The organism is Methylobacterium sp. J-077 (assembly GCF_022829365.1).
Lineage (GTDB): Bacteria > Pseudomonadota > Alphaproteobacteria > Rhizobiales > Beijerinckiaceae > Methylobacterium.
The window spans coordinates 1-56,358 of the sequence record NZ_JAKSYJ010000196.1; the positions used below are offsets into that span (position 1 = coordinate 1).

A 56,358-nucleotide genomic window follows, 5' to 3' on the forward strand; every position below is an offset into this window, starting at 1 on the left:
TCTCCCGACCCGCTTCGCGGGCCACCCTCCCCCGCAGAGGGGGGAGGGAGAGGCGTCCGTGTCCGGCCGTGATTCTCCCGCGCCGGCTCGGCGAGGCCGGCCTGGTGGAACAACGCGGTGGCGCGCACGGGTTTTTGCGCCCGCAGCCAAGCCTCGAACCGGTCGCTGCGGCCCTCCGCGTCGGCCTTCGCCTTCAGGTCGCGCAGGGCCGCGAAGCTGCGCAGATCCGCCTCGGCCGGGTCGATCAGAATGCCGCCGGCCGCCTTGAAGGTCTCGACCAGGTGCCGGGTCTTGTCGCCCCCCGGCACCGCGCCCCGCCGGACGATCAGCAGGTCCCGGTCGGGGATGCGGGTGGAGATGCCCGAGGCGGTGAGCGCCGCCCGCAGGCGGGCCTGGAACGCGATGGCGTTGTGGTGCTGGAGCGCCCGGTAGCAGACGTGGCGCTCGCGGTCGTTCTCGTCCCGGTGGATGAAGGTCAGGCGCCCGTGCAGCGGCGGAATTTTTTGCTCCGGCTCGCCCTTGCTGGCGACGTCGAGCGCATCCTCCGGGTCGTCCTCAAGCGCGTAGAGGTCGAAGGCGGCGCGCAGGAGCTCGCCGAGGCCGCCCTCGTCGTCGAGCAGCCCGTCGATCGGCGCGCGGCCGCGGGCGGCGTCGAGGTCGAATTCGTTCCCGGGCGGCGCCTTGGCCGGCCCGGTCTCGGCGTGGACGAGGTCGTCGCAGACCGCCACGGTTCCGGCCGCCAGGCAGGCGCGGCGGACGGCGTCGCAGCGCATCAGCAGGGTGCGCGGCATCATCCCGGCCTCGGCCGCCGCCGCGATCGCCGCCGGGCTGAACGGCCATTCCGGGTGCGGCGGCTGAAAACCGGCGGCGCGGTAGGCCGGGGCCAGCCGGCCGCGGATCAGCGCGGCGGCCGCGGCCCGGTCGTTCATCCCCTGGAGGGCGATCGGCGGCTCGAACCGGTCGAGCAGCGGCTTGGCGGCGCGCTCCTCCAGGCGGATCCAGGAATCCTGCAGGCAGGTCATCACGGTCATGCCGCGGCCGCCGACATCGTGCAGCTCGAGCAGGCCCGCGGCCAGCACCTCTGCGAGGCCGGCGCTGGCGTCGAGATCGTCGGCCGCGGTGAGACGGCTCGCGTCGATGACGCCGTCGATCTGGTCCAGGGCGACGAGCGTCGGTCCGCCGAGCCCCATGATCCAGGCCATGCCGCGCACGAGATCGACCGGGGCGGGCGGCGGCGTCTTGAACCCGAGGGCCGCCCGCTCGGCCGGGTCGGCGTCGTAGCCCTGCAGCCAGGCATGGGCGAGGCCGATGGCACCGAGATCCTGGGCGCGCAGCAGGCAGAGCGCGCGGAATACGTCCTGGTGCTGCAGGGCGCGGCGTGCGTCGACCTTCATCAGCGCCATGACCAGCAGGTCGACGATCCGGCGGGTATCCATGTTCGGCGTGTTGAACGCCGCCTCGACCTGCGCCTCGACCTTGAACCGGCGCGCGACCCCGGCCAGGACCGCGTCGGATTGCCGGCGCCCGTCCGGCATGGTCTGCAGCAGGGCGGTGAGGTAGCTGAGCGCCGCGCTGCGCCAGAAATCCGTGAGCCCGAGCACGTCGAGCAGCACGAACCAGCCGCCCGAATTCCAGACCTCGCGCCGGAGTTGACCGATCAGGTGCGTCTTGCCGATTCCGGACTGGCCGACCAGCGCCCGCCCGTAGGGCCGCTTGTCCGGATCGCGGGCCTTGGCGTGCATCTCGGCGACCAGCAGCGGCACCAGCGCCTCGTTCGGGCCGCCGGTGGGCTCCGCCTCGGTCCAGACGCTGTCGAGGGTGCGGACCCAGTCGAAATCGACCCGGCGCAGTGCGTCGAGGGCGTCGGTCATGCCTGGATCCAGAGGAGGTGGAACGGTTCGCCGGCCGGGCTGTAGGCGGCCTCGCGGTCGGCCTGCGTCAGGGCCTTCGGGTCGCTGAGCTGGCTCAGCCGGGCAGTCTTGTCGCCCTTGAGGATGCGGGCGAGGCCGGCATCGACGGTGGCGCGGTCGAGCTCGGCGAGCTGCGCCCGCACGTCGCTGAGCCGGACGGCCCGGGCGCGGGTGCCGCCCGTGAGCGCCAGATAGGCCGCCTCGATCCGGGCGCGCAGGGCGGCGGCAGCGGGTTTTTTCTTCGCGGACGGCCGGGCGGTTTTTTCGGCCGCAACCTTCTTCGCGGGGGGCTTCTTGGCCGAAACCGTCTTCGAAGCCGTCTCGGCCGGTTCCGCCGGCTCGGGCGGGGCGCCGATGAAGTCGGCCAGCGTCCGCCCGCTCTGTTCGAGATGGCCACCGAGCCGGGCCAGCCAATCCTGCATCACCCGGAACGCCGGCGGCAGCGCGGCGTCGAGATGGGTGCCGGCCCAGTGCCAACCCTTGTCGGTCACCGAGAGGACGAAGGAGCGGCCGCTCTTCTCGACACCGATCAGCCCGGCGGCGGCCAGCGCCTCGCGGTCGGCCTTCTTGACCGCCGGCATCACCTCGCCCTGCGGCGCCCGGCCGTGCCGGGCCAGCAGGCACCACAGGATCAGCGTCTGGGCGGGATTCGGGTCGCTCATCGGATCATCGCTCCATCGGAAGTTCGGCGCAGGCGCACCACGTCGCGGATCTTCTCCACCGCGCGCTGGAGGTCGGTCTCGACCTGCGCGTTGGTGACGCGCAGCACGAGGTAGCCCGCCGCCAGCAGCTCGTAGTCGCGGTGGCGGTCGGCGCTGAAGGTCGGGTCCAGGCGATGCTCGGGGCCGTCGAGCTCGACCACGACGCGGCCTTCCGCCCAGAGCAGGTCGACCCGCGGGGCGGTGCCGAACCGGGGCAGCGGCACCGCCGCGTTGCCGGAGAACAGGTCCCTCAGTTCCGCATCCGCCCGCAGGGCCGCTTCGACCCGCCGCTCGACCGCGCTCGCCGGATGGGCGCGGGAGCGCGGGGCGAGGAACCGGGCCTCCACGGGCACCGGCGCGCGCAGCACCGCGTGGGCGCCGTAGAGCACGCGGTCGTAGGGCGGCACCGGCGGCGGCGCGCTCGGGAACAGGGCCGCCACGGCGGTGCCGTGGCGGCGGCACCATTCGAGGGCCTCGATGACCGGGGCGGCGCGGTCCGGGGCGGCCGGATCAAGCTCGGTGACCAGCACCAGCCCCGAAGGCGCGACCGCCAGCACCAGCTGGGCGAGTTCCAGGCTCCGGGCGGCCCGCCGGAACCGCGGCGGGCGGCCCGCGGCGGCGTGCTTGGCCGCCGCCTTGAGCCACGGGCCGTGCGGTGCGGGCGAGGACGGGCCGTGCCAGTCCGGCCAGCGCGCCAGGGCGAGATCCGCGAGGTCGTCGAGCAGCCCGTCGAGGATCGACGCGGTGGTGCGCCCCCCGGCCGTCAGCAGCACCAGCAGGCTGTGTTCGGCCTCCGAGGCGTCGAGGCGGGGCCCGAGCCCGTCGAGACCGAGGCCGATGAGGACCAGCCGCTCCCCGGCGCCGAGCCGGAGAATCCGGCCGGACACGTCCGCGACCGGCAGCGTCGGCAACGGCGATACACCCGGTGGACCCGGCGCAGGCTCGTCGGCGAGGGGCATCAGGGCCGTGGCATCCGCAGGGTCATCCGATCCGGATCGCGGGGTTTCTGACCACATCCCGGCCCGGGCCAGCAAGCCCTCGGGGGCTCTTAGGTTGTCGCATGGGGGCGAATGTTCGGGCGTTGCCCGGAGGCTCGAGGCTCTGGCTCGTCATCGCGAGCGCAGCGAAAACGATCCAGGGCGGCGCGCGATCCCCGGGCCGGGTGTGTCCCGAGTGCGGGAAATCTGACGGATGGAACCCGTGCTCTTGGCCCGCTCCCGACCCAGCCTTGCCTCACTGAGGCGAGTCCCAGCCTCCCAATAGCAGAAGCCGGTTCGAGTAGCGCTCACTCAAACGATATTTGGAATTGTTTGCACTTAAGTGCATCTTGTCCAGGCACCGGGCCGGCCCGACAGGAACAATAAGGGGGACGCTCGGCCGTGGAGGACACATGAACGAGATCGTCAAGCCGGACTCCCTGATCGTCGCCGAGGCCGAGAGCCTGACCGAGACCTTCTTCGGCGGCTGCCCGCACGACTGCCCCGACACCTGTTCGATGCTGTTCGACGTCAAGGACGGTCAGCTCCAGGGCGTCCGCGGCAATCCGGACCACCCGATGACCCGCGGTGGCCTCTGCGTGAAGCTGAAGGACTACGAGAAGCGCCACTACCATCCCGACCGGCTGCTCTACCCAATGAAGCGCGTCGGGCCGAAAGGCTCGAAGGAGTTCGAGCGCATCACCTGGGACGAAGCGCTCGACACCATCGTGACGCGCTGGAAGGCGATCATCGACCAGTACGGACCTGAAGCCATTGCGCCCTACAGCTACCTCGGCAACCAGGGCCTCGTGCACGGGCTGAACGGCGGCGACGCCTTCTTCAACCGCATGGGCGCGACCGTCACCGAGCGGACCTTCTGCGGCGAGGGCTCTTGCACCGCATGGCTGCTGACGGTGGGCCCGACAGCCGGCCTCGACCCGGACAGCTACATCCACTCCAAGTACATCGTGATCTGGGCCTGCAACTCGATCAGCACGAACCTGCACCATTGGGCCATCGTCAAGGACGCCCAGAAGAAGGGCGCCAAGGTCGTCGTGATCGACACCTACGCCTCGCGCACCGCCAAGGCGGCCGACTGGCACATCGCGCCCAAGCCCGGCACGGACGGCGCGCTCGCCATGGCGCTGATCAATTCGATCATCGAGCAGGGCCTCGTCGACCAGGATTACGTCGACAACCACACGGTCGGCTTCGAGGAGCTGAAGGAGCGGGCCAGCACCCGCACCCCGGAATGGGCCGCCGAGATCACCGGCGTCCCGGCCGAGGACATCCGCAAGCTCGCTTACGAGATGGCGACCGAGCAGCCGGTTGGCATCCGCATGGGCGTGGCGCTGGAGCGGCACTACGGCGGCGGCCAGACCATCCGGGCCGTCACCTGCATCCCGGCGCTGACCGGCGCGTGGCGCCATGTCGGCGGCGGCGTCACGCAGTTCGGCGTCTGGGAGCACCCCTACAGGTTCGACGTGATGTGCCGGCCCGACCTGATCCCCGAGGGCACCCGTGTCGTCTCGAACCTGCAGATCGGCCGCGCGCTGACCGGCGAGATGCAGCTCGACCCCCCGATCATGTCGATGATGTGCTGGAACTCGAACCCGGTCACGCAGGCGCCCGAGACCGACAAGATCGTCGAGGGGCTGATGCGGGAGGACCTGTTCATGGTCTCGGCCGAGCACTTCATCTCGGATACGGCCTCCTACGCCGACATCCTGCTCCCGGCGACGATGGGGGCCGAGATGGAGGACATGATCCTGTCCTGGGGCCACCTCTATCTCACCTACAACACCAAGTGCGCCGAGGCGCCGGGCGAGGCGATCCCGAACAACGAGATCTTCCGGCAGCTCGCCGCCCGGCTCGGCTTCGAGGAAGAGAACTTCAAGTGGAGCGACAGCGAGTGCCTTGAGCACTACGTCGACTGGTCGTCGCCGGCCTGCGAGGGGATCGACCTCGCCTACATGCGCGAGCACGGCTTCGCACGGCTGAAGGTCGGCACGCCGGACGACCGGGCGCCGCACCGGGACGGCAACTTCCCGACGCCGACCGGCAAGTGCATGCTGAAGGTCGAGGGCGCCACCAACTTCGTCGCGCCGCCGTTCCGGCAGATGTACGAGGGCTTCCAGCCCGGCGAGGCCCTCGATCCGCTGCCGGACTACCTCGGCCCGCGCGAGTCGCACGCGAACGATCCGGAACTCGCCAAACGCTATCCGCTCAACATCGTCTCGCCCAAGAGCCACTACTTCCTGAACTCCTGCTACGCGAACATGGAGGACAAGCAGAAGGGCCAGGGCGAGCAGTTCGTGATGATCAGCCAGGCCGATGCCGACGCCCGCGGTATTCGGGATGGCGACAAGGTGCAGGTCGCCAACGACCGCGGCGCGTTCAAGGGCGTGGCGCGCATCACCGACGATGTGAAGGCGGGCATCGTGGTCGCGACGCTGGGCTACTGGCGCCAACTGAACGAGGGAACGGTCAACAGTATCTCCTCGGGGGCCTTCACCGACATGGGTCATGCCCCATCGTTCTCGGACAACCTCGTCGAGGTCGCCCGGGCGAACTGAACTGCTCGCCGATTGGATGGAAGACAAACAGGCGCCCTACGGGGCGTTTGTTTTTTGAATAGCAGCCCTTTGGTCAGCCTGTGCTGAGAACGAAGTGGGCGAGTTCCGGGTGTGTTCGTCGAAATCGAGCACACCCGGGTGTCCGCTTCGCGCACTATGACGCCCGAAAGCAGACCGACGGAAATCCACCCCTCTCGGACGGTTCGGGTGGGTCCCATCCGTTAGGTTTTCACCACGCGGTTGCTTCACTGCGCTCGCAATGACGGGGTGGGAGCTTCACAAGTCCCCTCCCCCCCCCTCAATACAGCGTGTCGTCCGCGCAAGCCTCGCCCCGCACGTCGCGGGTCAGCGCCCGGCCGACATGCTCCACCGGCGGGCGCACCCTCGGCGTGGAGCCCCGGGTCGCCGAGCTCTTCCGCGGCGCGCCAGAGCTCGATGGCGTGGTGGCCCGGGCGGCACGACCGCCGGATCCTCGCCCGCGCGCTTGCAGACCCGGTCCAGGATGTCGGACATGCTCATGCGTGAAGTCCGAATGTCTGTATCTTGGAATCTTCCTGACTTGTCGTTGCAGGACATGCGGCTCGCGCGGACCAAACCTATCCATGAAGTTGCCGGACCGGCCAGGCGCGCGCCTGATTCGGGCCCCCTGTCCGGCCTCGCGGATCGCCGCGATCGAACGGCGCAGACGCAGCGCGTCCGGCGCTCAGGGCGCGACCCGCCGCGCCGGCCGGCTGACGAACCGGGAGCCGGCGAGCAGGAAGCGCCAGGGCGTCTCGGCGCCGCGGGTGATCCCGATGCGCCGGTCCGCCGCCACTGGAACCGGCTGGGCCCGGGGCGCGAACCGGAACGGCGCCTCCGCCACCGGCAGTCCGTCCATCGCCCCGGTGACGCCGAGGGCCTGGCACAGGCGGCCGGGCCCGGCGCAGAGCAGGCGCGGATCGGCCGTGCCCCGGCGCGCCGCCATGGCGTCCAGGTCATCAAGTGGCTCGATCGCCCGGAGCAGAACCGCGCTGCCGGGTTCGCAGACCAGGTTCAGGCACCAGTGCAGGCCGTAGGAGCGGTAGACGTAGACGTGCCCCGGCGGCCCGAACATGCTAGCGTTGCGCTTGGTCGGGCCGGCGAAGCTGTGGGAGGCTGGGTCGGTCCGGTCATAGGCCTCCGTCTCGACGATGATCCCACCCGCCTCGCCGACCCAGAGGCCGGCCCCGATCAGGTCCGAGGCCACCACGGCGGCGCTCCGGGCGAAGAACGGGTCGGGCATCGGATTTTTTTCCAGTGTCATACGGTCGATGTCATCCAGCCCGGGCAACGCCCGGCGGACGGTTCGGTTGACGGCTTCGGCGCGACCGGGGCGCCCTGAACAGAACCTGGCATCGCAGAGCGTGGCCGATCCCGCGACGCCTTTTCCCGGGCGCTTGCAGCGCCAGCGGAATGGGACCCGGGACCCGGCGCCATACGGCGCGAAGCGTCCGCGCGCAGCACCGTTGCGTCTCGTCGGTGCCGCTTCGCGGCGCTCGCTCCGCGGGATCCCGGATCACCGTCCGCTGACGTTCCGGGCGTCCGGGAAAGGGCCGCGTTTCATCCGCCGGAAACGGCCTTGCGACGCGTGGCGCGATCTCGCCCCGGCAGCGCTCGCGGCATCTTCAGATCGGCCCGATCCCATACCGCGCCGACAGATAACAATACAGCGGAGGCCAAGGCGGCCGTTTGCTGGTACGAGAGGCCGGATATACGGGCCCGCTGCCGATCTCGTCGGACCTCCCAGGATGATGCGCACGCCGTCGCTCGCGACGCTCCGATCCGCCGCCGGAAGCCCGCCGGCCGCGCCGATCAACCCGCGCGCCCAAATCCGGTCCGTCCTCAGCCTCCGCCGCCTCCGCCTGGGCAGCGGGCTGGTGCTGTTCGCCTATATCCTGACCCACCTGACCAACCACGCGCTGGGCAACGTCTCCCTCGACGCCATGGAGGACGGCCTCGGCGTCGCCTCCGCCCTGTGGCTCAACCCGCCGGGCCTGACGCTGCTCTACGGCGCGCTGGTGATCCATCTCGGGCTCGGGCTCCAGGCCCTCTACGCCGCCCGCTACTTCCGCTGGCGTCCCGGCGAGGTGGTGCAGATGATCTCCGGGCTGCTGATCCCGCCGCTGCTCATCAGCCACGTCGCGGCAACCCGGATCGCCTTCGCCACCGAGGGGCTCGACAAGGGCTACGCGCAGGAACTCTACGCCTTCTGGGTCGCCGCCCCGCTCAGCGGCGCGATGCAGGCGGCGATGCTGGTCATCGCCTGGCTCCACGGCTGCTCCGGCCTGTATTTCTGGCTGCGGCTGAAGCCCGCCTTCGGGCGTGCGGCCCCCTGGCTGCTGGCGGCGGCGGTGCTGGTCCCGGTCCTGGCCCTGCTCGGCTTCGCCCAGGGCGGCCGGGCGATCGCCGCCCTCGCGCAGGACCCGGCCTGGCGGGCCGTGGCACTCCAGCCCGTCCATGTCGGGCTGCCCGACCAGGTCGCGCGGCTCGCCGCCATCCGGAACGGGATGCTGACGACCTATGCCGGCCTCATCGCCGCGGTCATCGCCGCCCGCGGGGTCCGGACCCTGGCGGAAATCAAGCGCGGCACGATCCGGCTCAGCTATCCCGACGGGCGGGTGGTCCGGGTTCCATGGGGTACCAGCGTGCTGGAGGCGAGCCGGCGCAACCGGATTCCGCATGCCAGTGTCTGCGGCGGTCGCGGTCGGTGCTCGACCTGCCGGATCCGCGTGCTCGACGGCAGCGACCGGGTCCCTCCCGCAGGCCGGGCCGAGCGCGCCGTCCTGGAGCGGATCGCCGCCGGGCCGGGGGTGCGCCTCGCCTGCCAGTTCCGGCCCGAATCCGACCTCGCCGTGGTGCCGCTGTTCCCCCTGCCCCCGCGCGTCCGGCAGGCGGATCTGCTCGACCGGGCGCAATCGGGCGAGGAGCGCTTCATCGTGGCGATGTTCGTCGACCTGCGCGGCTCGACCCGGCTCGCCGAGGAGCGGCTGCCCTACGACACGGTGTTCATCATCAACCGCTTCCTCGGCGCGGTCGGCGACGCGGTGCGGGAGGCCGGCGGCTCGACCAACCAGTTCCTCGGCGACGGCCTGCTGGCCCTGTTCGGCCTCGAGACCGACCCCGAGCCGGCGGCGCGCGACGCGCTCCGGGCGGTGGACCTGATCGCCGAGCACGTCGCCACCCTCAACGCGCTGCTGGCGACCGATCTGGAGCACACCCTCCGGTACGGAGTCGGCGTCCATGCCGGCCCGGCGATCGTCGGCGCGATGGGCGACGCCACCGATGCCCGCTTCACCGCGCTCGGCGACACCGTCAACGTCGCCTCGCGCCTGCAGGGCCTGACCAAGGGTCTGGGCTGCATCGCGGTGGTCTCGGAGGCGGTCTACCGGGCGGCCAAGGCCGCGCCGACGGCGATCCGGGAGATCCCGGTGGAGGGCCGGTCCGAGCCGGTCCGGGTGAGCACCCTGGGGGTGCTCTGACCCGCCGTATGGGTCACGGACCGGTCCCCTGTCGGGCGCGACGCGCCGCCCGCCCCCCGGCCAGATGCCGGGACAGGGCCAGCATGAGCGGCACCACGGCGAGGGCCGTCGCGGCGGCCGCCACAGCCGCCCAGCGGGGGCCGGCGGCGTCGCCGAGCCGGCCGTAGAGCAGCGGGGCCGCGAGCGCGCTGCCCCCGAGCGTGCAGGTGTAGAACACCGCGAACGCCCGCTCGACCCGGCCCCCCGGGGCCAGCTCCGGCACCGTGCCGTACAGGACCGACGAGGTGCCGTTCAGCATCACGCCGAGCAGCGGCAGCAGGATCAGCGCCGGGGCGAGCGGCAGGGCGATCACCGCCAGGATCGCCGCCGCGGTCCCGGTCTCGGTGAGCAGCACGGTCCGGGTCACGCCGAGGCGCTCCCCGAGCCGGCCGCAGACGGCCTTGCCCAGCGCGCCGCCGATGAACACCAGCGAGAGCGCCAGCCCCACGGTGGTCAGGGCCGCGCCCTTCTCCTGCAGCAGGAACGGCAGGTAGAGCAGGAAGGCCGGGCGGGCGGCGTTGTCCAGGGTGCCGATCGCGACGAGCAGCCCGAAGCCGGGCCGGTCGCCCGCCCCGTCGCCGGCCTGCGCAGCACGCGCCGCGCCCTTGCGCTCCTCGCTGCGTGAGCTGGGATCACGCGGCAGCCAGCGGCCGACGCCGAGGGCGACCGCGACGCCCAAACCGGCGATCACCCAGAGTGCGGTGCGCCAGCCCGACAGGGTCAGCAGGAAGCCGACCAGCGGCGGCACGGCCGCCTTCCCGAGATCGCCGGAGAAGTTGTAGGTGCCGAGCGGACCGCGCGCCGCCGCCCCGTAGGCCCGGGCGATCACGGTCGAGGCCAGCGGGTGCTGGGTGCTGCTGCCCGCGCCCCCGAGCAGCAGGCCGGCGCAGAGCCCGGTCAGCCCGCCCGACGCCCCGGCCAGCGCGTAGCCGCCGGCGCTGAGCAGCGTCCCGAGCACCAGCACCGTGCGGATACCGAGCGACCGGGCGAGCCGGCCCGCCGGCATCTGCAGGGCGGCGAGCGCGCCGTTGTAGAGCGAGCGCAGCAGCGCCAGCGCGACGTAGTCGAGGCCGAACTCCGCCTGCCAGACCGGCAGCAGCACGTAGATCAGGTCGGTATAGCCGTCGTGCAGGGCGTGGTTGATCCCGGCGACCACGAGGATGCGCTTGGCTTCCCGGTCCGGGGCGGCGGCGAGCGAGGCGGTGAACTCCGAGGCGCGGGCCATCCTGCGATCCTTGATGCTTCCACCACAGGATGCGGGTCTCGCGCCCGGCTGACAAACGCCTTATGCTGACGCGCGCGTGAGGAAACCTGACACGGATGCATCGCCGCCTGCCGCCGCTCAACGCCGTCAAAGCCTTCGAGGCGGCGGCCCGGCACGCGAGCTTCACCCGGGCCGCGGACGAATTGCGCGTCACCCACGGGGCGGTGAGCCGGCACGTGCAGATGCTCGAAGCCTGGCTCGGCGTGCCGCTGTTCGAGCGCCACAACCGGCGGGTGGTGCTCACCGAGGCCGGGCGCAGCTACGCCGCCGAGATCGGGGCCGCCCTCGACCGGGTCGCCCTGGCCACCGCCCGCCAGGTGGAGCGCGGCCAGCCGCGCCTGCTGCACGTCAACGCGCTCGCGACCTTCACCCTGCGCTGGCTGATCCCGCGCCTGTCGGGCTTCCAGGTCGCGCATCCGGCCATCGAGGTCCGGCTGACCACTTCCAACGTGCCGCTGGCGAGCCTCGCCGACCCGTTCGACGTGGCGATCCGCGGCGGGCCGGATACGCGCCCCGGCCATGTCGGGCAGCCGTTCCTGACCGAGCGGCGCAGGCCGGTCTGTAGCCCGCGCTTGCTGCAGCGCCTGCCGCTGGAGGAGCCGGAGCAGCTGCGGCACCACACGCTCCTGCATGCGGCGACGCTCCCGGAGGTCTGGCCGCATTGGCTGCGCGCCGCGGGGGTGCCGGACCTGGTCCCGCAGGCCTCGGTCACGCTGGAGCATTTCTACCTGACGCTCCAGGCCGCCCTCGACGGCCTCGGCGTGGCGATGGGCCCGGAGCGCCTGATCGCCGACGACGTGGCCGCCGGCCGCCTGACCTGCCCGTTCCCGGGCCCGTCCCTGCCTGCGCGGAGCTACTACACCTACGTGCCGGAGGCCCGGGTGGACGACCCGACGGTGCGCGCCTTCTGCGCCTGGCTCACCGCGGCGGCGGGGGACGCCTGAAGCCCGGGGATGGTGTCCGGGATCGGACTGGCGCAAGGATGGTTCTCAGGAACGCGTTCGGCGGCGGCGTCAGCGTCGGCGTGCGGATGCTGCGGCCGAAGGTGAGTCCATGGCGCGCAAGCGTCTCCGCCCCACGATCGTCTCCCTGTCCGAAGCCGTGGCGCGGCTCGGGCTCCCTGCGAATTCCATCGACCTGGAAACTCTGCGCGCCGATCTCGAGCTGCCCGAATTCGGCGCCGAGGTCGACGACGAGCGGGTCGCCGAAGTCTTGCGCGCCCGCCAGAAGGCCCGGGCCTTCGCCGAGACCGGCGTCCCGGCGGTCCGGAAGGTCATCCCCGCCCTCAAGGCCGCCATCCTGCGGGACCGCCGGGTGCTCTGGAGCATCCGGACCGAGATCCCGCTCCTCGACAATGGCCGCCTGGACCTGCGGATCGACAGCGCTCCGGATCCGGCCGCGGCCGAGATCCTGGCCCGCATGGCGGCCCGGAACGACCCGGCGTATCGCATCGAGGCCCTGCGCGCTTCCGTGGCGGAGCGCGCCGCCGAGGTCACCCGGACCCTGGCCAAGCCGGTGGAGCGCCTGCGCGCGCAGATCCTCCAGGACCTGCGCGAGGTCGGGGCCGACGCCCCCGCCTACATCGCCCATCTCGACCGCTCGCTGCGCTCCCGGGTGTTCACCTTCGGGCCGAAGCTGGCGCGTTCGCTCACCGACACGCTCGCCCCCGTGCGCCGGCACGCCAAGGCGGTGGCGAGCGAGGGCTCGCGCCTGCGCCGGCTGCGCGATCAGGTCGGGTTCGGCGCCTATATCGAGCGCTTCAGTGCCGCCCGCCGGCTGAACCGGCGGATCCTGTTCCACATGGGGCCGACCAATTCCGGTAAGACCTACGCGGCCCTGCAGTTGCTGACGGCGGCGCCGACCGGCACCTACCTGGCGCCCCTGCGGCTGCTCGCCCTGGAGAATTACGAGGCCCTGCGCGAGCGCGGGCTCCGGGCCGGGATGGTCACCGGCGAGGAGGTGCTGGGCGAGCCGCAGCCGACCCACACCGCCCGCACCATCGAGACCGCCGACCTGACCCGCCCGATCGACGTGGCGGTGATCGACGAGATCCAGATGCTGTCGGATCCCGATCGCGGCTGGGCCTGGACCAACGCCCTGTTCGGCGTGCCGGCCCGGACCGTGGTCGTGTGCGGCTCCGACGACGCCCTGGCCTATGTCCGCCGCGCCGCCGAGGCCGCGGGCGAGTCGCTGGAGGTGATCCCGTTCACCCGCAAGTCGCCGCTGCTGCTGCTCGACGCGCCGGTCCCCCTGGAGAAGGTCGAGCCGGGGGACGCGGTCGTGGCGTTCTCGCGCCGGGCCGTGCACGAGAACCGCGAGATCCTGGTCGCCCGCGGGCACCGGGTGGCGACGATCTACGGCGCCCTGTCGCCGGAGGTGCGCCGGGCCGAGGCCGCGCGCTTCCGCACCGGCGAGGCCAACGTGCTGGTCACCACCGACGCGATCGGCATGGGGCTCAATCTCGGGCCGCTGCGGCGGATCGTGTTCTCGACCGTGCGCAAGTGGGACGGCACCAAGGAGCGCGGCCTGACCAATTCCGAGATCCGCCAGATCGCCGGCCGGGCCGGCCGCTACGGCCACCAGGATGTCGGCTACGTGGCGGCCACGGACGCGGTCGCGGTGGAGCCGATCCGGATCGCGCTGTCGGGGGCACCGACGGCGCCGGCCGCCGATTCGCGCTTCTTCGTCCGGCCCGACCTCGGCGCGATCCGCTCGGTCGCCGAGGAGATGCAGACCCAGAGCCTCCACGAGGTGCTGACCCATTTCGCCCGGGCGACCTTCTATGCCGGCTCGCCGTTCCAGCCCTCGGCCCTGGAGGAGATCCTGGAGGTCGCGCGGGTCGTCGACCGGGCGCGGCTGCCGATCGAGGAAAAGTTCGCCTTCTCGGTCTGCCCGATCAACCGGCGCGACGAGATCGCCATGGGCATGCTCGAGCGCTGGAGCCAGGCCCGGGCGGCCGGCACCACGGTCCCGGCCCTGCGGGCGAACCTGGCCGGCGAACTCGACTACCAGGAGCGCACCGTGCGGCTGGCCAGCGCCTATCTGTGGCTGTCGCGCCGCTTCCCCGACACGTTCGACGACGTCGAGGCGATCCGGCACATGCGCGGCCGCGCCAACGACGCCATCGAGCAGCACCTGCGCGAGACCGCCACCCGCAAGGCCGAGCGCCGCACCCGCCGGGCGGGCACGCGGTAACCATCTACCAGCAGGGTCGCCGCCCCCCCAAGCTCAGAAGCGGTAGAGGAACGCGCCCTTCACGGCGTGGTCCTCGGTTCGCGCGCCGACCTGGCCGGTATAGGACACGCCCAGGCTCGCGGAGGCCGAGAGGAGGAGGTCCAGGCCGGCCGAGGCGACGAGGGCATCGCGGGCGACCGGGAGGCCGGCCGTCACGAAGCTCGGCCCGGTCGCGAACGCCACCTGCGCCGTCGGGATGATGTCGCCGAACGCCCGCCGGTAGCCGACCGAGCCGTGTATCGTCACGGGGGTGTCCCATCCGAGATCGAGGCCCGTCTGCCCGCGCAGGCCGGCCGTGAGGGTCGGGATCTCGGCGTGCCGCGCAGTGCCCGTCAGCGCGCCGCCGCCGCCCGTCTCGGCGAAACGATCGCGTCCGATGGCCACGACGGCGCCGCCGAGGAACGGCTCGAGGGCGGCCGGGACCGGGGTGTTTTGACCGGCGATGGCGATCCGGTAGCCGATCTCGCCGAAGCCCTGGACGGTCGAGCCGCCGTAGCGCGAAGCCTCCGACTCGGTGACGTTCGCGAACGCCACGGTGCGGCGCAGGGTCAGGCTGTCGCCGGCATAGATTGCGCCGAGGCGCAGCGCGAACGGGCCGGCCGCGTAGCCCCCGTAGACGCTGCCGAACCCGCTCTCGATCGTTCCGGATGCGCGCTGGCCCGACCTGTCCAGGCCCGTCGCGGTATAGCCCGCCGCGGCACCGAACGTGATGCCGGTCTCGCCCCGCACATCCGCGCCGAAGGCCAGTCCGGCCGTGTCGCGATGGAGCCCGATCGCGTTCCCGTCCGACCGGGTCTGGCCGAAGCTGCCGAAGCTCTGACCCCAGAGGCCGAACACCTGCGGATCGGGGACGCGCATCGGCACGATCGCCACGGGGGCGGCCTGACCGGGCAGGTCGGCCGTGAAGGCCGCGGGCAGCGCGCCGTAATCCCGGGTCGCAGGACCGAGGTTGCGCAGCCGGTCGAGGACGGCCTCGCGCAGGAAGGCGGCGGATTCGTAAGCCGCCGAGACGGTGCTGGCATGGACGTCGCCCGCCAGGGCTCCGAAGGCGGCGACGGCCTCTTCGGTGCTGAGGCCGACGGTCCGGATATAGGCCAGGCGATCCGCACCGCCGTGCTGGATGGCCGTGGCGGCCGCGGCCTGGTTGCGGGTTCTCGCGACGCTAGCGAAGGGCAGATCGTTGCGCGTGAGCGTCAGGTCGACCTCGCCGGGGGCGTAGCGCAGGGTCGGGGTCAGGAAGGCGAGGTTGCTGGTGACGCCGGCGAACTGCCCGAGGACGCCGCCCTGCGCGACCAGGATCGGGTAGCGCGTGCGCGGCGCGTAGGCGCCTTGCGCCGCCAGGACCTGGACGGTGCCGCCCGCCAGGGTGGCGGTACCGGTGGCGACGATTCGGTCGGCCTGTCCGGCGGCGTTGGCCTCGACCTGATAGGTCGAGCCGGGCGCGAAGGCGACGGGGCCGGCCGCGGAGAGAGTGCCGATGGAGTTCCCCGGCGCGATGATGGCGCCGCCCAGGGCCTGGATGCCGCCGACGGTGCCGGAGCCGCCCAGGCTCGCGCCCGGGCCGACGGTGACGACGGAGCTCGCGAGCGCACCGTTCACCACCAGCCGGCCGCCGACCACCGTGGTGGGGCCGGAGAGGGTGCCGGTGCCGGTGAGCGCCAGGGTGCCGGCGTTGATCTTGGTGAGGGTGCCGCTGCCCCCGATGGCATTGGCCATGCTGGCATCGGCCGCCTGGTCGAGGACGAGGTTCGCATTGTCGGTGATGGCGCCCGCGCCGAAGGCCCGGGCGTGGCCCACCAGGGTGCCGCCCGCGATGGTGGTCCCGCCCGCGTAGCTGTTCGTGCCGGTGAGGATGAGGGTGCCGGTCCCCGCCTTGGTGAGCGATCCCGAGCCGCCGATGTCGTTGCCGAAGCTGTCGAAGGCCGAGAAGCCGCCCCGCGCGGCATCCATCGTGACGGTGACGGGTCCGTTGAACGCGCCGTAGCCGTCGGCGGCGGCGAACAGGTTCAGGCGCGCCCAGCCGGTGCCGGTGTCGAGGGGCTGGCCGGACGCGATCTCGGTCGTGGCGAGCACGTCGCGGCGCTGCGCGGCGGTGAGATAGGGAAAGCGCGTGGCGAGGAGCACTTCGGCGCCCTCCGGCACCACCGGCGCCAGGTCGGTGCGGCCGACCGGAGCGAGGCCGTAGGTCAGGCTGTCCGTGTAGCGCGCCTTGTTCTGAGCCTTGTCGCCATAGGCCGTCGGGCTGCCCGTCGCGCAGTCGAGCAGGCTGACGCCGCACGCCGCCTGGATCCCGGCGTGCAGGGCCGCCGCACCGTCGGAAACCGTCTGGGCGAAATCCTCACCGGGCTTGAGGTATCCCGGCGTGTTGTTGAGGAGCTTCACCACCGCCTCGGTCGCCAGGATGCGGCCGGCGATCACGTCAAGGGCATAGTGCACGCCCAGGACGAGGCGGCTGTTCTGCGATTCGGTCGAGCGTGCCAGCAAGGGCTGGTAGAGTTCGGGCGCCATGACCGCGTAGAGGAGCGTCTGCACGTTCGCGTTCATCGCGTGGCCGCTCGGATACGACCCCGAATTGTACGTGCCGGCCCCGTAGCGCGGATCGAGGCGGATCTGGTCGCCGACCTGATACGGCCGGGGGTTGCCCTGCGGATTGGGAACGCCCGGTGTCGTCAGACCGAAGACGGTCCCGTAGGTGTTGATCTTCCCGTAGTAGATCCGCAGCCAGGTCGTGTCGTCTCCGATCCGGGTCGATCCCATGCCGTCGACGAAGCGCACGACCCCGTAGAGGGGCGATGCCGGGTTGTCGAAGGCCGCGAGCATCAGGGCGTTGATCCGGGTCCCGAAGCCCGCATAGTCGAACCGGGCGGCATCGTAGACGGCCTGATCGATCCGGTCCTTCGACGCGGTCCTGTTGATGTCGATCGTGGTCTGCAGCGCTTGCTGATAGGTCGATCGCGGAAGGCTCAGGAACCCGCTGAGGACGTCGATGCCGTCTCGCTGCGGCAAGGTTTGCGCCAGCGCAGAACTCATCAGCGGAATCAGGCCCAACAGAGAGCCAACCGCAATCTTCCTACTCATCTCACACCCGCGCCATTTTCGGTCAGACATTTTTCTGTATTTCCGCATGCATTCGACATTAAAAACGATTGCCCGATCGAATTATCATTCCGGATTTTTCAAAATTCAAAACTAACTGATGAGCGTTACGAGAAAGATCTATTTATTTTCGATATCTGTGTCGACGATCCAGCAGATGCGGCGTCATATCGTCCATATCGCAACATAAACATGACAACTCTTCAAATAAACTCTAGGTTTATTGCTTAACAACGTGGAGAAAATTTGCAAATATTGATCGCCGCAAATCTTTCACCGAACACCAAATGCACATTTTACGGCCCGTAGGCCTGAATTCATCACTGACGATGCGGCTACGACACCGAGATCGCTGATCGCATCTGCCCCGTTGCGTCGAACCCGGTTCGGCACGAGCGGTGCCCCTCCCGGTCGAGAACGGCGCTCGCGAAGACGCTAATCTTCTACCGGATGAGATGTCCGTCGTTCTCTTGAAAGTCTGTTCCGTTCTCCATAAAGAACGCGCCGACCAGCCAGCCGGTCACGCATGCCGGCCCGATTCCGGCGCAAGAAGGAACAGCCGATGCCCGAGGGACTCGATGCCCGCACCATCGCGGCGACCAACGGGGTCGCCCAGGATACGGCCTTCGGGGCCGTGATCGCGCCGATCCATCTGTCGACGACCTTCAAGTTCCCGGCCTTCGAGCAGCCCGGCCCGTACGATTACTCCCGGCTCGGCAATCCGACCCGCGACCAGCTCGCCGACACCATCGCCAAGCTGGAAGGCGGCGCCCGGGCCGTCATGGTGTCGAGCGGCATGGCGGCCCTCGATCTCGCCCTGTCGAGCCTGTGTCCCGGCGACCTCTTGGTCGCGCCGCATGATTGCTATGGCGGGACGCACCGGCTGCTCAGCCTGCGCGCCGCCCGCGGGCAGTACCGCGTGATCTTCGTCGACCAGACCGACCAGGCGGCCCTGGCCGCGGCGATCGCGGAAAAACCCAAGGTCGTGCTGGTCGAGACGCCGAGCAATCCGCTGATGCGGGTGGTGGATGTCCGGCGCGTCACCGGCCAGGCCAAGGCGGTCGGTGCCCTGGCCGTGGTCGACAACACCTTCCTGTCGCCGGCGCTGCAGCAGCCGCTCGCCCTCGGGGCGGATCTCGTCGTGCATTCCACCACGAAGTTCCTCAACGGCCATTCGGACGTGATCGGCGGAGCCGTGATCGCCGCCGAAGCGTCGGTCGGCGACGAACTCGCCGCCTGGGCCAACACGATCGGGGTCACGGGCTCGCCGCTGGACGCCTACCTGACGCTGCGCGGCATCCGCACCCTGTTCGTCCGGGTGGAGCGCCAGCAGCAGAATGCGGCGCAGCTCGCGGCCTTCCTCGACGCCCACCCGGCCGTGAGCCGGGTCCACTATCCGGGCCTGCCGAGCCATCCGGGCCACGCCATCGCCAAGGCGCAGCAGGCCGGGTTCGGCGCCATGCTGAGCTTCGAGCTAGCCGGCGGTCGCGCCGCCGTGAAGACCCTGGTGGAGACGCTGCGGGTGTTCACCCTGGCCGAGTCGCTGGGCGGCGTCGAGAGCCTGATCGCGCATCCGCCGACCATGACGCACGCGGCCATGGATCCCGAGGCGCGGGCCATCGCGGGCATCACGGACGGGCTGCTGCGCCTATCGATCGGCCTCGAAGCCGTGGACGACCTTCTGGCCGACCTGTCCCGCGGCCTGGAGGCGGTCACACGCGGTTGAGCCGGCCGCTCACTCGTCCTCGACCACGCTGAACCCGGACTCGTCCTCGACCACCCGGTACCGGGACAGCCGCAGGGTCTGGGACCGCTCCGCCGCCTCGTCCCGGCATTTCTGGACATGGGCGGTCCGGTTGACGACCTGCAGGTTCGGCGCGCCCCAGTAGCCGAGCAGCTCCGGCCAGGGCGCGTCGCGATGCTCGCGCCAGACCCGGTAGAGCGGCAGGGCGTGGTCGATTTCGGCGGTGCGCAGCAGCCGCTTGCCGGAGGCCTTGCAGCGATGCCCCTGGTAACGCTTCAGCGCGCGAACCTGCTCGTGCGGGGCGATCCAGAATTTCCAGGCGGCGACACAGGCCGCGTGCCAGGCGGCCTTGCCGTTCGGGACGCCCTGCCCCCAGAGGTCGCGATGCCAGCCGAACCGGTAGACCGGCTGCCCGCAGATGCAGCAGGCGCCGCGGCCGCGGGCGAAGGCCGGTTCGCGGAACGGGGCCGGGGGCACCCGGAAGCTCGCCGGGCGGCCGCCGGCGCCGCCCTCACCGAGTTGCCAGGTCCAGCCCTCCGGCGTGCCCGAGCGCGCCGCCAGGGCCCGGGCCAGCCGGTCGGCTCGCAGGATGTGGTTGCGCCAGTAGCTCTCCACCGCCAGCCGCGGCGTCGGCGGGATAAGCGGCCGCGTCAGGGCGTGGTGCAGCACCGGGGCCGGGAAGATCGCCGGCAGGGCCCGTTCCAGCCGGGCCCGGGCCTTGGCGTTCTTCTGGTCGCGCCAGCCGGATGTCGTGATCGATGCCGTCATGCCGTGCCGTGCTAGCGCGCGACGCGCGGGAAGGCGACGGCATCCGGGCCACAGGTTCGGGCTGCTGAGGTTAAGACAATGTTTCCCGTGAAACATCGGCCCCGGCGGTCGCCTACAGGTCGACCGCCATCGACAGCAGGTAGGTGCGTGGGCCGCCCTGGAAAAACGTCCCGAACGAGGCGACCCCGGTCCAGTACCGGGTACCGGTGGCGTTCAGCACGTTGGCCCGGAACGTCGTCCGGCGCCCATCGATCACCGTGGTGTAGCGCAGGCCGAGATCGAGCCGCGCCCAGTCCGGCAGGGCCTGGGTGTTGGCGAGGTCGACATACTGCCGCCCGGTGTAGATCACCGCCCCGTCGACTGTCAGGCCCGGCAGCCCGGGTAGGTCCCACTCGGCGCCGAGATTGAGCTGCACGTCCGGCACCCCGATTGGCACGTGACCCAGATTGCTGGCGGTGGCCGTCTGGGTGAGGACGCCGTCGAGCAGGCTGAGACCGCCCAGCACCCGCAACTCCGGGGTGATCTCGCCGTAGACGCTGAACTCGAGCCCGCTGACGCGCTGCTCGCCCGTCTGGGCGAAGCTTCGAGTGATGGGGTTCGCCTCCCCGTTCGGCTGGGTAATCCGAAAGGCGCTGAACGTGCCACCGATCCGCCCGAAATCGAGCTTCACGCCGGCCTCGACCTGATGCGCCACGTAGGGTGCCAGGATCGTGCCGGCATTGCTGGCCGACAGGGGGGCAACGTCGCCGCGGCTCAGACCCTCGATAGAGTTGGCGTAGAGCGAGACGGCGTCCCACGGCCGCACCACGAGGCCGACCACCGGGGTGGTCGCGCTCTTGTCGTAGGCGGAACTCGGCGTGCCGACATTGGCCAGGTAATTGTGCGCCTCGACCCACTGCTGGCGCACACCCAGCGTCAGCAGGATGTGCTCGTCGAGGCCCGAGAGCGTGTCGGCCACCGAGACCCCCGACAGCGTGCTGTCGGACAAGCGCGGCCGCCCGGCGGTGATCGGCGGGGGAATGTAGGTGGCTAGGCGCGGCGCGTAGATGTTCGACAGGTAGGCGTCCCGCCCGGCGGGAAGTTGCCGCGCCGTATCCTCGTTATAGGCCGAGGCCTGCACCACGACGGCGTGGTGGACGAAGCCGGTCTCGAACCGGGCCCGGGCACCGCCATCATAGGTCGAGCGGTCGATACCCATCGCGTAGAATTGCGGCGTGCTGGTCGTGTCGCCGCGGGCATTGAGGATGGTCGGGGCCGACTGGAAGTAGCGATCCACCTCGGTCTGCGCACCGCCGGCATCGGCAAACAGCGTGATCGCGTCAGTGACGTCGTATTCCAGGCGCAGCAGGCCGCCGCGGTCGTCGATATCCGAGTACTCCCAGCGCTGGGTCAGGTTGAGGCGGCCGTCCGGCGCCCGCGGGACCGGCACGCCGGCCTTGAGCTGGAACGGGCGCAGGGGCGCGTCGAAGCGGTCGGTCTGTGCCAACAGGTAGAGCCCGGCCCGGACCTTCTCGCCCTGATAGTCGAGGGCGAGCGCCCCGACCCCGGTCGTCTCGGATTGGTGGGCGAACGGCGTGTCCCCGCCATGCAGGCTGCCGACGAAGCGGGCGCCCCATTCCCGGCCGGGGCCGAAGCGGCGTGCGACGTCGAGTTGGCTGCCGCCCCGGGCAACCGAGCCGTAATCCAGGGTGAACCGGGTCAGGTCATCGCCAGCCCGCTTGGGGACGACGTTGACCACGCCGCCGACCGCGCCGTTCGGCGAGACCCCGGACAGGGCCGCGGAGGGTCCCTTCAGCACCTCGATCCGCTCCGCATAGTCGGTGAAGACCCGGAAGCTCGGCGCGACGCCGTAGACGCCGTCGAAGGCGATCTCGCCGCTGGTCCCCTCGCCGGACGGGAAACCGCGGATGGAGAACGAATCGAACGGCGCGCCACTGGTCTGGGTGGCGCGCACCGACGGGTCGCGGCTGAGCGCCTCGGACACGGTGCGGGCCTGTTGGTCGCGCACGAAGGTGTCGGTGTAGCTCACTACGCTGAACGGCGCTGTTCTGGTTTCTGTATTGGCCAGCAGGCCGGCGCGCCCGCCTTGCGCGACTTGGCCGCCGGCATAGGCCGGCATGATCCCGCGTGGCGTGGCCGTGCTCTCCACCGAGAGTTCGTCGAGCTGGACGGCGGATCCGGGCCGGACATCCTCGGCTCGCGCGGCACCAGGATCGACGACGAGCAGAACATTCACATTCAAGATCAGAGAGGCATAGAGAAACAGCGGCGCGCAGCGGCCAGAACGCATTAGGGACATCTTGGACGAATCGATTTCTCGGAGCGGAGCCGATCGAAGCTGCCGTTTCACGGCGCACGCAGCAAGTCAACATAAACAAATCGTTCTTATCGGTTTTTAATTTTTATAATTCCATACATTTTCGGATTTTCATCTCGAATACGAGAGAAATATTTCGCTAATACATCAAAATTTCAGGTCGATATTCGCGATGCACTGCACGACATACAGTACCTTCACGCCGCAAGCAGAGTCACGAGGGTCGTAAAGATCAATCCAGTCCTGACGCGCGCGCCAGCGCAGCCGGGTCGGATCGCGCAAGCTTCCCGGCGTTGTGCTGCACGATCCGGCCGAGGCGGCGGAGCGCGTCGTGCGGATGATCGGGGATCGCGCGATCATCGGCTTGTCCGAGCGGCGCATCCCGGCCGGGCATGGGCGTCCACGGCGACACGCAAGGGGCGGTCGCGATGGCCGCGCCCCAAGGGAGATCGCAATCGGGCCGATGGCTGAGGTGATCGCCGCCTGAGACCGCGGGTTTCGGCCGCGACCCGGCGCGCTGTCATGCAATCGTCGCAGATGGGCCAGAAAGCCACTCGCTGCTTGCGAGGCTGAGAGGGGCTCCATGGATTTCCACCGTCGCTTCACGGTTCTGATGTGTGCCCCCGCCTTCGATCCGGACGACCTGGAGGGTGCGCGCGTCGCCCAGATCGTGGCCGCGGTCGAGAATCGCGGCTTCGAGGTGGTGCGGGCCCGGCGCGTCGAGGACGCGGCCATCGCGGTGCAGACCGATGCCGCGATCGGCTGCATGGTGGTCGACTGGGGCAAGCGCGGCCTCGACGGCAAGGCCGCCGCGCTCATCGACATGATGCGCAAGCGCGGCCTGGAGATGCCGATCGTCATCATGGTCCGCCGCAAGCGGCTGGAGGACATCCCGGTCGAGCTCCTGGACTTCATCGACGGCTACATCTTCCTGGCGGAAGAGACCCCCGAATTCATCGCCCGCGGCCTGGTCAGCCGGGTGACGCAATATGCCCAGACGCTGAAGACGCCGTTCTTCGGCGCGCTGGTCGATTACGCCGAGAAGGGCAACCAGCTCTGGACTTGCCCGGGCCACAACGGCGGCATTTTCTATAACCGCTCGCCGATCGGACGGATCTTCGTCGAGCACCTGGGCGAGGCGATCTTCCGCGATGACCTCGACAACTCGGTCCTCGATCTCGGCGACCTCCTGACCCACGAGGGCCCGGCGCTGAAGGCCCAGAAGGAGGCCGCCAAGATCTTCGGGGCGGAGAAGACCTACTTCGTCCTCAACGGCACCTCGGCCTCCAACAAGATCGTGCTGTCCTCCCTGGTGGCCGAGGACGACCTCGTGCTGTTCGACCGCAACAACCATAAGGCGGCCCATCACGGCGCCCTATTCCTCGGCGGCGGCATCCCGATCTTCCTGGAGACCGACCGGAATGCCTACGGCCTGATCGGCCCGATCTATCACGAGGCCCTGGACGAGACCCGGATCCGCGAGAAGATCCGGGCGAACCCTCTGGTGACCGACCCGGAGGCGTGGCGCCGGGAGCGGCCGTTCCGGGTCGCGGTGATCGAGCAATGCACCTACGACGGCACGATCTACGACGCGCAGGAGATCCTGGAGAAGATCGGCCACCTCTGCGACTATATCCTATTCGACGAGGCCTGGGCGGGCTTCATGAAGTTCCACCCGCTCTACGCCCGCCGCTTCGCCATGGGCCTCACCGGCCTCGACGAGACCTCGCCGGGCATCGTGGCCACGCAATCGACCCACAAGCAGCTCGCGAGCTTCTCCCAGGCCTCGCAGATCCACACCCGCGACGGCCATATCCGCGGCCAGACCCGGCGGGTCGAGCACAAGCGGCTCAACGAGAGTTTTCTGGTCCACGCCTCCACGTCACCCTTCTACCCCCTGTTCGCCTCCCTCGATGTCGGCGCCCAGATGATGAAGGGCCGCTCCGGCATGATCCTGTGGGACGACACGATCCGCCTCGGGATCGAGTGGCGCAAGAAGGTCCGGGCGATCCGCCGGGAATTCGAGGAGCACGAGGCCGACCCGCTGCGCCGCTGGTTCTTCGACCCGTTCGTGCCGGACGTGACCCGCAGCGCCGACGGGGCCGAGATGCCCTGGGAGAAGGTGCCCACCGACGAGCTCGCCTCCGACCCGCGGCACTGGGAACTGAAGCCCGGCGCCCGCTGGCACGGGTTCACCCATGTCGCCCCGGGCTACGCGATCACCGACCCGAACAAGCTCACGGTGCTCACCCCGGGCTTCGACCGGCGGACCGGGGCCTATGCCGACCACGGCGTGCCGGCGCCGATCGTGGCCCAATACCTGCGTGAGAACCGGATCGTCGCCGAGAAGAACGACCTGAACTCGCTGCTCTTCCTGCTGACCCCGGGGGTCGAATCGTCCAAGGCCGGGACGCTGATCTCCGGCCTCGTCGCCTTCAAGCGACTCCACGACGACAACGTGCCGCTGGAGGAGGCCATGCCGGAATTCGTCAACCGCCGGCCCAACCGCTACCGAGGCGTGCGCCTGCGCGATCTCTGCGCCGAGTTCCACGCCTTCCACCGCGAGGCCGGCACCTCCGCACTCCAGCGCCGGCAATTCGCCCCCGAGCACCTGCCCGAGATGGTGATGCCGCCCAAGAAGGCCGCCCAGATGCTGACCCGCAACAAGGTCGATTACGTGCCGATCGCCGAGGCCGAGGGGCGCATCGCCACGACCCTGATGCTGGTCTACCCGCCGGGGATCGGCACGGTCCTGCCGGGTGAGCGCCTGGACGACCGCGCCAAGCCGATGCTCGACTATTTCAAGATGTTCGAGGCCTCGGCCAACCTGTTCCCGGGCTTCGAGGCCGAGATCCAGGGGGTCTATCGCGAGGTCGAGCCGGACGGGCGGATCCGCTTCCACACCTACGTCGTGCGGGACGGCGCCTGATGGAGATCGAGCCCGAGGAAGGCGCCCCGATTCCGACCCGGCCGAGCCCGGACATCATCATCCGCGCCTCCTCGGACGCCGATGTCGAGGCCATGGTGGCGATCTACGAGCACCATATCGGCAAGGGCGTGGGCGACGTCGCCGATTTCGACGACGAGGCGCGGCTGCTGCCCGACGACCTGAAGCGGCGGCGCAAGACCATGCGCAAGAAGCGCCTGCCCCACCTCGTCGCCGAGCGCGCCGGCCAGGTGGCGGGCTACGCCTACGCGGTGCCGTTCCGGAAGCGCCCGGCCTATCGCTACACCCTCAAGCACTCGATCTACGTGCATCCCGACCACCTCCATGCCGGGATCGGCCGCCGCCTTCTGCCGGCCCTGATCGAGGCCTGCGCAGCCGGCGGCTACCGGCAGATGATCGGCTACATCGACGCGCAGAACGCGGCGTCCTTACGCCTCCACGAGACCTGCGGCTTCGTCCGCGTCGGCCTGCTCAAGGCGGTGGGGTTCAAGTACGGCCGCTGGTCCGACAGCGTGATGGTGCAGCGGCCGCTCGGCACCGGCTCCGAGGACCAGCCCGGGGCGTAGTCGGACGCGACGGGACCGGTCAGTGCCCTTCGGCTGGGGCTGGCCGGGCCGTGGCGACGAGGTCGATATCGACCCCGACGTCGAGGGCGACCCATTGTCCGGAGGCCCAGGCGCCCTGGCCGATTCCGAAATCGGTGCGGACGAGGCCGACATGCCCGGTGGCGTGCGCTTGGGGGCCGTCGAGCGACAGGTGGAAGGGCAGCGTCAGCGGGTGTTTCGTGCCGCGGATCGTCAGGTCGCCGACGGCTTCGTAGTCGCCCTGGCCCTTGTCGACCAAGCGGGTTGCCTCGAACCGGGCCTGGTTGGCGCTCGCCACGTCGAACCAGTCCTTCTGGGGCAGCGCCGTGTCGCGCTGGGCGTCGCCGGTGCGGGCGCTGCCGAGATCGACCAGCACCGTGGCGTGGCCGGCCTCGGGCTTGGCGGGATCGAAATCCACCGTTGCCTCGAAGCGTTCGAAGCGGCCGGAGAACGGAGTCCCGACCTGCACACCCGAGAACCGGATCGCGCTCCTGGCCGGATCCACCGCCCACTCGGCGGCGGCGGCCGGGAACCCGGCGCCCGACAGGGCGGCCGACAGGCACAGGGCGAGGCGCGGGCGACGCAGCGTCATCGAGTCGATTCCAGGGTTTTGGGAGGCGTCGCCGCGGGGCGGCCCGGCAGCATCCGCCACAGCACGCCGTCGCGCAGGATGAGATGGTGGCGCAGCGCCGCCGCGACGTGCAGCGCCAGCAGCGCGGTCAGGAACCAGGCCCCGTAGGCGTGCAGCGCCTTGACCAGCCCCTCCGCGGCCGCCGGGTCGGCGAGGAGCGGGGCGAGCGGCAGGTGCGGCCAGGGCACGAGCCCGTACAGCACGGTCGGGATGTTGAACGGCGAGAGCGAGACCACCGCCCAGCCGGCGAGCGGCAGCCCGACGAGGAGCCCGTACAGGAGTCCGTGCGCCGCCCCCGCCGCCCGGCGTTCCCGGGCCGGCATGCTCGCCGGATAGGGCGGCGGCCGGTGGGCCACCCGCCAGGCGAGGCGCAGACCGGTCAGGATCAGCACGGTGATCCCGACCGACTTGTGCCACTGGTAGAGCGGGAACAGGCGCATCGGGCTCAAGCCTGCATGGGTCATGGTCAGGCCCATGCCGATCAGGGCGAGCACGCCGAGCGCGCTCGCCCAGTGCAGCAGGATGGCCACCGCGGAGTAGCGCCGCGCCGCCGCGTCGGGTGCCATGGCCATCTCCCGTCCCGTCGTTCCGGGTCAGTCCTGCCGCTCGAAGGCGCCCGCGATGGTCAGGTGCAGGTCGTCGCCGATCAGCGGCACGTAGGTCTTCACCCCGAACTCGGAGCGCTTGAGCGTGCCGGTGGCGTCGAAGCCGACCGTGACCTTCTTGCTCAGCGGGTTCACGCCGGCCCCGACCAGGGTGACGTCCAGGGTCACCGGCTTGGTCACACCGTGGAGCGTCAGGTTGCCGGTCACCTTCGCCTTGTCCTTGCCCTCGGGGGCGACCTTGGTCGACACGAAGGTGATGTCGGGGAACTTGGCGGCGTCGAGCCACTGGTCGCCCTTCAGCTCGTCGGTGAGCTTGGCGCTGGTCGTGGTCACCGAGGCGACCGGGATCTTGATCGTGAGCTTCGCGGCCGCCGGGGTCTTCGGCTGCAGGTCGAGGGTGCCGGACACGTCGGAGAAGCCGCCGGCATAGTTCGAGAAGCCCATATGGGAGACACGCCAGCCGACCTGGGTGTGATTCGGATCGACCGCGTAGGTGCCGGCCTGGATCTGGGCCGGATCCCGGGTCGCGGGGGTCTGGGACAGAGCCGGGGTGGCGACGAGGAGGGCCAGAAGGCCGGAGGCGAGAAGCGACTTCAAGGGACTCTCCCAGATGAGAACGGCAGGTGTGGACGGCCGACTCGGTCCGGCGCACAGCCACGTCCCTGTAGACCCGTTCACGGCCTCGGTTGAGCCTGCTATCCGGAACCCCATGGTTGCGAGATCGGAAACCTTCACGGGCAGCCTCGACGACGTGCGCGCCTTCTGCACGGTCGTCGATCTCGGCACCGTCACGGCTGCGGCCGCAAGCCTGCGGGAGACGAAGGGCAGCATCAGCCGGCGCCTGTCCCGGCTTGAGCAGGCGCTCGGCGCCCGGCTGATGGCGCGGACCTCCCGGGCGGTGTCGCCGACTGCCGAAGGTCTCGCCTTCTACGCCAAGGCTCACGAGAGCCTGGCGCTTCTCGACGCGGCGGCCGAGACCGCCCGCGACGCCCAGACGGTGCCGGCCGGGCACCTGCGCATGACCACCTCGATCGATTTCGGGATCGAGGTGATGCCCGAGATCGTCGCGAGCTTTCGGGCGGCCTATCCGCAGATCACGGTGGAAATGCTGAACACCGATGCCCGCCTGGACCTGGCGGCCAACCGGATCGACCTCGCCCTGCGGCTCGGCGGCGCGGAGGAGACCGGATACCGCGCCGTCCTCCTGGCGACCCTGTCGGTGGCCCTCTACGCCACCCCCGCCTACCTGCTGCGCCGACCGGCCCCGACCGACCTGGCGGGGTTGCACGACCACGACCTGATCCTCCCTCGGGAGCGGACCGGCGGGGGCGCCCTCTCCCTCACCGACGGGCAGGGCCGGGCCGAGCAGATCGTCCTGAATCCCGCCATCCGGGTCAGCGATTTCTCCACCGTCCACCGCCTGACCCTGGTCGGTGCCGGGATCGGCCACATCCCGAGCCTCGTGGCCGCCCGGGCGGTGGCGGCGGGCCAGCTCGTGCGCGTGCTCGCCCCCTGGGCGAGGCGGGGGGCGGCGCTGCGCGCCGTGACCCTGGCCGGGCGCGACCTGCCGGCGCGGGTCCAGGTCTTCCGGGAGCATGTTCGCGACGCGCTGACGCTGCGCGACGGCGAAATGCCGCCCCGCAATGAATACAGCCTAGAATTGTAGAATGGAACTATACCCGCGATATTGGCGACGTGATCGGGACAATCTTACGCTTTCGCGTAGCGCGGTGTTGAGGGGCTCCGCGCAACATGGCCGGCAGCGGCATCCCGGGCCGCTGCGGTGCTCGATCTCAGCAGGTTCCGTAAAAGTGCTCGGCGATTTTACGATCAGAACCTGCGGCAAACCAAGGACCTGAGCGGGTGACGCGTTGGCCTGCCACGCGGGGCTGCTTAGGTCCGATCCCTTGCCCGGGCGCATCTCATCTTACGCGGACGCCAGACATGTTCCTTCGCAACCGGTGCCTGCGACCCCTGCTGCTCGTCGGGACGATGGCCCTGGCGGGTCTGTGCGCGGCGCCGGCTTCAGCCTGGGCGACGCTGTCGAGCACGACCCGTATCATCCTGCAGAAGGGGCGCCACTATGCGCCGACCGACCTGTTCCTGCGGCTGGGCGACACGATCACCCTGCGCAACGACGACGCCAGCCAAAGCCACCACGCCTTCATCGAGGCCGACCGGTTCTCGTTCGACGCCGGCGATCAGGAGCCCGGCACCGAGACCCGGCTGGTTCTGGTCGAGCCGGGGGATTTCGTCATCCAGTGCGGCATCCATCCTAAGATGAAGCTGACCATTCACGTCCAGTAGGGCACCGGCCCATGGAGTGATGACGGGTTGGCGACGGGGCTCAGCCCTCGCTGTCGTGACCGAGGCCGAGCCCACGGATGAGATCGCCGATCGGATCGATTTTTTTCGGGGTTGGCGCAGGCGCCGGCGTCGACGGGGCTGCGACGGCGGGCTCCGCGGCCGCCGTCCGGGCCAGGGCCGCGTGGCGCAGGCGGGCCATTCGACGGGGGCTGCGATCCGCCAGCTTCGGCCGATGCGCCGTGAGCGCCGTCCGGGATTTCTCGGCCGGGGCGATCATCTCGCTCGGCAGAGCCGCAGCCGTGACAGCGCCGGCCGGCAGGGCCGTCATCTGCGGCGCCAATAGGTCGGACGAGGTCGCACGGGCGATTTCGGACATGCGCGCCTCCGGCTTGCTCACGCCGGCCATCCGGGCCGGCGGATCCATCCAGGTCGACGATCCGGCGGGCGCCACGGCGATCCGGGCGACGCGCGGCTGCACCTCGTAATTGCCCGGATGCAGAGTATGCGCGGCCACCACAAGCCCGAATACGGCGATAGCGGTCGTCGCGAGGGTGGACTTGTAGTGTTCCATGACGGCAGAACGAACAGCCAAGGTCATGGTTCCGCTTGGCCGAAAGCTTCGAGCCCGGGAGCGCGCCTCTCAGGCTGATGCCCGGCAGCGGATGCAGACAAGAAAAAAGGCCACTCCCGAAGGAGCGGCCCGAAGTCTAGGGAGGAAACGCCCAAGAAGGGCAACGGGATCGCGACGCCATCGCCATCCCGCAGTGCAGAGATAGGCTACCGCATTGCGGCATGCAACCGACCGAGGGTTGTTTCTGCATGCATGAGTAACACCCCTTGGTCGCCGAGATACGCACCCACGCCATGGCTCGGGACCGATCAGCCGCCGTTCTGCGGCTCGTCATGCCCGATCAGCCGCTCGACCTCGGCCAGGGCGACGGCGCGGGCCAAACCCTCGGAGGCGTGCGGACGGTACGATCCCCGGACCAGCTTGCCGCGGTCCCGGATCGCCCACGTGAAACGCCCCGGGTCATGCCGGCTCGGCCTGACCTCGACCGTGTAGAGATGCCCGCCATTCGCACCCATGCCCCGCATGTGCAGAGTCCCGGCCGCCGGCCCAGGGGGTGCGACCGTGGGCGGCAGGCCGGCGTCTATCGGGTCACCCTGGGGCGACCGCCCTCGGGCCGATCCGGTGCCGCCGGACCATCGGTCTTGGTGCCGAGCCAGACCACGTGCTTAGGCCCGCTGCCGCGGCCGCTGGCATGGACCCGGGCCTCCTCGACCGCGAAGCCGGAGCGCTGCAGGCGGGATTTGAACTTCCGGTCCGGGGCGCCCGACCAGACCGCCAGGATGCCGCTTGGCCGCAGGGCCCAACGGGCGCGCTTGAGGCCCCAATTGTCGTAGAGCCGGTCGTTGGAGCGGCGCATCAGCCCCTCCGGGCCGTTGTCGACGTCGAGCAGGATGGCGTCGTATTGGCTCGGCCCCGATTGGATCAGGCGGTTCACGTCGGCTTCCTGCACGTCGACCCGGGGGTCGTCCAGGCAATCGCCGAAGACGTGGGCGAGTGGGCCGCGGGCCCAGGCGATCACGGACGGCACCAACTCGGCTACCACGACCCGCGCCTCCGGGCCGAGGCCCGCCAACGCCGCCCGCAGGGTGAAGCCCATGCCGAGCCCGCCGATCAGCATCCGGGCCCGGGGCCGATCCTTCAGCCGCTCGCAGGTCATGGCGGCGAGCGCCGCCTCGGAGCCGCTGCGGCGGTTGTTCATCAGCTCGATCGTGTCGGCCAGGATCGAGAACTCGTCGCCGCGCCGCATCAGGCGCAGGTCGGTGCCGCCCCCCGGGACGGATCCGGTGTCGAGATGAACCCAGGGTATCACGGAACTTTCCTCGATTGGCGGTGCGGCCGGTCGGGGACCGTCGGCACGAAAGATCACGGCGAGAGCGGGGCCGCGGGCGGGTTCGGCGCTGCGCGCGGTGCAACCCCCTGCGCGGCGGTGCCCCCTGCCGCGCGGGATCGCGGTGGCGTATCAGCACCTATGGCTAAGCGCATCAAGTCGAGACCCCAGGAACGGGGCTTCATTCTGTTCGACGTCGTCTTCGAGGACGGCTCCCGGGCTTCGAACCGCCGTGTCCCGGCCGAAATCCTCGGCGGCCTGGACGGCGACGAGCCGGCCCGGCAGGTCATCGCCGAGCAGGAGGAGGAGATCGCCCTCAAGGCCGGGCGACCCGGTCGAGAGATCCAGAGCCTGACCCGCTCGCCGATCATCAAGCCGAAACCGATCGCCTGACCGGCCCCGATCAGACCGCGCCTTCGACCACCTCCAGCGCCCGCAGGATCGCGAAGCCGATCCGCTCCGCCTCGGCCTCCGCGTCGGGGCCGGCCGGCAGCAGCGCCACGGTCTCCACCGCCTCCTCGTCCTCCGGGCCGATCACGATCCGGAACACGTCCCCCTCCTGGGCGGCCGGGTCGCGGATCAGGCCGACCCGGTGGCCCGCGGCCGCGCCGAACAGGCGCATCGGGGGCGGCTCGGAATCGGGCGCGGTTCGCTCGGCCTCCGTTCGATGGACAGGGGCGGCATTGCGGCGGGCGCCGAAGGTCGGGCGGATGACGTTGTCATCGGACATGCCGAACCAGCCTCCTCAGGACCGCGCGAGGCCGGCGGTGCCGAGCACCGCGTCGGCCAGCACCTCCATGCCGGCCCGGGCCCAGTCCGGCGTGATGCTCTCGGCCTCGTTGTGGCTGATGCCGCCGTGGCAGGGGCAAAAGACCAGGGCCGCCGGCACCACGCGGGCGCAATAGACGGCGTCGTGATAGATCGCGGTCGGCATCCGGGTCCAGGCGTGGCCCCGCGCCTCGGCCGCCGCCTGGACGCGGTCGACCAGCACCGGATCGAACGGGGTGAGCGGCGCACGCCAGAAGTCTTCTACCCGGATCGTGACGCCCCGCTCGGCAGCGAGCGCGTCCGCCCGGGCCAGGATCCGCCCCCGCATCGCCTCCAGCTGCCCGGGATCGCCGTGGCGGGTATCGAGGCTGAACCAGACCCGGCCCGGGGTGATGTTGCGGCTCGTGGGCTCGGCGGTGAGGACCCCGACGGTGGCGCGGCCACGCTCGCCCTCGGGGCCGAGCGCCTCCCAGGCAATGTCTTCGAGCGATCCGATCAGCGCCGCAGCGGCCATCATGGCGTCGCGCCGGCCGGCCATGGGGCTGCCGGCATGGGCCTCCGCGCCCAGCACGGTGACCTCGTACCAGATCTGGGCCAGTGCCCGATCGACGATCCCGATGTTCAGGCCGGCCTCCTCCAGGCGCGTGCCCTGCTCGATATGCAGTTCGAAATACGCGGCGATCCCGCGAAGGCTGGCCGGATCCGCCTGGCCCTGCCAGCCGATCCTTCGCAGCTCTTCGCCGAACACGCGGCCGGCCAGGTCGCGGGTTTCCATCACGTCGGCCTCGGGGACGATTCCCATGGCGACGCCGCTGCCGCTCATCGGCGGGGCGAAGCGCGAGCCCTCCTCGTTGCACCAGTTGATCAGCAGGAGCGGCGCCTCGGTCTCGATCCCGGCCTCGTGCAGGGCGCGCATGATCTCCAGGCCGGCGAGCACGCCGAGCGGCCCGTCGAACTTGCCGCCGGTGGGCTGGGTGTCGAGATGGCTGCCGATGGCGACGGGCTTCCGGCCCGGGTCCCGTCCCGGCCGGTGGAAGATCATGTTGCCGATCCGGTCCACGGTCAGGGTGAGCCCGATCGCCTCGCCCCAGCGCTGGAACAGAGCGCGCCCCTCGGCATCCCGGTCGGTCAGGGTCTGCCGGTCGTTGCCGCCGTTGGGGAGCGCACCGATCCGGGCGAGCGCCATCAGGCTGTCCCAGAGGCGATCCTGCGAGAGCGGGAGGTTGGTGCGATCCATGCCCGTGTGATCCTCGCGCCTCGGCCGACCGTTTGCTGGAGGCGGCGACGTTAGGCCGTGATCCCGCCCTGCACCAGGGAGGGGCCGGCGTCAGAGGGTCGGGTCGGGGAAATCCTGCGCGTGCAGGCTCCAGATCGCCCGCCCATCCTCGGCCGAGACGTAGACCGCGTTGGCGCCGAGCTGGGTCAGATCGAGATCGATCCGCTTGGCCGCCGCCACCGCGTCCGAGTCGTCCTTCGCCGCGAAGGCGTGCCGGTACAGGTCCGGGCCAAGCATGCCGTTCGGCTCACGACGGATCGCCCGGAAAATGTATGTGCGCATCAACAGACCTGAAACGATACCGTATCCGAGCATATAGAAGGTTCATCACCGAAGTGGAGATGGGTACAGCGGCAAAAATACCCCACCACAGGAAGCTTTACTGCGATTTGTCCCGGCGCGAATGCGGGAACCGCACAGGTTAAAAGCAGTCCCCGCCCTGGACCAAGTGCCGGAGACCCGTGACGACATGTCCGGGTGCGAACCGGCCCCTGATCTGAACAACTCCTGAACTCCGCGTGTCGCCACGGCCTGTGTCGCAGCGGGTTGTCGGGTGCCGGTCGATGGACAGGCCGCAGCCGGGGTTGGGGGATTGAATGGCGTTGGCGTCGACGGCGGCCTCCGCCCTGCAGGATGCGGGCTTTGTCGGGACCTGGGACACGGATGTCCTGGCCGGCCGATCGGTGCTCGATGCGGGGGCGGCCGCCTTGCTGTCCGGGGATTCGAGCTTTGCCGGCAAGCCGTTGCCGCTGGATGTCGCCCTCGGGCGCATCCATCCCGAGGATCGCGGCTGGGTCTTCGACCGGATCCGCACGGTGCGCCGGACGGGCGGCATGGTCTCGCTGGAGTTCCGGGTCCTGAGTGAGACCGGCCACGTGCGCTGGATCCTCAATCGCGGCCGCCTGGCCCCCGATCCGGTCGGCGCGCTGCGGGGGCGCGGCGCCTATATCGACGTGACGGATCTCCATGCCGGCTCGTCACCGGTCACGAACGGCGTCGAGCCGGCTCAGGCCACGCACCTGGAAGCTGCGGCCGATCAGTGCATCCGGGTCCATTCCGCGCTCGAGCGCCACGGCGACGAGAACCTCCGGCTGATCTCGCGCCTGTTGCTGCTCGGAATCGGCCGGGCGATCGCGGAGCGGACCTCCAAAAAGCTTGTTTGACCCGTCGCTCCGACCCTCAACCTCATCTTAGGGGAGAGGGGGATATCCGTCGCTCGGAACCGTTTTCCGACCGCGATCGCGACGTCAGATGTGACGCGCTTGCTTACGCCAGATCGGGATCGGTTTCGGCGGCGAACGCTCCGGAACCGGATTCAGGTCCGCCAGGGATGGGCCGGGAGTTCGGTCCGGCCGATCGCCTGGGCGCCGGCCTCCGCTACGATGTGATCGTTCTCCACCGTCGAGCCGCTGACGCCGATCGCGCCCGACATGACCCCGTCGGCGTCGACGATCGGGATGCCGCCCGGGAAGGTGATCAACCCGTCGTTGGAATGCTCGATGCCGTAGAGCGGGCCGCCGGGCTGGGACAGCTGGCCGATCTGGCCGGTCATCATCCCGAAGAACACCGACGTCTTGGCCTTCTTGTGAGCGATGTCGATCGAGCCGACCCAGGCGTCGTCCATGCGGTGAAACGCCTTCAGGTTGCCGCCGGAATCGACCACCGCGATGCACATCTGGGTATCGAGCTCTTTGGCCTTCGCCCGTGCCGCGGCGATCGCCCGCTCGGCTTGCTCAATCGTGACGTGCATAGTGCCTCCCTGGTTGGCCCCGGGAATGCACAGGCTCGCGAGACGGTTCCGGCGGGCCCGGGCATCACCCGTTGCGGTTGAGAAGGCCCGAGCGGAGGCTCCCGGTCAACTCCGGGACCATGTCTGTCGCTCTTTTGGGCTATCGAGGCACGACAGGCCGGGTGCCCGCCTTGCACGGGGTCATGGGCACCCGGCCATGCGGCCGTACCGGAGACGAAAGGGCAAGAGACCCCGGTACAACGGTAGGACCCGACCGATCCGGCGTGCCAGCCGATGGCGCGCGGAGTTCGGAGCGGGATATGGCCAGCCGCAGATGGGCTGCGGCGTGCCCGCTGTCACTGATACGTTCGTACCGGTCCGGCCCCGGCAGCGCTCACAAGCGCGTGACCGTGAGGGTTGCCGACGAGAGCCGCCTCACGTGGCGCGCTCCCGGGCGGCCCGGATGCGGTCGAGGAGGTCGGCCGCCAAGCCGGCGCGGGCCTCCGCGTCGGCACAGGGCCGGCGCCAGACCACCCGGCCCTGGCGCAGGACGATCCCGTCCTCGGCAGCCATCGGCGGCAGCGGCCGGTCGGACCGGAGATCGGCCGCGACGCCCTGGGGACCGCCGCTGAGCCGGGCCACGCCCAGTCCGCAGCAGGCGGCGCGCAGCCGCGCCAGGGTGAACAGGGCCAGGACCGGCGCCGGGGCTGCGCCGAAGCGGTCCTCGACCTCTCCGGCCAGGGCCTCGATCGCCTCGCCATCGCGCAGGCGCAGCAGCCGCGTGTAGAGGCTGAGGCGGATCTCGGGCTCGGGCACGTAATCCGCCGGGATCCGGCTCGGCAGCCCGATCTCGATCTCCGGGCTCCAATCCTCGGCCGGCTCGCCCTTGGCGGCGGTCAGCGCCAGCTGCAGCAGGTGCTGGTAGAGGCCGAGCCCGACCAGCTTGGCGTGGCCGGCCTGGTCCTCGCCGACGAGATCGCCGGCGCCGCGCAGGTCGAGGTCGTGGGCGCTGACCGCGAAGCCGGCGCCGAGCCGGTCCAACGCCTCCAGGGCGCGCAGGCGCTGCAAAGCTGCGGGCGGGGGCGGTGCGGCCGGATCGCTGAGCAGGTGGACGACGCCGCGCCGCTGGCCGCGGCCGACCCGGCCGCGCAGCTGGTGGAGCTGGGCCAGGCCGAACCGGGCCGCCTCCCAGACCAGCATGGTGTTGGCCCGGGGGACGTCCAGCCCGCTCTCCACGATGGCGGTGGCGAGCAGCACGTCGCCGTCCCCGTCGGCGAAGCGGACCATGACCTCGTCCATGGCCGAGGGCTTGAGGTCGCCATGCGCCACAAGCACGTCGAGGCCCGGCACGAGGCCGCGCAGGCGCTCGGCCATGGGGGCGATGTCCTCGATGCGCGGGCAGACCACGAAGCTCTGGCCGCCGCGGCGATGCTCGCGGATCAGCGCTTCGTGGATCGCATCGGCATCGAAGGGGGCCACCACGGTCCGGACCGGCTGGCGCATCGCCGGGGGCGTGGCGATCACGCTCAGGCTCTGGAGACCGATAAGCGCCGCCTGGAGCGTGCGCGGGATCGGCGTGGCGGTAAGCGTCAGCACGTGACCGCCGGCGGCGAGGCGGCGCAGATCAGCCTTCATCCTGGCGCCGAAGCGCTGCTCCTCGTCGATCACGGTCAGGCCGAGATCGGAAAAGCGCACGCCGCGGGCGGCCAGCGCCTGGGTGCCGACCACGAGCCGGATCGAGCCGTCGGCCAGACCGGCCCTCACCCGCTTGGCCTCGGCCGGCGAGACCAGGCGCGAGAGCTGCGCGACCTCGATGCCGAACCGGCCGAACCGGCGGCGCAGGGTCTCGACGTGCTGGCGGGCCAGGACCGTGGTCGGGGCGATCAGGGCAGCCTGTTTGCCGGCAAAAATCGTCGCCGCCAGCGCCCGGAGCGCGACCTCGGTCTTGCCGAACCCGACATCGCCGCAGACCAGCCGGTCCATCGGACGCCCGGAGGCAAGGTCGGCCATCAGCGCGTCCACCGCGGCGGCCTGGTCGGGGGTCGGGGCGAAGCCGAAACCGGCGGCGAACCGCTCCATGTCGCGGGGCGGCGGCGCCAGGATTGGGGCCTCGGTGTCCCGGCGGGCGCGGGCAGATTCCAGCATCACCCGGGCGGTCCGGGCCATGGTGGCCTCGGCCTCCAGGCGGCGGCGGGCCCAGGTGCCGCCGTCGAGCTTGTCGAGGGTGACCGCGTCGGGCTCCGGGCCGTAGCGCCAGATCCGGTCGGCCTGGGTGACCGGCACCATCAGGATCGCGTCACCGGCAAAGCGAAGACGCAACGCCTCGGAGGGTTCGTCGTCCGCGCCGACGCCCTGCGGGCTCGCGACGGGCTCCAGCCCCTCGAACACGCACAGGCCGTGGTCGCGGTCGACCGCCACGTCGCCGGGGCGCAGATCGACTTCACCCATCGGCAGGATCGCCCGGGCGGGGCCCGTCACCGCGGCGTCCGGCCCGAACAGGTCGGCGGCTGCGAACACCGTCGCGCCCCGGGCCGGGACCCGGAAGCCGGCCCGGATCGGCGCCTCCAGCGCGAGGATGTCGCCTGCCGCCGCCTCGACGAGATCCGACCAGCCGTCGATCAGCCGGACCGGGCGCTCGGCGATCTTGCCGGCCTGGCGCACGAGGCGCCGGAGCGGCTGGCGCGAGCCGGCCAGCACGACCACGTCGCCGGCCTTCAGCCGCTCGCGCATCGCCTTGGCGAAGGCGGCCTCCGGCCGGCGATCCCGGGCGAAGACCGGGATCCCGACCGGCTCGGCCGCGGCGTCCGTGGCCATGGCCCGGGTGCGCGCCGCCATGAGGTCCCGCCACGCCTTGGGCTCGAGGTAGAGACCGCCGCCGTCGGCCGGCCGGCCGCCGCGGGGTGCCCGCCGGGCCCCGGCCTCGTCCATCTGCTCGTAGAAGGCGTCGACCCGGGCCTGGGTGCCGTCCTCGACCACGAGCCGGGCCTCGGGCACGTAATCCAGCAGGGTGACGAGGCGGGGATAGTAGCGGTCCAGGCGGTGCTCCTGGCCGGTGAAGGGTTCGAAGCTCTGGCCGGAATCCGGCGCCAGGACGATCTCGGTGGCCGGGTCGATCACCAGATCGGCGACCTCGGCGACGGAACGCTGCGAGATCGGGTCGTAGGAGCGGATCGCGGTGACCCGGCCGTCGGCGTGCTCGATCCGGCAGGGGCGCGGCGCCGCGGCGGGAAACACCTCGACAGTGCGGCCCCGGACGGCGATCTCGCCCGGCTCGTCGACCCGCTCGTCGAGGATGTAGCCGAGGCGCTGAAGGTCGGCGGTCACGGCGGCGACGTCGAGGGGATCGCCGACCCGCAGGGTCACCCGGGCCGTGGCCCAGGTCTCGGGCGGAGGCACCCGCTGGATCAGCGCCGGGGCCGTGGTCAGCACGAAGCCCGGCAGGGCGTCGCGGTCGGTGAGCCAGCGCAGCGTGGCGGCCCGAGCGCCCATCATGGCCCGCGACGGCGAGGCATGGTCCAGGGGCAGGCAGTCCCATTCCGGGTAGACGGCGACCCGCGTCTCGGGGTCGAGGGCCCGGAGCGTTGCGGCCAGCTCCTCCAGCCGCCGGGCGTCGCGGGCGACGTGGACCAGGGGGGCCGCGTTCTCGGCCAGATCCAGGAGCGCCACCGCGAGAGCGCCGGTCGGCATCAGCGGCGCGTCCTCGGTCTCCGGATGGGTGACCGTCTTCGTCCTGCGCTTGGCCATGCTGATCCGAACCTGTCCCGGATGCTGCAAACGCCGGGTGGCGGTCGGGGCTCCCGCCCGAAGCGATCGGGTCCACAGACGCGATGCCGCATTCGAAAAAGCTTGCGTCCCGAATCCGACCCTTCGGGTCAGGCCTCGTCCAGCCAGAGCGCGCCGCTCACCTGCGGGCACCGCAGCACGTGGCGGGCGCCTTCGGTGAGCGCCCGGTCGGGACCGGGCTGGCGCAGGTAGGTAGCGAGATCGCGGGTGAGGCGCTCCAGCGGGTGGTCGCGCAGGAAGCCCTGCAGGCCGACCGAGCGCTGCGCCAATTCCAGCAGGTCGAGCCCGGCGCGCTCGACCGCGAGGCGCGCGAGGTTCACGTAGGCGATGATCCCGTCCGGGTCGCCCTCCTCCCCCACGATGGCGGCCGCCCGCGTCACCCAGAGGCGGGCGGTCTCGGCGGCGATCACGCCCTCGCCGAGGCGGGCGAGCTGATGCGGATCCGCGCCGCGGCCGGTGGCGACGAGGTGGCCGCGCCACGCGTCGAGCAAAGCCTCCAGGCCGCCGAGCTGAACCGCGAGGAAGCGCCAGGCGCCCCCCGAGAAATGCGGCTGGGCCTGGTAATCGTCCGGGGCGCCCACGAGGGTGAAGCTTTCGGCGCCGAGCCCGGTGAAATCGACGGTGCCGGTGGCCGAGGCCCGCATCCCCTGCGCCCGCCAGGCCGACAGGTCCGCCCGCGCGCCGGGTTCGAGGGCGACGACGATCATCTGCGAGCCGCCGGTGGCGGGCTGCGCGGTCACGAGGGCGCGGGTCACGAACCCCGCCCCCGACGCGAAGGTTTTTACGCCCTTGAGGACCGGGGCAGCGCCGGTGGCGTCGATCGTGAGGCCGTCGCCCGGCGGCTCAGTGTTCCAGACCCCGAACAGGTGGCCCTGCGCGGCATCGGCGAGCAGGTGGTTGCGGGTCTCGCCGACGGCGTAGCGGGCGACGAGCTGGACCGCGTTGACATGGCCCTCGTAGACCCGCCCCAGCGCGAGGCTGCCGGACCCGACATGGGTGAGCACGGCCCGCAGGACCGCCCCGTCCGGCTCCTCGCCGAGGCCTGCGCCGCCGTCCCGCCGGGGGACCGGCGCGGCGAGCAGGCCGAGCCGGGCCAGCGCCGCCACATCCGCGGCCGGAAAGCCGCCGTCGTGATCGTGGCGTCCGGCCCAACGCGCCGCGCCGGCCGCGACCGCGCGCGCCGCCGCAACCAGATCGCCACGGGTGTCCCGGACGATGTCGTCGAGTCTGAGGTCCACGCCGGCTCCAGTTGAAACACGCTCACACGGGCAACCCGCCGCCCCTTCCTGCGATACGGCGTGCGACGATACTGCACATCCTGAAGGCTCGGGCGATGGCGCCGAGCAACCCCGGCGGCGCGTCGATCTGCGCCGGGCGGATTCGCGTCGCAGAGAGGCCGCGCGTTGTAGGGAGAACCGGCTTAACGAGTTGTCCGGCGGCCGCCGATACATCCCCGTGAGATCGACTTCCATCGACGCACTTGGGGGGGTCGGAGCCGTGGGCTATGACGCAGCCGTGTCGCGGAACGAGACCATGTCCTGCCCGTCGGGCTTCGAACGCCACCACCCCCGGCGCCTCGCGGCGCTGCGCAGCTACGCGGTCCTCGACACCCCGCCGGAACCCGCCTGCGACGAAATCGCCCGGATCGCGGCCGCGGCCTGCGGCACCGCGCTGGCGCGGATCACCTTCGTCGACGCTGACCGGCACTGGACCCAGGCCGTCGTGGGCGCGGACACGCGGGACGGGTTCTCCGACCCCGGCCCCGACCTCGAGACCCTGTGCCGGGGCGGCGTGTTCGTGCGGCCGGATGGCGGCGCGGGCGCGCCGGGCCCGCGCTTCTACGCCGGCGTCCCGCTCGTCACCCCCGACGGCTGGGCGATCGGCACGCTCAGCGTCCTCGATCGCGCGCCGCGGCGCCTCACCGAGCCGCAGGCCTCCATCCTGGAGACGCTGGCCCGGACCCTCATGCGCCTGCTGGAGGCCCGGCGCGCCGCGGCGGCCCGGCACCGGGACGAGGCTTTGCTGCAGTCCCGGGCGGATCGCCTGGAGGCGCAGGTCGCCGCCCAGACCCGGGACCGCGACCGGGTCTGGACCCTGTCGCCCGTGCTCAAGATCGTCTCGGCCAGGGACGGGCAGGTCCAGGCGGTGAACCCGTCCTGGAGCCGGGCGCTCGGCTGGTCCGAGGCGGAAACCCTGGGTCGGACAGCCCTCGACTTCATCGCCCCCCCGGACCGCGAGGCGGCGGCCGTGGCGCTCAAGCCCCTCTGCGAGGGCCGCCGGGTCGAGGATGTCGAGCTGGCCTGCACGACCCGCGACGGCGGCTGGCGGCGGGTGCTGTGGACCGTCGTCCCGGAGGATGGCCTGTTCTACGGCTTCGGGCGCGACATCACCGAGCAGCGCCACGCCGAGGAGGCCCTGCGGCAATCGCAGAAGCTGGAGGCGATCGGCCAGCTCACCGGCGGCGTCGCCCACGACTTCAACAACCTGCTGACCATCATCCGCTCGTCGGTGGAGTTCCTGCGCCGGCCGGAACTCGCCGAGGAGCGCCGGCGCCGCTACCTCGACGCCGTCTCCGACACGGTGGACCGGGCCGCCAAGCTCACCGGCCAGCTCCTGGCGTTCGCCCGGCGCCAGGCGCTCAAGCCCCAGGTCTTCGACATCTGCGAGCGCCTGCGCAGCATCTCCGACATGCTCGATTCGGTCACGGGCGCCCGAATCCACGTGGAGACCGAGCTGCCCGGCACGCCCTGCTTCGTGCGGGCCGACGAGAGCCAGTTCGAGACGGCGCTGATCAACATGGCGGTGAATGCCCGCGATGCGATGGACGGGGAAGGCAGCCTGACCCTGCGCCTCGAGAGCGGCCGCCCGATGCCCCCGATCCGCGGCCATGCCGGCGCACCGGGGCCGTTCGTGGCGGTGGTGGTGATCGATACCGGCGCCGGTATTCCGGCCCCGGATCTTGGCCGGATCTTCGAGCCGTTCTTCACCACCAAGGAGATCGGCAAGGGCACCGGGCTGGGGCTCAGCCAGGTCATCGGCTTCGCCAAGCAATCGGGCGGCGATATCGACGTGGCGAGCCTGCCCGGGAGCGGCACCCGCTTCACCCTCTACCTGCCGCAGGTCGACGCCCCCGCGGAGGCGGCCGATCCCGGCCGCGACGACCGGCGCGAGCCGGAGCCGCAGCGGAGCCTGTGCATCCTGGTCGTGGAGGACAATCTCGGGGTCGGGCGCTTCTGCACCCAGATCCTCGAGGATCTCGGCCATGCGCCGATCTGGGCGAAATCCGCCGAGGAGGCGCTGACCGAGCTGGACCGGACGCCCGCCCGCTTCGACGCGGTCTTCTCGGACGTGGTCATGCCCGGGATGGGCGGCGTCGCCCTCGCCCGGCAGCTGCAGAGCACCCGCCCGGACCTGCCGGTGGTCCTGACCTCGGGCTACAGTCACATCCTGGCCACCGACGACGCGCACGGATTCATGCTGGTGCGCAAGCCGTATTCGGCCGAGCAGCTCGCCCAGGTGCTCTACGAGGCGACACAGCGCCGGAATGGACGGGGAACCAGGCCTCCGCTCTCCGGTTGATGCGACGCAGCATAGCGATGGCGTCGCCGTGCTGCTGCCCCTCGTGGGCGTTTCCTCCCAAGACTTCGGGCCGCTCTTTCGGGGGCGGTCCTTTTTTTGTTCGTGCCCGGCGTTCGGCCGACAGGGACCAACGTCGCCTGCGGCCGAAAGTTCTCAAGAACTTCTCAGCCTTCGGTGGCGCGGATCGGATTCTGATCCGGTGTCCAGCGCCAGCAATGCGAAGGTCGCGAGCCAGTGCTCGCCCATGTAATCGCCGGTCACGTGCGGGAGGCCGGCCTCCAGATGCGTCTCGGCGGCGGCCTGAAGCGGCTGGCGGCGGGGATCGTCCCGGTCCAGGGCGGCGGCGAGCGCCCGGAAACACCAGGCGCGGCTGAGGTTCAGCCCGTCGAGATGGGCGATCTTGCCGTCGCTGCGGTCGGTCACGGTGGCGGGCCGGAACAGGGTCGTGGGCCGCCCCGCGGCGAGATCCGGCAGGAACCGGTCGAACCAGGGCCGGAATCTTTCCGCCGGCAGGAGCCGGCGCAGGCACTCGGCCTCGATCAGCGCGGAGGACAGGAAGTCGTCGCCCCCCGGCTCGCCCCAGGCCGGGCAATCCGTGTCCGCCCCGTACCAGCGCTCGGCGGTGCGCAGAAGCAGGTCGGACAGGGATGCGTCCTGCGCGCCCTCGGCGTAGTCGGCCGCCAGCCGCAGCGCGAAGGCGGTGTTGAAATGCGTCCCCACCCGCACCGGATAGGGGGCGACCGGCAGGAAGTCCCGGACCCGCTGCGCGATCATCCCGGTGAGCGGCGCCAGGGCCTCGGCCCAGCGGCGCTCGGGCAGGCGGGACAATGCGTCGGCGAGCTTCAGGAGCCAGGCCCAGCCATAGGGCCGCTCGTAGCCCCGGGCGGTCGGGGCGGCGAAATAGGCGCATTCCCCGGCAATCTTGTCGGGTACCAGTTGCGCGTCGAACTGCGTGCGGATCGCTCCGGCCTGCGCGCCGTCCGGAAACAGCCGCAGCACCCGCGCCAGCAGCCAGTATCCGTGGACGCAGGAATGCCAATCGTAGCTGCCGTGGAAGACCGGATGCAAAGCCGCGGGGGTGCGCGCATCCTCGGGGCCGGCCAGGACATGGCCGGGCTTGTTGGGATATTCGCGGCTGACGTGTCCGAGGGCAAGTGCCGCGAAGCGGGCGCCGATCTCCGGGGTGAGCGCGTTCGGCATCGCGAGACGTCCCATGCGGCACCGGGTGCTTTGCCGGCGCGGTCCGAGACGGTTATCGCACGCGGGGCGAGCCGGGCAGCCCCCGGCGCCCCAGCCTCATCGGGTCCTTCCATGCGCCGCGCGCCGATCGCCGTCCTCCTCGTCGCCCTCGCGATGCCGGCCGCGGCGGCGCCGGACCCGACCCGGGACGTGCTGTGGGCCGCGCTGAAGACCTGCGTGCTCGCCAAGCGGATCGCCGACCGGACGTTTCCGTGCCTCTCGGTCGATCTCGGCGACACGAATCGCCCCGGCTCGGCGGTCCTGCGCGCGCCCGGCGAGCCGACCCACATCGTGGTGATGCCCACCGATACCGTGGCCGGGCTCGAAGCCCCGGTCCTGCGCGGGCCGCGCGGGGCTGCCTATTGGCGGGCGGCGCTGGCGGCGCGCCCGTTCGTGTCGGACGCCTTGAAGGGCAGGCTGCCGCCGGAGGCGGTGGGGCTGGCGGTCAATTCGGCCCGGGGGCGGAGCCAGGACCAGCTCCACATCCATCTCGATTGCCTGAAGCCCAGCGTGCTGGCCGCCGTGAAGGCGCATGGCCGCCAGATCCACGGGACCTGGACCCGCTTCCCGGTGCCGCTCGCCGGCGATCGCTACCACGCGATGCGGGTGCCGGCCGCCGAGGCCGAGCGCTTCAACCCGTTCGCGGCCCTGCGCACCCTGCCGGGCCCTCGGCCGGACCTGCACCGGACGAGCTTTGCGGCGCTCGCCACGCCGCCGGGCGACCCCGAGCCGGGTTTCCTGCTGCTGGCCTTCCGGGCGCCGAGCGCCAGCGCAGAGGACGTGATGGACCATAGCTGCGCCGTCGCCGCGGGCCGCGGCGGGGCCTGAAGGCGGCGTCCTAAGCGACATCTACCGGCGGCGGCAGCGCGTCCATGAGCTGGCGCAGGAAGCCCCGCACCGCCCGGGGCAGCCGCCGGTCGCGCATGGCCTGGACCTGGATGCCCCTGGCAAGGCTCGCCCGGGCGCGGATCGGCAGGCTGACCAGGGCGTTCAGGTCCACCGGCGTCCGCACCGACAGCGCCGACATCAGCGCGAGCCCGCGCGAGTTGCGCACGAACGGCAGCAGGGCGGCGAGGTTGTTGGCGGTCAGCACCGGCTCGACCACGATGCCCTCGTGCAGGCAGGCGGCGTCGAACACCTGCCGCAGGGTCGTGTCCCGGGTCGGCAGGGCGACGGGATAGTTCGGCAGATCGGCGAGTTGCACGACCCTCGCCCGCGCCAGGGGATGGTCGGGGGCTGTGAGCGCCCGCATGTCGACCCGCCCGTCATACAGCACCTCGACCTGGGTGGTCGGCGCGAGCGCGAAGGTGATGCCGAGATCGGCCTCGCCCGCGGCCACCATCTGGGTCACCTGGGCGGGGGGCAGCACCGTCACCTCGAAGCGCAGGCCGGGATGGGCGGCGTGGAAGGACGCCACGGCGTTCGGCACGATGTCGAGCGCGAACCCCTCGGAACTCGCCACCCGGATCAGGCCCCGGGCCAGGCCTTTCAGTTCGCGGATCTCGGTGACCACCTGCTCGGAGCGGATCAGCATCTGGTGCGCGTGCTGGGCCAGGAGTTCGCCGGCCGGGCTCGGCACCATGCCGCGCGGGCGCCGCTCGAACAGCACGCAATCGAGTTCGGCCTCGAGGTTGGCGACCTGCCGGCTGATCGCCGAGGCGGCGACGTTGAGCTGGGCCGAGGCCGCCGCGATCGAGCCGGTGCGCGCGACCGCCAGGAAGTAGCGCAGCCCGGTTATCTGCATTATCCTGCCTCACGATCACTTATTCCGCATCTCCGTTGCCGAAAGGGCAATGCAGCGCTCGCCAAATTCTACTTGTTGCGATCCCAGATGCACAACATCATGGCAGGGTGAAAAAGGCGGCAGTCGCGGAATCTCTTCGCTCGACCTGCCGCCGCGCCGTCGGAGACGGAGTCGACATGCCGATACGGACGATCACCTTCGGGGCTTCTCTGGCCGCCCTGGTCGCTGTGAGCCCGGCGCTGGCCGGCAAGGCCGACGACACCCTGGTCTACGCCTCGGACAGCGAGCCGGAGAACGTCAGCCCGTATCACAACAGCGCCCGCGAGGGCGTGATCCTGGCCCGGAACTGCTGGGACACGCTGCTGTACCGGGACCCCAAGGACGGCAGCTACAAGCCGATGCTGGCCACCGCCTGGACCTGGGCGGACGACACGACCCTCGACCTCACGATCCGCGAGGGCGTGACCTTCCACAACGGCGACCCGCTCGGACCCGAGGACGTGGCCTTCACGTTCAACTACGTGCTGACGCCGGAGGCCCGCACGGTCACCCGCCAGAACGTCGACTGGATGAAGTCGGTGGAGGTCACTGGCCCGCACAGCGTGCGGATCCACCTCAAGGCGCCGTTCCCGGCGGCGCTGGAATACCTCGCCGGCCCGACCCCGATCTTCCCGGCCGCCTACTTCAAAAAGGTCGGCCTCGACCGCTTCGCCAGGGCGCCGGTCGGCAGCGGCCCCTACCGGATCACCAAGGTCGACAGCGGCCGCGGCGTCAGCATGGAGCGCTTCGCCCAGTACTGGGCCGGCAGCCCGCTCGGGAAGCCGAAGATCGGCAAGCTCCAGTTCCGGGTCATCCCGGACGGCGAGAGCCGGATGGCCGAATTGATGACCGGCGGCGTCGACTGGATCTGGCGGGTGCCGAGCGATCAGGCCGAGCAGCTGCGCGCCGCCCCCAACGTCACCGTGCTCAATTCCGAGACCATGCGGGTCGGTTTCCTGCAGTTCGATACGCTCGGCCGCGCCCGGGAGAACTCGCCGCTCAAGGACGTGCGCGTCCGGCAGGCGATTTCCTACGCCATCGACCGCAAGGCGATGGTCGACAACCTCGTGCGCGGCGCCTCCCGGGTGATGAACGCGCTCTGCTTCGTCGACCAGTTCGGCTGCACCGACCAGGGTGTGATGCGCTATCCCTATGATCCGGCCAAGGCCAAGGCGCTGCTGAAGGAAGCCGGCTACGGAAACGGCTTCGAGATCGATCTCGGCGCCTACCGCGAGCGGGACTACGCCGAGGCGGTGATCGGCTATCTCGGGGCGGTCGGCATCACGGTGCGGCTCAACTACCTGCGCTACGCCGCGTTCCGGGATTCCCTGCGGGCCGGCAAGATCTCGATCGGCTACCAGACCTGGGGGTCGTTCTCGGTGCTGGACGTCTCGGCCTTCGACGGGGTGTATTTCCGCGGCGGCGAGGAGGACCTGACCAAGGACCCACAGGTGATCGCCGACCTGCAGGCGGGCGACGGCTCGACCGATCCAGAGACGCGCAAGGCCGCCTACGCCAAGGCGCTGCAGCGGATCGCGGCCCAGGCCTACGCCCTGCCGATGTTCTCCTATGCCACCAACTACGCCTTCACGTCGGACCTGAGCTTCACCGCCCAGCCGGACGAGGTGCCGCGCTTCTACGCGGCGTCCTGGAAGTGAGGGGGGTGACCGCGTCGCGACCGGCCCCCTCTCCCGTGCGGGAGAGAGTTGGTGTGAGGGGTGCGACCTCTCCGGAAAGTTCTCGTCCCTCACCCTGTCCCTCTCCCGCACGGGAGAGGGGACCCGCGATCCGTCCGGATCCCGTCAGCACCAACCGATCCGTCGTCTCCCGTCGCCAGGAAGGAGCCAGGACCCCATGCTGACCTTCACCCTCCGGCGCGTCCTGGTCGCCCTGGCGGTGGCCTTCACGGTCTCGGTGGCGAGTTTCCTGCTGCTTCACCTATCCGGCGACCTCGCCACCGCCATCGCCGGCCCCGAATCCACGGGGCCGCAGATCGAGGCGATCCGGAGGGAATACGGCCTGGACCAGCCCCTGGTCACCCAGTTCCTGACCTGGGCCTGGCGGGCGCTGCACCTCGATTTCGGCAATTCCTTCTACTTCCGCGAGCGAGTGATCGACCTGCTCGCCGCCCGCCTGCCGATCACGCTCTATCTCGGCTTCATCGCGCTCGGCGTGGCTCTGTTCGTGGCGGTGCCGCTCGGGGTGATCGCCGCGGTCCGCCGCGATACCTGGATCGACCGGCTCGCCCTGTCGGTCTCGGTGCTCGGCCAGGCGATGCCGAGCTTCTGGTTCGGCCTGACCCTGATCCTGATTTTTTCCGTCAACCTCCGCTGGCTGCCGGTCTCGGGCAACGCCACCTGGAAGAACTTCATCTTGCCCGCGGTGGCGCTCGGCTATTACGCCATGCCGGCGGTGATGCGGCTCACCCGCAACGGCATGCTGGAGGTGTTGGCCTCCGACTACGTCCGCACCGCCCGGGCCAAGGGGCTGCCGCCGCGAAAAATCCTGGTGCGGCATGCGCTGCGCAACGCCGTGATCCCGGTGATCGCCCTGTCGGCGGTGCAGTTCGGCTTCATGCTCGGCGGCTCGATCGCGATCGAGGCGGTGTTCTCGCTCCAGGGGCTCGGGCAACTCGCCTGGGAATCCATCGCCCGCAACGACTTCCCGGTGGTCCAGGCGATCGTGCTGGTGCTGGCGATGATCTACATCGGCCTGACCCTGGCGGCCGACCTGCTGAACGCCTTCCTCGATCCGCGCCTGCGCCAAGCCTGAGGTCGCGATGAGCCTGCCCCCCGACACGGCGGCGCTCGCCGCCCCCGCCCTCCGGCCGGACGCGCCGAACGCCCTGGCGCCGGTGCCCTCCCCCACCCGCCTCATCCTGCGGCGGGGCCTGCGCCACACGGGCTTCCTGATCGGCGCCGGGATCCTCGGGCTGATCGTGATGGCGGCTTTGGCCGCCCCGTTGATCGCCCCGCACGACCCCTACGCGCAGGATGTCTCGCGCCGCCTGATCCCGCCGATCTGGCAGGCCAAGGGCACCTGGGACCACGTGCTCGGCACCGACAAGCTCGGGCGCGACTATCTCAGCCGCCTGCTCTACGGCGGCCAGATCTCCCTCCTGATCGGGATCTCGGCGGCTTTGATCTCCGGGCTGATCGGCACGGTGCTCGGCCTCTGCGCCGGCTATTTCGGCGGCTGGGTCGATTCGCTGGTGAGCTACATCGTGACCACCCGGCTGGCGATGCCGGTGGTGCTGGTGGCGCTCGCCATGGCGTCGCTGGTCGGCGGTTCGCTGAAGGTCGTGGTGCTGGTGCTCGGCTTCCTGCTCTGGGATCGCTTCGCCGTGGTGACCCGGGCCGCCACCCAGCAGATCCGCAACCAGGATTTCGTCTCGGCGGCCCGCGCCTCGGGCCTCACCGACCTGCGCATCGTGCTCCAGGAGATCCTGCCCAACATCCTCAACGCGCTGATCGTCGTGGCGACCTTGGAGATGGCGCACGCGATCCTGCTGGAGGCCGCCCTGTCGTTCCTGGGGCTCGGGGTGCAGCCGCCGCTGCCGTCCTGGGGCCTGATGATCGCCGAGGGCAAGCAGTACATGTTCTTCCAGCCCTGGGTGATCACCATCCCGGGCGTGGCCCTCCTCCTGCTCGTGCTGGCGATCAATCTTCTGGGCGATGGCCTGCGGGACATCACCGCCCCCGAGGCGCGCCACTGACGCGGCCGGCCGGCACGGCACCAAAATGTTTCACGGGAAACACACCATGACGCGAGACGACGCCATCGCGCGCGCCACAGAGGCCTTCGATTCGGGCGCGTTCCTCGCGCTCCTACGGGAGGCGGTGGCGATGCCCACCGAGAGCCAGGCCCCCGGCCAAGAGGCGGCGCTCCGCGCCTATCTCGACGCCTTCGTCATGCCGTTGGTCGCCCGGCTCGGCTTCGAGACGCCGAAGACCTCTCCCAACCCGGATGGGGTACACGGCCCCTTCCTCATCGCCGAGCGGCACGAGGGCGCGGAGCTGCCGACCGTGCTGATCTACGGCCACGGCGACACGGTGCGGGGCTATCCCGAGCAGTGGCGTGAAGGGCTCGGGCCCTGGGAGATCGTGGTCGAGGGCGACCGCTGGTACGGGCGCGGCACCGCCGACAACAAGGGCCAGCACGTCCTCAACCTCGCCGCCCTGGAGCAGGTGATCGCGGCGCGCGACGGCCGTCTGGGCTTCAACGTGAAGCTGCTGATCGAGATGGGCGAGGAAGCCGGCTCCCCGGGCCTGCGGCCGTTCTGCCGGGCGCAGGCCGAGGCCCTGCGCGCCGACGTGCTGATCGCCTCGGACGGGCCGCGGCTCAGTGCCGAGCGGCCAACGGTGTTCCTGGGCTCCCGCGGCGCCTACAATTTCGAGCTGAGCCTCGTCTTACGCGAGGGGCCGCACCATTCCGGCAATTGGGGCGGCCTGCTGCGCAACCCCGGCACGGTGCTAGCCTCGGCGATCGCCTCGATGGTCGATGCCCGCGGCAGTATTTTGGTCGAGGCCCTGCGGCCGCCGCCGATCCCCGAGGGCGTGCGCGCCGCGCTCCGCGACATCCGTGTCGGCGAGGACCCAAGCGCGCCGACGATCGACGCCGATTGGGGCGAGCCCGGGCTCAGCCCGGCCGAGCGCGTCTTCGCCTGGAACACCCTGGAGGTGCTGGCCTTCAAGACCGGCGATCCGGACGGGCCGCTCAACGCCGTGCCGGCCCACGCCAAGGCGACCCTGCAGTTGCGCTTCGTAGTCGGCACCGACTGGCAGAACCTGATCCCAAACGTGCGCGCCCATCTCGACGCGCACGGTTTTTCGATGATCGAGGTCCGGCCGGCCCGCGCCGCGGAGGTCTTCCAGGCGACGCGGCTGCCCGTTGAAGACCCCTGGGTCGAATGGGCCCTGGAGTCGATCGAGGCAAGTTCCGGAAAAAAGCCGGCGCTGCTGCCGAATCTCGGCGGCTCGCTGCCGAACGACGCCTTCTCGGAGATCCTGGGCTTGCCGACCCTCTGGGTGCCGCATTCCTACCCGGCCTGCCGCCAGCACGGGCCGGACGAGCACGTGCTCGCCTCCAGCACCCGGGAGGGCCTGGCGATCATGGCCGGGCTGTTCTGGGATCTCGGCGAGGCCGGCCCGGACATTTTGCGCCGCCGCGCAGCGAGGACCTGACCCATGAGCGAGCCGGTCGTGCGCATCCGCGACCTGACGATCGCGCTCCCCAAGGGCGCCGACCGTCCGCATGCCGTCGAGGGCCTGAACCTCGATCTGGAGCCCGGAAAGATCCTCTGCGTGGTCGGGGAATCGGGCTCGGGCAAGTCGATGAGCGCCTACGCGCTCACCGGCCTGCTGCCCCGGGCACTCAAGCCCGTGGGCGGCTCGATCCTGTTCGAGGGACGGGATCTGCTGGCCCTGGACGAGCCGGCCTGGCGCGCCCTGCGCGGAAAGCGCATCGCCATGGTGTTCCAGGAGCCGATGACGGCGCTCAACCCGGTGATGCGCATCGGCGACCAGATCGCCGAGATGTTCGAGGCGCATAACCTGCTCACCCGGGCCGAGCGGCGCGCCCGGGCGGTGGCGCTCGCCACCGAGGTCGGGCTGCCCAATCCCGAGGAGGCGGTGCGGGCCTATCCGCACCAGCTCTCCGGCGGCCAGCGGCAGCGGGCGATGATCGCCATGGCGCTGGCCCTGGAGCCGTCGGTCCTGGTCGCCGACGAGCCGACCACGGCGCTCGACGTCACCACCCAGGCCCAGATCCTGCGGCTGATCCGCGACCTGCAGCGCAAGCGCGGGATGAGCGTCCTGTTCATCACCCACGATTTCGGCGTGGTCGCCGAGATCGCCGACCACGTGGCGGTGCTCCAGCGCGGCCGGCTGGTGGAATCGGGATCTGCCGAGGCGGTGTTGCACAATCCGCAGGCGCCCTACACCCGGGCGCTGCTCGCCGCGGTGCCGAGCCTGACGCCGCCGCAACGCGCGGCGGTGCAGGCCGCCCCGGTCGCCCTGTCGGTGATCGGATTGTCCAAGACCTACACCACCAAGGCCGGCCTGTTCGGCAAGCCCCGGGTGGTCGCGGCCGTCAAGGACGTCGCCTTCGACGTGCGGCGCGGCGAGACGCTGGGACTGGTCGGCGAATCGGGATCCGGCAAATCGACAACGGCGCGGCTGGCGATCCGGCTGATCGAGCCCGACGGCGGCACCGTCCGGCTCGGCAGCCTGGACTACACCGCCCTCCGCAGCGCGGAGCTGCGGCACCAGCGCAGCCGCATCCAGATGATCTTCCAGGACCCGTTCGCCTCCCTGAACCCACGGCGCACCGTGGAGCAGATCATCATCGCGGGCCCGATCGCCCACGGCGTGCCGGTCGCGGAGGCGCGGGAGCGCGCCCGGAACCTCCTCGACCTCGTCGGCCTCGATCCCAAGGCGGCCGCCCGCTACCCGAACGCCTTCTCGGGCGGCCAGCGCCAGCGCATCGGCATCGCCCGCGCGCTCGCCATGGAGCCGGACGTGCTGGTGGCCGACGAGGCGGTCTCGGCGCTCGACGTCTCGGTCCAGCGCCAAGTGCTGGACCTGCTCGAGGAGTTGAAACAGCGGCTGTCGTTGGCGATGCTGTTCATCACCCACGACCTGCGGGTGGCGGCGACGATCTGCGATCGGATCGCCGTGATGCATCGCGGCACCATCGTGGAGATGCGCGGCACGGCCGACCTGTTCGCTGCGCCAGAGCACGCCTACACGCGCAGCCTGCTGGCCGCGGTACCGGGGGCGCGGGCCTCATAGCCGATGGGCCGGGACGTCCTGGCCTCTCCCTGGAACGCCGTGGGACACAGAGACAAGTTTTTTGGACGGACGCGGTCTGTTTCGCGTCGGGCCGACCGGTAGAATGGCGGCGTTGTCGAGGGCCGAGCGCCCCGGCGGATCTACGGCCGACCGCAACGTCCGTCCCCGCTCGTTCCTCGAATGCGGACGAGGACTTTTGACGTGTCGTTCTCAGCCAAGCCCGATGATCCCTGGTCTCCGCGCAGGCGGACCCAGCCGGATGCGCAGCCGTCCCGGCGCCAGGGATCGGCGCATCGGGCCACGCACAGGCCTGACACCGCCAAACGCCCCCCCCAAGTGCCGGCGGCGATCGCTGAGGTTGCCGAAGTCGTCGGCGCTCGCATCATCCACTTGAGCTGGGCCGACACCTTCGGGCGGCCGCCCCGTGCCTGGTGGCCCGGAATGACCGCCTGCGTGCTGCCGTTCCGCCCGCGGCAAACAGCGGCCGATTGCGCGTGAGCGGCCGGCGCCGAAGCGCCGATCAGCCGTTCGTGCCGGTCCTGCGCTCTTCGGCGCGGGCACCCGGAACGCCGAGGCCGATCGCCTTGGCGAGGGCCGAGCGCTGCGCGGCATAGCCCGGCGCCGTCATCGGATAGTCGGCCGGCAGGCTGTAGCGCTCGCGATACCGCTCCGGCGTCAGGCCGTGGGCCGTCAGGTGACGCTTCAGCGTCTTGTACGACCGGCCGTCGATGAAGCTGATGATGCCGTCCTGCTGGACCGACTTGCGGATTTGCGCCGCGTTCGGCGGCTCGATCACGGGCTCGGCCTCGACCGGCAGCTTCCGGCCGAGATTGACCAGCGCGCCGTGCACACTCGCGATCAGCGCCGGCAGGGCGGCCGGCGGGACGGGATTGTTCGAGACATAGGCCGCGACGACGTCGCCGACCAGCACGGCGAGTTCGGTGCTGCTCTCAGGAATCGTTTCGGGCACAGCGCAAATTCCAGTCCAAGATTTCGTTGTTGACACCATGTGTCCAAAGCAAAAATCATCTCGATGTCAAGATGTTTTCTTCAGCCGATCGGACCGGTCAGACGCATTTTAATGCATCTCTAAGGAAACCGATTTTCCAGGTGTCTGTCTTCGCCGAGCGTATCGATCGCGTTGCTTGGGCATTGAGACACGGATTTACAGAAAATTCTAAATACGAGACTCAGAATCCAATCAGGATCTGCGCACACACTCAGCCGATCCCGAGGCCGTGAATAAGCCCGAGGCTGACGGCGACGAGGACGGCCAGGGATGCGGTCACCGCCAGCGTCACCCGGCCGCCGACCCGGGCGAGCACACGCACATCGACGCCGAGCCCCAGGGCCGCCATGGACAGCACCGTCAGCACGCCCGCGAGTTGCGTCAGGGGCTTGACCGCCGCGTCCGGGATGAGCCCGAGGGAGCGGGACGTGGCGAGCGCCAGAAAGCCCAGGATGAACCACGGCACCAGCTTGGTCAGGCCGGGGCGCCTCTTCGCGCCGGTCGGGTCCGTTCCGGCCTCCCGCGGCAGGCGCGGGGCGATCAGCGAGAACGCCACCACCACGGGTCCGAGCATCAGCACGCGCACGAGCTTGACCAGGGTGCCGACCTGGGTGGACAGCAGGCTCACCGGCACGGTTGCGGCCAGCACCTGCGGCACCGCGTAGACGGTAAGCCCGGCCAGGACGCCGTACTGGTTGTCGCTCAACCCCGCGAAGGGCACGAACAGCGGCAGCCCCAGCACCATCAGCACGCCGAGCACCGCCGTGAACGCGATGGCGGCCGCGATGTCCTTGGGCTGGGCCCCGATCACCGGCGCCACGGCGGCGATGGCCGAGTTGCCGCAGATCGCGTTGCCGCACGCCACCAGGATCGCCATCCGAGGCGGCAGGCCGAGCGCCCGACAGATCCCGACACTGGCCGCGATGCCGATCACCACGGTGCCGACGATGCCGGCCAGCAGCGCCGGGCCGGAGGCCAGGATCGCTCCGAGGCTGAGGGAGGCGCCGAGCAGGACGACGGCGACTTCCAGGAGTTGCTTGGCCGAGAACGCGATGCCGGTGCGGAACCGGGCATCTGGCGTCCAGGCGGTGCGGACCGCGATGCCGATCAGGATCGCCAGCACCAGGGCCTCGACATAGGGATGGCCGGCGACGCGCTCCTCGAGGGCCTGCGCGGCCATCGCCAGGGCGGTGATCGCCGCGCACAGGCCGATGCCCGGCAGCACGGAGGCGGCGGATGCGCCGCCCGCGGCCGTCTCGGTGGTGCCCGTCCGGGACGAGGTTTTGGGGCTCACGACGGGCGCTCCGCGGTCGGCATCACGGCAAAGGGAAGAAAACGTTTGTCGCGAACGCGCAAGAGAGAAGGACGCTCTACAGCAAGAGAAATCTTCGGAAGACGCGTCCATTGCAGCGCGGGGGTCGGAGCGCGACATTCACGATCATGCGCACCACCCCTGACAGCCGGTCGACGACGATGGCGTTCGACCCCTTCGGCGAGCCCGTCGCCCAGGGCGTGGCCGAGGCCTGCCCGACCGCTTCGGGTGATCGGACCGCCCGCCGGGTCGGCGGTGCCGTGTTCTGGACGCTCGCGCTCGTGATCCTGGCCGGCCGCATCTATGCCTACGACATGCCGGCGGTGCAGAGCGTCGCCACCTACGCCGCACAAGCGGTTGCGCTGCGCTGAGGCGCGGCGGTCGCTCAATACGTATCTGCCAGATAAGCCGCGATCGCGCGGCCGTCCGCCTCGTCGATTGGCGCGTGGTAGACCTTGATCATCTTGGTCACCTCCGACTCCCAGAACGCCTTGCCTCGGCCCGGCGGCTGCGTGACGATGTAATCGACGGAGTGGCAGGTCTGACAATTGGCCTGCGCCGCCGCAAAGCCCGGCGCCTGGCTGCCGCCCGCCCCATCCTTGGGCATCTTCAGCTCTGCCGTCGGATCCGGCAGCGCGTAGGTTCGCGGTGCGGACAGGGCGGAACCGGCGATCAGGCTGGCGGCCAGCAAACCGAGTAGACGCGCGCGCATCCCGTTTCCCCTCACGCCGCCCGGACCCGGGTGGTCTCGACGCCGTTGCGCATGTAGCCGGACGGGTTCCAGCGCGCGTCCATCGGCTGTGTGCCCCCGTCATTGGCGGTGGCCCGGACCCGGATCGCATGCGCGCCCGGGACCAGGTCCAGGCCGAGCGACCAGGGCCGGAACGCGTAGGGTCCGAGATCCTGCCCCAAAGCCGCCCGTGTCCAGGTCCGGCCGTCGTCGGCGGACACCTCCACAATCCGGATGCCGGAACCGCCGTCGAACGCGATCCCGCGCAGCTGCACGGGGCCGGCCTTGATCTGCGCCCCGTCGGCGAGATTGGTCAGGAACGACCGCACGTTGAGCCGGCCGATCGGCACCGTGACGGCGGCGGCCTGGCCGGGCTCCGTGCAGGCGCAGGGATTGTCCGGGATGCGGTAGGCGCTCTTCATGAAGAAGCCGTCGAACGGCGTGTCCCGGACCGTGATCGCGTTGAGATGCTTGACCCAGTAGGTGCCGTAGAAGCCCGGCACCACGAGGCGCAGGGGAAAGCCGTTGAGCCAGGGCAGGTCTTCGCCGTTCATGGCCCAGGCCAGCATCACCTGCCCGTCGCGGGCATGGTCGAGGCCGAGCGCCTTCACGAAATCCGGGGTCTCGGGCAGGACCGGCCCGTCCATCCCGTCGAACGTCACCTGGACGGCCCCCGGCTTCACGCCGGCCCGATCCAGTACGCGCGTCAAGGGCACGCCGGTCCAGCGGGCGCAGCCCATGGCGCCGTTGCCGAGCTGGCCGCCGGCCATGCGCGGCTCGAAGAAGCCCCGGGAATTGCCCGAGCACTGATTGACGGCGACGATCTCGGTCCGTCCGGGCAGGGCCTTGATCTCGGCGAGCGAGAGCGAGACCGGCCGCTCGACATGGCCGGTGACGCCGAGCCGGAACGTCTCCGGGTCGATCTCCAACGGGATGTCGGCCAGGTGATAGCGGACGAAGAAGGCGTCGTTCGGGGTGAGCGCGCCCTCGTCGAACACCGAGAACGGCGTTTCCAGCTGCGGCGGCCGGGCCGTGGTCTGCAGGAGCGGGCGCTTGCCCGGATAGGTGACCAGCGGGCGCGCGCCATTGCCGAACGGAAGCGCGACCGCCTCGGCCCGGGCGCGCACCGGCGCGGCGGCGGCCGCGAGCGCGCCGAGGCCGCCCTGCAGCAACGTGCGCCGGTCGAGATGAACCATCGTCGCGTCCTTATCCGCAGTCCCGGAGAACCGAGCGATCCTGCGCAGGCGCCCTCCGATCCGGCAAC

At 70.8% G+C, this 56,358-nt stretch carries 45 protein-coding genes and 1 pseudogene; 19 read left to right on the top strand and 27 right to left on the bottom strand.

The annotated features are described in order from the left end of the window. From MKL11_RS22695 to MKL11_RS22705, 3 genes and pseudogenes are all read right to left on the bottom strand, one after another. Window positions 1-1,871: pseudogene (locus MKL11_RS22695) on the bottom strand (AAA family ATPase); the annotation flags it as partial. Next, on the bottom strand, window positions 1,868-2,572 hold the full coding sequence (locus MKL11_RS22700) for a hypothetical protein (protein ID WP_243947517.1): 705 nt from the start codon (window positions 2,570-2,572) through the stop codon (window positions 1,868-1,870). The gene MKL11_RS22700 and the pseudogene MKL11_RS22695, both read right to left, overlap by 4 nt. Beyond that, window positions 2,569-3,570 carry an endonuclease domain-containing protein gene (locus tag MKL11_RS22705; protein ID WP_243947519.1) on the bottom strand — a complete coding sequence of 334 codons (1,002 nt, stop codon included), beginning with the start codon at window positions 3,568-3,570 and terminating at the stop codon, window positions 2,569-2,571. The genes MKL11_RS22700 and MKL11_RS22705 overlap by 4 nt, the downstream gene beginning before the upstream one ends. A 431-nt stretch (window positions 3,571-4,001) precedes the next feature. Between MKL11_RS22705 and MKL11_RS22710 the strand changes: the two genes are divergently transcribed. Continuing rightward, window positions 4,002-6,164 carry a molybdopterin-dependent oxidoreductase gene (locus MKL11_RS22710; RefSeq protein WP_243947521.1) on the top strand — a complete coding sequence of 721 codons (2,163 nt, stop codon included), beginning with the start codon at window positions 4,002-4,004 and terminating at the stop codon, window positions 6,162-6,164. Window positions 6,165-6,867: 703 nt separating this feature from the next. On the opposite strand, the gene MKL11_RS22715 is transcribed toward MKL11_RS22710, so the two are convergent. Further along, on the bottom strand, window positions 6,868-7,425 hold the full coding sequence (locus MKL11_RS22715; RefSeq protein WP_243947522.1) for a DNA-3-methyladenine glycosylase: 558 nt from the start codon (window positions 7,423-7,425) through the stop codon (window positions 6,868-6,870). Window positions 7,426-7,930: 505 nt separating this feature from the next. Between MKL11_RS22715 and MKL11_RS22720 the strand changes: the two genes are divergently transcribed. Further along, window positions 7,931-9,661, top strand: coding sequence for an adenylate/guanylate cyclase domain-containing protein (locus MKL11_RS22720; RefSeq protein WP_243947523.1), 1,731 nt, complete (start codon window positions 7,931-7,933; stop codon window positions 9,659-9,661). Window positions 9,662-9,674: 13 nt separating this feature from the next. Here the strand turns inward: MKL11_RS22720 and MKL11_RS22725 are convergent, their stop codons facing one another. Then, window positions 9,675-10,925 carry an MFS transporter gene (locus MKL11_RS22725; protein ID WP_243947524.1) on the bottom strand — a complete coding sequence of 417 codons (1,251 nt, stop codon included), beginning with the start codon at window positions 10,923-10,925 and terminating at the stop codon, window positions 9,675-9,677. 95 nt (window positions 10,926-11,020) lie between these two features. Here MKL11_RS22725 and gcvA point away from each other — a divergent pair, with 95 nt between their 5' ends. Together gcvA and MKL11_RS22735 are read left to right on the top strand one after the other, a co-directional pair. After that, window positions 11,021-11,908, top strand: coding sequence for a transcriptional regulator GcvA (gene gcvA / locus MKL11_RS22730; RefSeq protein WP_243947525.1), 888 nt, complete (start codon window positions 11,021-11,023; stop codon window positions 11,906-11,908). Between the two features lie 109 nt (window positions 11,909-12,017). After that, window positions 12,018-14,159: a helicase-related protein gene (locus MKL11_RS22735; protein ID WP_243947526.1), complete on the top strand. Its 2,142-nt coding sequence runs from the start codon at window positions 12,018-12,020 to the stop codon at window positions 14,157-14,159. Between the two features lie 33 nt (window positions 14,160-14,192). Here MKL11_RS22735 and MKL11_RS33195 read toward each other — a convergent pair whose 3' ends face one another. Continuing rightward, the gene (locus MKL11_RS33195; RefSeq protein ID WP_279600664.1) at window positions 14,193-17,228 is read right to left on the bottom strand and encodes an autotransporter domain-containing protein; all 3,036 of its coding nucleotides are present in this window, start codon (window positions 17,226-17,228) and stop codon (window positions 14,193-14,195) included. Between the two features lie 628 nt (window positions 17,229-17,856). On the opposite strand from MKL11_RS33195, the gene metB reads away from it, so the two are divergent. After that, the gene (metB, locus tag MKL11_RS22755; protein WP_243947527.1) at window positions 17,857-19,020 is read left to right on the top strand and encodes a cystathionine gamma-synthase; all 1,164 of its coding nucleotides are present in this window, start codon (window positions 17,857-17,859) and stop codon (window positions 19,018-19,020) included. Between the two features lie 9 nt (window positions 19,021-19,029). Here metB and MKL11_RS22760 read toward each other — a convergent pair whose 3' ends face one another. From MKL11_RS22760 to MKL11_RS22770, 3 genes are all read right to left on the bottom strand, one after another. Then, entirely contained in the window at window positions 19,030-19,806 is a 777-nt protein-coding gene (locus MKL11_RS22760) for a hypothetical protein (RefSeq protein WP_243947528.1), read from the bottom strand. Between the two features lie 112 nt (window positions 19,807-19,918). Next, window positions 19,919-22,105 carry a TonB-dependent receptor gene (locus MKL11_RS22765; RefSeq protein ID WP_243947529.1) on the bottom strand — a complete coding sequence of 729 codons (2,187 nt, stop codon included), beginning with the start codon at window positions 22,103-22,105 and terminating at the stop codon, window positions 19,919-19,921. Window positions 22,106-22,270: 165 nt separating this feature from the next. Next, window positions 22,271-22,483, bottom strand: coding sequence for a hypothetical protein (locus MKL11_RS22770; RefSeq protein WP_243947530.1), 213 nt, complete (start codon window positions 22,481-22,483; stop codon window positions 22,271-22,273). Window positions 22,484-22,706: 223 nt separating this feature from the next. On the opposite strand from MKL11_RS22770, the gene MKL11_RS22775 reads away from it, so the two are divergent. Next, complete coding sequence (locus MKL11_RS22775; protein ID WP_243947532.1) at window positions 22,707-25,052, top strand: Orn/Lys/Arg decarboxylase N-terminal domain-containing protein; 2,346 nt, start codon at window positions 22,707-22,709, stop codon at window positions 25,050-25,052. Next, entirely contained in the window at window positions 25,052-25,636 is a 585-nt protein-coding gene (locus MKL11_RS22780; RefSeq protein ID WP_243947534.1) for a GNAT family N-acetyltransferase, read from the top strand. Before MKL11_RS22775 ends, MKL11_RS22780 begins: the two co-directional genes overlap by 1 nt. A gap of 19 nt (window positions 25,637-25,655) precedes the next feature. Here the strand turns inward: MKL11_RS22780 and MKL11_RS22785 are convergent, their stop codons facing one another. Genes MKL11_RS22785 through MKL11_RS22795 form a run of 3 tightly spaced genes read right to left on the bottom strand, consistent with a single transcriptional unit; the run spans window position 25,656 to window position 27,487 of the window. Then, a complete protein-coding gene (locus MKL11_RS22785) occupies window positions 25,656-26,246 on the bottom strand; it encodes a YceI family protein (protein ID WP_243947536.1) in 591 nt (196 codons plus the stop codon). Then, window positions 26,243-26,851 carry a cytochrome b gene (locus tag MKL11_RS22790; protein WP_243947537.1) on the bottom strand — a complete coding sequence of 203 codons (609 nt, stop codon included), beginning with the start codon at window positions 26,849-26,851 and terminating at the stop codon, window positions 26,243-26,245. Before MKL11_RS22790 ends, MKL11_RS22785 begins: the two co-directional genes overlap by 4 nt. A gap of 27 nt (window positions 26,852-26,878) precedes the next feature. Further along, window positions 26,879-27,487: a YceI family protein gene (locus tag MKL11_RS22795; RefSeq protein WP_243947539.1), complete on the bottom strand. Its 609-nt coding sequence runs from the start codon at window positions 27,485-27,487 to the stop codon at window positions 26,879-26,881. Window positions 27,488-27,599: 112 nt separating this feature from the next. On the opposite strand from MKL11_RS22795, the gene MKL11_RS22800 reads away from it, so the two are divergent. Next, window positions 27,600-28,556: a LysR family transcriptional regulator gene (locus MKL11_RS22800; protein WP_243947541.1), complete on the top strand. Its 957-nt coding sequence runs from the start codon at window positions 27,600-27,602 to the stop codon at window positions 28,554-28,556. Between the two features lie 278 nt (window positions 28,557-28,834). Beyond that, a complete protein-coding gene (locus tag MKL11_RS22805) occupies window positions 28,835-29,197 on the top strand; it encodes a hypothetical protein (protein WP_243947543.1) in 363 nt (120 codons plus the stop codon). Between the two features lie 40 nt (window positions 29,198-29,237). Here MKL11_RS22805 and MKL11_RS22810 read toward each other — a convergent pair whose 3' ends face one another. The 3 genes from MKL11_RS22810 to MKL11_RS22820 all read right to left on the bottom strand — a co-directional run bounded on the left by MKL11_RS22810 (window position 29,238) and on the right by MKL11_RS22820 (window position 31,077). Then, complete coding sequence (locus tag MKL11_RS22810) at window positions 29,238-29,789, bottom strand: hypothetical protein (protein WP_243947545.1); 552 nt, start codon at window positions 29,787-29,789, stop codon at window positions 29,238-29,240. A 287-nt stretch (window positions 29,790-30,076) separates the two neighbouring features. Continuing rightward, a complete protein-coding gene (locus MKL11_RS22815) occupies window positions 30,077-30,292 on the bottom strand; it encodes a hypothetical protein (RefSeq protein WP_409565898.1) in 216 nt (71 codons plus the stop codon). A 56-nt stretch (window positions 30,293-30,348) separates the two neighbouring features. Next, on the bottom strand, window positions 30,349-31,077 hold the full coding sequence (locus MKL11_RS22820) for a hypothetical protein (protein ID WP_243947547.1): 729 nt from the start codon (window positions 31,075-31,077) through the stop codon (window positions 30,349-30,351). 159 nt (window positions 31,078-31,236) lie between these two features. Here MKL11_RS22820 and MKL11_RS22825 point away from each other — a divergent pair, with 159 nt between their 5' ends. Continuing rightward, window positions 31,237-31,488 (top strand): hypothetical protein, encoded by a 252-nt coding sequence (locus MKL11_RS22825; RefSeq protein WP_007565173.1) that lies wholly within the window; start codon window positions 31,237-31,239, stop codon window positions 31,486-31,488. 10 nt (window positions 31,489-31,498) lie between these two features. On the opposite strand, the gene MKL11_RS22830 is transcribed toward MKL11_RS22825, so the two are convergent. The 3 genes from MKL11_RS22830 to MKL11_RS22840 all read right to left on the bottom strand — a co-directional run bounded on the left by MKL11_RS22830 (window position 31,499) and on the right by MKL11_RS22840 (window position 33,421). Next, the gene (locus MKL11_RS22830; protein ID WP_243947549.1) at window positions 31,499-31,825 is read right to left on the bottom strand and encodes a hypothetical protein; all 327 of its coding nucleotides are present in this window, start codon (window positions 31,823-31,825) and stop codon (window positions 31,499-31,501) included. Window positions 31,826-31,840: 15 nt separating this feature from the next. Next, the gene (locus tag MKL11_RS22835) at window positions 31,841-33,100 is read right to left on the bottom strand and encodes a Zn-dependent hydrolase (protein WP_243947551.1); all 1,260 of its coding nucleotides are present in this window, start codon (window positions 33,098-33,100) and stop codon (window positions 31,841-31,843) included. A 90-nt stretch (window positions 33,101-33,190) separates the two neighbouring features. After that, window positions 33,191-33,421, bottom strand: coding sequence for a hypothetical protein (locus MKL11_RS22840; protein WP_243947553.1), 231 nt, complete (start codon window positions 33,419-33,421; stop codon window positions 33,191-33,193). 314 nt (window positions 33,422-33,735) lie between these two features. Between MKL11_RS22840 and MKL11_RS22845 the strand changes: the two genes are divergently transcribed. Beyond that, entirely contained in the window at window positions 33,736-34,302 is a 567-nt protein-coding gene (locus MKL11_RS22845; RefSeq protein ID WP_243947555.1) for a PAS domain-containing protein, read from the top strand. A gap of 152 nt (window positions 34,303-34,454) precedes the next feature. Here the strand turns inward: MKL11_RS22845 and MKL11_RS22850 are convergent, their stop codons facing one another. The 3 genes from MKL11_RS22850 to MKL11_RS22860 form a co-directional block, all read right to left on the bottom strand. Then, a complete protein-coding gene (locus MKL11_RS22850) occupies window positions 34,455-34,889 on the bottom strand; it encodes a GlcG/HbpS family heme-binding protein (RefSeq protein WP_243947557.1) in 435 nt (144 codons plus the stop codon). Between the two features lie 414 nt (window positions 34,890-35,303). Continuing rightward, complete coding sequence (locus MKL11_RS22855) at window positions 35,304-38,612, bottom strand: DEAD/DEAH box helicase (protein WP_243947559.1); 3,309 nt, start codon at window positions 38,610-38,612, stop codon at window positions 35,304-35,306. Window positions 38,613-38,740: 128 nt separating this feature from the next. After that, a complete protein-coding gene (locus MKL11_RS22860) occupies window positions 38,741-39,889 on the bottom strand; it encodes an acyl-CoA dehydrogenase family protein (protein ID WP_243947561.1) in 1,149 nt (382 codons plus the stop codon). A 295-nt stretch (window positions 39,890-40,184) separates the two neighbouring features. On the opposite strand from MKL11_RS22860, the gene MKL11_RS22865 reads away from it, so the two are divergent. Further along, the gene (locus tag MKL11_RS22865; protein WP_243947819.1) at window positions 40,185-42,230 is read left to right on the top strand and encodes an ATP-binding protein; all 2,046 of its coding nucleotides are present in this window, start codon (window positions 40,185-40,187) and stop codon (window positions 42,228-42,230) included. 153 nt (window positions 42,231-42,383) lie between these two features. On the opposite strand, the gene MKL11_RS22870 is transcribed toward MKL11_RS22865, so the two are convergent. Next, window positions 42,384-43,430, bottom strand: coding sequence for a DUF2891 domain-containing protein (locus MKL11_RS22870; RefSeq protein ID WP_243947564.1), 1,047 nt, complete (start codon window positions 43,428-43,430; stop codon window positions 42,384-42,386). A gap of 111 nt (window positions 43,431-43,541) precedes the next feature. Between MKL11_RS22870 and MKL11_RS22875 the strand changes: the two genes are divergently transcribed. After that, a complete protein-coding gene (locus MKL11_RS22875; protein WP_243947566.1) occupies window positions 43,542-44,297 on the top strand; it encodes a CDP-diacylglycerol diphosphatase in 756 nt (251 codons plus the stop codon). A gap of 10 nt (window positions 44,298-44,307) precedes the next feature. Here MKL11_RS22875 and MKL11_RS22880 read toward each other — a convergent pair whose 3' ends face one another. Continuing rightward, on the bottom strand, window positions 44,308-45,213 hold the full coding sequence (locus tag MKL11_RS22880; RefSeq protein ID WP_243947568.1) for a LysR family transcriptional regulator: 906 nt from the start codon (window positions 45,211-45,213) through the stop codon (window positions 44,308-44,310). 176 nt (window positions 45,214-45,389) lie between these two features. Between MKL11_RS22880 and MKL11_RS22885 the strand changes: the two genes are divergently transcribed. The 5 genes from MKL11_RS22885 (at window position 45,390) to MKL11_RS22905 (ending at window position 52,043) form a co-directional block, all read left to right on the top strand. After that, a complete protein-coding gene (locus MKL11_RS22885; RefSeq protein ID WP_243947570.1) occupies window positions 45,390-46,910 on the top strand; it encodes an ABC transporter substrate-binding protein in 1,521 nt (506 codons plus the stop codon). A 196-nt stretch (window positions 46,911-47,106) separates the two neighbouring features. Then, window positions 47,107-48,024: an ABC transporter permease gene (locus tag MKL11_RS22890; protein WP_243947572.1), complete on the top strand. Its 918-nt coding sequence runs from the start codon at window positions 47,107-47,109 to the stop codon at window positions 48,022-48,024. Window positions 48,025-48,031: 7 nt separating this feature from the next. Beyond that, window positions 48,032-48,967, top strand: a complete 936-nt coding sequence (locus tag MKL11_RS22895) for an ABC transporter permease (RefSeq protein ID WP_243947574.1) — start codon at window positions 48,032-48,034, stop codon at window positions 48,965-48,967. A 46-nt stretch (window positions 48,968-49,013) separates the two neighbouring features. Then, window positions 49,014-50,435: a M20 family metallopeptidase gene (locus MKL11_RS22900; protein WP_243947576.1), complete on the top strand. Its 1,422-nt coding sequence runs from the start codon at window positions 49,014-49,016 to the stop codon at window positions 50,433-50,435. Window positions 50,436-50,438: 3 nt separating this feature from the next. Further along, entirely contained in the window at window positions 50,439-52,043 is a 1,605-nt protein-coding gene (locus tag MKL11_RS22905; protein ID WP_243947577.1) for an ABC transporter ATP-binding protein, read from the top strand. 520 nt (window positions 52,044-52,563) lie between these two features. Here the strand turns inward: MKL11_RS22905 and MKL11_RS22910 are convergent. Both MKL11_RS22910 and MKL11_RS22915 read right to left on the bottom strand, forming a co-directional pair. Beyond that, window positions 52,564-53,013 carry a MucR family transcriptional regulator gene (locus tag MKL11_RS22910; RefSeq protein WP_243947579.1) on the bottom strand — a complete coding sequence of 150 codons (450 nt, stop codon included), beginning with the start codon at window positions 53,011-53,013 and terminating at the stop codon, window positions 52,564-52,566. Between the two features lie 250 nt (window positions 53,014-53,263). Continuing rightward, window positions 53,264-54,346: a YeiH family protein gene (locus tag MKL11_RS22915; RefSeq protein ID WP_409565899.1), complete on the bottom strand. Its 1,083-nt coding sequence runs from the start codon at window positions 54,344-54,346 to the stop codon at window positions 53,264-53,266. A gap of 146 nt (window positions 54,347-54,492) precedes the next feature. Between MKL11_RS22915 and MKL11_RS22920 the strand changes: the two genes are divergently transcribed. Further along, complete coding sequence (locus tag MKL11_RS22920) at window positions 54,493-54,735, top strand: hypothetical protein (RefSeq protein ID WP_243947581.1); 243 nt, start codon at window positions 54,493-54,495, stop codon at window positions 54,733-54,735. A gap of 14 nt (window positions 54,736-54,749) precedes the next feature. On the opposite strand, the gene MKL11_RS22925 is transcribed toward MKL11_RS22920, so the two are convergent. Both MKL11_RS22925 and MKL11_RS22930 read right to left on the bottom strand, forming a co-directional pair. Next, on the bottom strand, window positions 54,750-55,076 hold the full coding sequence (locus MKL11_RS22925; RefSeq protein WP_243947583.1) for a cytochrome c: 327 nt from the start codon (window positions 55,074-55,076) through the stop codon (window positions 54,750-54,752). Window positions 55,077-55,087: 11 nt separating this feature from the next. Beyond that, window positions 55,088-56,290 (bottom strand): molybdopterin-dependent oxidoreductase, encoded by a 1,203-nt coding sequence (locus MKL11_RS22930; RefSeq protein ID WP_243947584.1) that lies wholly within the window; start codon window positions 56,288-56,290, stop codon window positions 55,088-55,090. Window positions 56,291-56,358 lie beyond the last annotated feature (68 nt).

What these genes read in the sequence shown, in the direction of transcription:
- MKL11_RS22780 (WP_243947534.1), top strand. Translation starts at nt 25,052, where the DNA reads ATGGAGATCGAGCCCGAGGAAGGCGCCCCGATTCCGACCCGGCCGAGC.
- MKL11_RS22925 (WP_243947583.1), bottom strand. Translation starts at nt 55,076, where the DNA reads ATGCGCGCGCGTCTACTCGGTTTGCTGGCCGCCAGCCTGATCGCCGGT.
- MKL11_RS22865 (WP_243947819.1), top strand. Translation starts at nt 40,185, where the DNA reads ATGTCCTGCCCGTCGGGCTTCGAACGCCACCACCCCCGGCGCCTCGCG.
- MKL11_RS22710 (WP_243947521.1), top strand. Translation starts at nt 4,002, where the DNA reads ATGAACGAGATCGTCAAGCCGGACTCCCTGATCGTCGCCGAGGCCGAG.
- MKL11_RS22765 (WP_243947529.1), bottom strand. Translation starts at nt 22,105, where the DNA reads ATGTCCCTAATGCGTTCTGGCCGCTGCGCGCCGCTGTTTCTCTATGCC.
- MKL11_RS22905 (WP_243947577.1), top strand. Translation starts at nt 50,439, where the DNA reads ATGAGCGAGCCGGTCGTGCGCATCCGCGACCTGACGATCGCGCTCCCC.
- MKL11_RS22885 (WP_243947570.1), top strand. Translation starts at nt 45,390, where the DNA reads ATGCCGATACGGACGATCACCTTCGGGGCTTCTCTGGCCGCCCTGGTC.
- MKL11_RS22720 (WP_243947523.1), top strand. Translation starts at nt 7,931, where the DNA reads ATGATGCGCACGCCGTCGCTCGCGACGCTCCGATCCGCCGCCGGAAGC.
- MKL11_RS22900 (WP_243947576.1), top strand. Translation starts at nt 49,014, where the DNA reads ATGACGCGAGACGACGCCATCGCGCGCGCCACAGAGGCCTTCGATTCG.
- MKL11_RS22830 (WP_243947549.1), bottom strand. Translation starts at nt 31,825, where the DNA reads ATGTCCGATGACAACGTCATCCGCCCGACCTTCGGCGCCCGCCGCAAT.
- MKL11_RS22725 (WP_243947524.1), bottom strand. Translation starts at nt 10,925, where the DNA reads ATGGCCCGCGCCTCGGAGTTCACCGCCTCGCTCGCCGCCGCCCCGGAC.
- MKL11_RS22700 (WP_243947517.1), bottom strand. Translation starts at nt 2,572, where the DNA reads ATGAGCGACCCGAATCCCGCCCAGACGCTGATCCTGTGGTGCCTGCTG.
- MKL11_RS22775 (WP_243947532.1), top strand. Translation starts at nt 22,707, where the DNA reads ATGGATTTCCACCGTCGCTTCACGGTTCTGATGTGTGCCCCCGCCTTC.
- MKL11_RS22855 (WP_243947559.1), bottom strand. Translation starts at nt 38,612, where the DNA reads ATGGCCAAGCGCAGGACGAAGACGGTCACCCATCCGGAGACCGAGGAC.
- MKL11_RS33195 (WP_279600664.1), bottom strand. Translation starts at nt 17,228, where the DNA reads ATGAGTTCTGCGCTGGCGCAAACCTTGCCGCAGCGAGACGGCATCGAC.
- metB (WP_243947527.1), top strand. Translation starts at nt 17,857, where the DNA reads ATGCCCGAGGGACTCGATGCCCGCACCATCGCGGCGACCAACGGGGTC.
- MKL11_RS22785 (WP_243947536.1), bottom strand. Translation starts at nt 26,246, where the DNA reads ATGACGCTGCGTCGCCCGCGCCTCGCCCTGTGCCTGTCGGCCGCCCTG.
- MKL11_RS22715 (WP_243947522.1), bottom strand. Translation starts at nt 7,425, where the DNA reads ATGCCCGACCCGTTCTTCGCCCGGAGCGCCGCCGTGGTGGCCTCGGAC.
- MKL11_RS22825 (WP_007565173.1), top strand. Translation starts at nt 31,237, where the DNA reads ATGGCTAAGCGCATCAAGTCGAGACCCCAGGAACGGGGCTTCATTCTG.
- gcvA (WP_243947525.1), top strand. Translation starts at nt 11,021, where the DNA reads ATGCATCGCCGCCTGCCGCCGCTCAACGCCGTCAAAGCCTTCGAGGCG.
- MKL11_RS22805 (WP_243947543.1), top strand. Translation starts at nt 28,835, where the DNA reads ATGTTCCTTCGCAACCGGTGCCTGCGACCCCTGCTGCTCGTCGGGACG.
- MKL11_RS22880 (WP_243947568.1), bottom strand. Translation starts at nt 45,213, where the DNA reads ATGCAGATAACCGGGCTGCGCTACTTCCTGGCGGTCGCGCGCACCGGC.
- MKL11_RS22835 (WP_243947551.1), bottom strand. Translation starts at nt 33,100, where the DNA reads ATGGATCGCACCAACCTCCCGCTCTCGCAGGATCGCCTCTGGGACAGC.
- MKL11_RS22850 (WP_243947557.1), bottom strand. Translation starts at nt 34,889, where the DNA reads ATGCACGTCACGATTGAGCAAGCCGAGCGGGCGATCGCCGCGGCACGG.
- MKL11_RS22770 (WP_243947530.1), bottom strand. Translation starts at nt 22,483, where the DNA reads ATGATCGCGCGATCCCCGATCATCCGCACGACGCGCTCCGCCGCCTCG.
- MKL11_RS22890 (WP_243947572.1), top strand. Translation starts at nt 47,107, where the DNA reads ATGCTGACCTTCACCCTCCGGCGCGTCCTGGTCGCCCTGGCGGTGGCC.
- MKL11_RS22840 (WP_243947553.1), bottom strand. Translation starts at nt 33,421, where the DNA reads ATGCGCACATACATTTTCCGGGCGATCCGTCGTGAGCCGAACGGCATG.
- MKL11_RS22790 (WP_243947537.1), bottom strand. Translation starts at nt 26,851, where the DNA reads ATGGCACCCGACGCGGCGGCGCGGCGCTACTCCGCGGTGGCCATCCTG.
- MKL11_RS22875 (WP_243947566.1), top strand. Translation starts at nt 43,542, where the DNA reads ATGCGCCGCGCGCCGATCGCCGTCCTCCTCGTCGCCCTCGCGATGCCG.
- MKL11_RS22815 (WP_409565898.1), bottom strand. Translation starts at nt 30,292, where the DNA reads ATGCGGGGCATGGGTGCGAATGGCGGGCATCTCTACACGGTCGAGGTC.
- MKL11_RS22760 (WP_243947528.1), bottom strand. Translation starts at nt 19,806, where the DNA reads ATGACGGCATCGATCACGACATCCGGCTGGCGCGACCAGAAGAACGCC.
- MKL11_RS22895 (WP_243947574.1), top strand. Translation starts at nt 48,032, where the DNA reads ATGAGCCTGCCCCCCGACACGGCGGCGCTCGCCGCCCCCGCCCTCCGG.
- MKL11_RS22930 (WP_243947584.1), bottom strand. Translation starts at nt 56,290, where the DNA reads ATGGTTCATCTCGACCGGCGCACGTTGCTGCAGGGCGGCCTCGGCGCG.
- MKL11_RS22735 (WP_243947526.1), top strand. Translation starts at nt 12,018, where the DNA reads ATGGCGCGCAAGCGTCTCCGCCCCACGATCGTCTCCCTGTCCGAAGCC.
- MKL11_RS22845 (WP_243947555.1), top strand. Translation starts at nt 33,736, where the DNA reads ATGGCGTTGGCGTCGACGGCGGCCTCCGCCCTGCAGGATGCGGGCTTT.
- MKL11_RS22705 (WP_243947519.1), bottom strand. Translation starts at nt 3,570, where the DNA reads ATGCCCCTCGCCGACGAGCCTGCGCCGGGTCCACCGGGTGTATCGCCG.
- MKL11_RS22920 (WP_243947581.1), top strand. Translation starts at nt 54,493, where the DNA reads ATGCGCACCACCCCTGACAGCCGGTCGACGACGATGGCGTTCGACCCC.
- MKL11_RS22800 (WP_243947541.1), top strand. Translation starts at nt 27,600, where the DNA reads ATGGTTGCGAGATCGGAAACCTTCACGGGCAGCCTCGACGACGTGCGC.
- MKL11_RS22870 (WP_243947564.1), bottom strand. Translation starts at nt 43,430, where the DNA reads ATGCCGAACGCGCTCACCCCGGAGATCGGCGCCCGCTTCGCGGCACTT.